The sequence below is a fragment of the Chitinilyticum aquatile DSM 21506 genome, from assembly GCF_000430805.1.
GTDB lineage: Bacteria > Pseudomonadota > Gammaproteobacteria > Burkholderiales > Chitinibacteraceae > Chitinilyticum > Chitinilyticum aquatile.
In genome coordinates this window covers 1-57671 of record NZ_AUMS01000013.1, presented here as the reverse complement: position 1 = coordinate 57671, position 57671 = coordinate 1, and the positions used below count along the sequence as shown (strand labels likewise).

The window sequence follows — 57671 nt, the reverse complement described above, 5'->3', positions numbered from 1 at the left end:
CCGATCAACCTCAATGCCTAACTGTTCGAGCATCCACCTTAGCGGCAATAAGAGATTTACCGCATCCAGCCGCCCGGCCCGGAATTGCTCGCCAACTTCATCAAGCCCGAACAATGCCCGGAGCTGATACTCGATAGGGCTGCCTGCAGGGGTGAATACCATCAGCAAGGTGCCATCACGCATCTTTGCGATCAAAAAGAAATCACCAGGAGCCAGTTGTGCAGTTACCGGGTTGTCGAAGTAATACAAGCGGTATTCAGGACCGCGATGTGGCTGCTTCCTTCTGCAGTCGTACCAAGTTACGGGATTCGCCGCGATCACTGGTTCCTCATCCAGCCCCCGGATATAGACCTGCCGTGCTGGAAAACGAAACTCACTGTCTTTGCCTGGCTGGCCAAGGTGCGCCTTGAAGCCTGCTTTCGGCAATCCGCCAATCTCATGCTGGTTTGATCCAGCATCAATGGCATCGACGCGGCTCAGGTACTTGGCAGCAACCCCTTCGAAGTAATCGCTTAGCTGGTCGTTGAACATGGTATGGGCTGGGCACCTGACTCGTTGATCTGGAAATTACTGACGCCCATTATCAGCCATTCTCCGATCCAGTCAATGAGCGCAATCTGCCCAGACTCGCTAGCGATTTTCCTGGTCGCACACTCCCAAACAACCAGAATTCGCCAGCCGCCCTGCTGTAACTCAGCCAATCGCGCCTGATCCCTCTTCCTGTTTGCTTCAATCTTGGCTCGCCAGAATTCCGTGCGAGTCTGTGGCAACCGGAAGTACCGGCAGTCATGCCCATGCCAGAAACAGCCGTTGATAAAAATAACCGCCTTGTACTTGGGCAGAACCAGATCGGGCTTGCCGGGCAGGTCTTTGACATGCAGGCGAAAACGAAAGCCCCGCGCGTGCAGGGCTTTGCGAATCAGCATTTCCGGTTTTGTGTCCTTGCTGCGGATGCCGGACATCATACGGCTGCGGGTTGCCTTGTCGACAATGTCCGCCATGACGGCTCTCAGATCAGCGGTTTCATGGCTTTCGCCACGGCATGGAATACCGGCATCACTACCGAATTGCCGAATTGCTTGTAGGCGCGGGTATCAGAGACCGGGATCACAAAGCTGTCGTCAAAGCCCATCAGGCGGGCACATTCACGCGGTGTCAGGCGGCGAGGGTTCTTGTTCGGGCCTTGATCAACCAGGATTTCCGAGCCGTCCTTGTAATACCGGGCCGAAAGGGTGCGCGCCACGCTGTCCGGCCCAACCAGTCCGAAACCGAAGCCGTTGCCTTTTGCACGGTGCTTCTCGGCATAGTTCTGCAAATAGGCCCACAGCTTGTCCGTCAATGTGTACTTCTCAAGTACGGACCTGTTCTTGTGGTCAAAGTAACGGTCACCATCCTGAATCAGCCAAGGCTCAGAGCCATCTGTCTTGTGCAAAATGTCTTTCATTGTGACCAGATTTTTCGGCGGCAGAACAACCTCTTCCCACTCAAAATCAACCCGGTTGTGAAAGCCCACAATCACGATCCGCTCGCGATGCTGCGGCACAAAATGCTGTGCATCAATCACCTTTACATGGATGTGATAACCAAGTTCGTCGGTCAGGGTGCGGCGAATCACGTCAAACGTGCGCCCCTTGTCATGCGACATGAGATTTTTCACGTTTTCAAGCAAAAATGCTTTGGGCTTCTTCGTGGCGATAATTCGTGCCACATCAAAAAACAGGGTGCCTTGCGTCTCGTCGGCAAACCCATGTGCACGGCCTAGCGCATTCTTTTTGGACACGCCCGCGATGGAGAAAGGCTGACAAGGAAAACCCGCCAGCAGTACATCATGGTCAGGAACCGCGCCTGCTTCCACTTTGGTTATATCGCCAGCCAGCGCATGCTGATCGGGGTAGTTTGCCTTGTAGGTCGTCTGGGCGTAGCTATCCCATTCACTGGTAAACACACAGTCGCCACCTATCTGTTCGAAAGCCTTCCGCAGGCCACCGATACCCGCAAACAGATCAATAAAACGAAACTCGCCAGTAGTCTTGGCTTGATCCTCGAAAGGCAGAACGAGCTGCCGAAGCTGCTCTGCAACATACGGCTTCGGCTCGTTTTCGCGAGTTTCCCAGCGCCGAATGGTGCCTTTATCAGTCCCCAAGCGACTGGCCAATTCCGCCTTCGGATAGAGACGCAGCGCCTCATTCAGGTATTCATAGGTCAGGTCGAGTCGTTGATTCATGTTGGCCTCTGGGAATTTTCGCTGCATTTTGCATTCAAAACGCCCAGATCATAATCACCTTGCGCATTCATGTCGAACATTTGTTCTCTTTGGACGATGCACGGCAACTCTTTTTGTACCACCGTTTTTGACACAAAATATACATACAAATGTATATCAATGAAGCCATTTGAATTGATTAGCTACAGCGATATACCCACCATACTTACCCCTGCCTCAGCCGCCAGCAGCCTTTAAACCGCTGCGGGTCGGCGATGTCCCAGTCGGCGGCGGGTGACTGCCGGTGCTGCAATAGCCATACGCCATCCAGCTCGCACACCAGCTGCCAGTTGTCGCTGCTTTCATTCAGCGGCTGGGTCTTGGGTAGGGTGAGGCTCCAGGCGGGCAGCACGTAAATCTGGCCGCCGCGCAGAATGCCACGGGTGTGTTCGAAATGGTGGCCGCGCGCGTCCGTGCCCTTGTAATACAGCCAGCTGAGGGTGCTGTCCGGCATGGCGATGCGGGTCTGGATGTCGGCCAGCATGCCGGCGGGTGCGGTGTTGATGGTGGTGGAGCACGCGGCGAGCAGCGCCAGTGCGGGCAGGATCAGGGCAAGCGTGCGTGTCGGCATGGGGGAGTGGTTGCGCTTGGGTGTGATTGATGGCGAAAGCTTGCGGCCTGTGCTGCCGCGTCAGGGCGTGGCGGCCGGTGCGGGCAGGCGGATGCATTGCTCGACAGGGTGGCAGGGCCTGCGGTGCCAGCTGCCGTTTTCCTTCCCCAAATACAGGGGCACATCGCCAATCTGTTCGATCAGGAGCCAGTCCTTGCTGTCGATGCTGACGGGGATTTCCCGGGGCAGCGCCATGCTCCATTTCGGCACCCGATAGATGCGGTAGGAGCCGAAATAGGTGCGGACGTGGTGGAAGATGTGCGCCTTGTCATCCGAGCCGGTGTACCACAGCAGGCTCATGGTCTTGTCGGGCTTGGCGAGTTGTTCCTGAATGTCCTCCAGCATTTCTGCCTCTGGCATGTTCCAGGTCGTGGCGCAGCCACCCAGTAAAAAGAGGCTGGCCAGCAGCAGCGCAGCAGCATGTCGTGACATCGTTTTTCCGTTTGGCGAGAGGGGCAGGATGCTGTCACTCTGTGACAGCAAAGCCGCACTTTAGGGGGCGCGGATATGGCTGGCAATGACAAGACTCACACGCGTCGCGGCACCGCCTCACCCTGATCAGGCGGGCGGCAGCAATACCCGGCAATGGATAAGGCCACAGCCCTTATTGAATAATATCCATACGGCCATACCCCGAAGCAGTTGCAACCGGAAAGCTGGCAGGGGCAGCACCGAACTTCGTCGTAGCGAGCCGGTCTGAACAGGCCCGCTACTGTCTGCCGTCTGCCATGCCGCGCTTTCTGCCTGCCCTCTCGCCCCGCCACTGGCCGTTGCTGGTGCTGCTGGCAGTGCTGTGTACCGCACAGGCAGCCGGCCATGACGGACGCCGCCTGCTGCAGATGCTGGTACTGCTGTTGCCGGGCTGGCTGTGGCTGGGCTGGCCGCTGGCCTCGCGCGGCGGGCGGACGCTGCAGGCCGTGCTGGCGGGCTTGCTCGGGCTGGCCTTTCTGCTGGATGGCATCGTGCGTGCCTTTTTGCTCGACCAGTATCAGGCGCAGCCGGGTAGCGCCATGGTGCTGGGCGCGGTGGCGAATACCTCGCCGGGCGAAACGGCGGAATTTGTCGCGATGTACTGGCGGGCGGTGCTGGGCTGGTCGCTGGCCGGCGTGCTGGGCGCCGGCACGCTGGCGGCCTGCCTGTGGCAGTGGTGGCGCAAGCCGCCGCGCCGACTGCCGCTGCGCTGGAAGCAGGCCGTGGCGCTGGGGCTGATTCTGGCGGTCGTACTGGCCGCCTATGCCAGCAAGCCGTGGCGACGCCATCACCCCCTGCTGTTCTGGCCGGGCTGGCTGCAGCAGGTGGCGCAGCTGCAGCAGCAATGGGCCACGCTGGACGGGGAACGCCAGGCCCTGCTGCTGCAGGCCGAACGCCTGCAGCCGGAGCTGACGGCCGCGGCCCCGGATACGCTGGTGCTGGTGATTACCGATAGCGTGAATCGCGACCATTTCGGGCTGTATGGCTACCCACGCGCCACCACACCGCAACTGCAGGCCGTGCAGCAGCGCGCCCGGCCGGCGCTGCAGGTGTTCCGTCATGCCTGGTCGGTGGATGCGTCCACCGTGCCGGCACTGCGCAATCTGTTCCAGTTCGGCACGCCGGATCAGCCGGATGCGCCGCATCTGCTGGCACTGGCGCGGGCGGCGGGCTACCGCGTGTGGTGGATCGGCAATCACGCCGATCTGGCCATCGAGCAGGAACACGCCCGGCTGGCGCAGCAGGTACGCATGGTCAACCAGTCACCGGGACGCTCCGGCGGCCAGCCCGACGGTGTGGTGTTGCCGGAGCTGGCCGCCGCACTGGCCGACCCGGCCCACCGCAAGCTGGTGGTGATTCACCTGCTGGGCGCCCACCCGCATTACCGCCTGCGCTACCCGGCGGGCGACAACCCTTTCAGTGGCGCGGCGGATGCGGTGATGGCCAGCATGCAGGCCGCCGGCCGCCCCGGCTGGCTGCGCGGCCTGCGCAATGACTATGACGCGGCCATCCACTACCACGACCGCGTGCTGGCCGGCACGCTGGAGCATGTGCTGCAGGCCCGCGGCAAGCGGGTGTGGCTGTATTTGTCCGACCACGGGCAGGAGGTGGGGCAGGAAAGCAACCACGCCGGTCACAGCCCCATGACCGCCAGCGGTTACCGCATCCCGCTGCTGCTGTGGCAATCCCACCCGGGCACGCAGCCAGCCGCGACTGGCGAACCGGTCCGTGCCGACTGGCTAGGCTACAGCATCACCGCCCTGCTGGGGCTGGCTTGGTCCGGCGCCCGGCCGGAACGCGATGTGCTCTCGCCCGGCTACCACTGGCAGGCGCCGACGCTGCCGGTAACGGTGGATTTCCACCGCTAGCACTGCGAATGGCAGGCGATCTGCCGGATGAAGCTGGGGGTGCAGGCAAACGCTGACCTCGCATTGCGCAAGCGGCGGAAAAACCAGCCAGGCACACAGGCCTAAAATGGCGCCATACCCACCACAGGATCACGCCATGACCGCCTTGTCTTCCTTGCTGCAGGCCGATACCCCGCTCACTCATGTTTTCTATGGCGACAGCATCACGCACGGCATTCTGCACACCTTTGGCGCGCGCTGCTTTGCCGAGCATTTCACCGAGCGCGTACGCTTCGAGCTGGGCCGCGCCGATGATGTGGTGCTCAATACCGCGTATTCGGGGCTGAACACGCGACAGATGCGCGAGCATTTCGCGCTGCGTGTGACGCGTTTTCGCCCCGATGTGCTGTGGCTGATGGCAGGGATGAACGACTGCAACACACGGCGCGAGGAAGGCCAGTTCATCGCGCTGGACGAATTCCGCAGCAATCTGGCGGCGATGGTTACCGAGGTGCGCGGCTGGGGCGGGCAGGTAGTGCTGCAGACGTCCACCCCCGTCTGGCCGGGGCTGGCGCCCGAGCGCGGCGAAAGCCTGCCCGCCTACAACGCGGCGATGCGGGCGCTGGCGGCTGAACTCGCCGTGCCTCTGGTCGACCACGCGGCGGAATGGCAAGCCCGTAGCGACCGCCAGCACTGGTATATGGCCGATGCCTTTCACCCGAACGCGCACGGACATGTGCTGATCGCACACACGCTGTTCCGTGCCCTGGGCGTATTCGACTCCGCCGCGCCCAGCTGCCAGCTCTTTGTGCCCTGATCAACACAGGGAACCCGCCGCCGCACGATTTCACTACGGTCACGATAAGAAATGTTGGGGTGGCGTTGGGATGAACGAAAAAGGGGCCAGCGCAACAACGCCAACCCCTTGATTTTCGTGGTGCCGCAAAGGTGAATCGAACACCCGACCTACTGATTACGTGTCTGGTCTCGGATCATAATTTACCTCTCCGCAGTTGGCGACTCTATCTGGCACGCTCGGTTTTGGGTACGCTCTGCACGTCGATCTCCAGGTCAGGCCAATGAATCTCCGTCTGCACGGGCGCGCCCGTACCACTCCGGCTGTTCGTGCCGAAATCCAGGCCGCACCGGCCGCCATCACCGATGCCGAACTGGCACGCCGCTATGGTGTCAGCAAGCCCACCATTGCCAAATGGCGCCGGCGCAGCTCGGAGCACGATGAATCACACACCGCGCATCATCTGCAAACCACACTGACACCCGCCCAAGAGTGCGTCGTCGTCGAACTCCGCAAGCTGCTGCATCTGGCTCTGGATGATTTGCTGGTTGTCGTGCGCGAATTCCTTAATCCCTCGGTCTCGCGAGCCGGCCTTGGCCGTTGCCTGGCCCGCCATGGCGTCAGTCGCCTGCGGGACCTCGAGCCACCGGCATGCCCGGACAAGGGGAAGCCGTTCAAAGCTTATGAACCCGGGTTTGTGCATGTGGATGTGAAGTACCTGCCGCAAATGCCGGATGAAACGGCGCGACGCTATCTGTTTGTTGCCATTGATCGTGCCACCCGCTGGGTGTTTGTGCAGATCCGGCCGCACAAGACGGCGGCAGCGGCACAGGCATTTCTGGCCGCCTTGAACAAGGGGGCACCGTTTCGGATTCGTACAGTGCTGAGCGACAACGGCAGCCAGTTCACGGATCGGCTGTTCAACAAGCAAAAGCAGGCCAGTGGCGAAGATGAGTTCGACCGGCTGTGTGCCGTACTGGACATTGGACATCGCCTGACGAAACCACGCCATCCGCAAACGAATGGGATGGTGGAGCGCTTCAATGGCCGGATCAGCGAGGTGCTGGCCACGCACCGCTTCGACTCAGCGGAGGATCTGGCGCAGACGCTGACGCGCTATGTCTGGCTCTACAACCAGCATTTGCCACAGCGGGCGCTACAGCACCAATCCCCCTTCAAGCGATGAAGCAGTGGCAGCAGCAAAGGCCCGAGTTATTCAAAAAGCGTGTAATCAATCGAGCGGGACAGGACATCATGAATCCAGCACAGCATTGTTAATGGTATGGACCTCACGCGCAGGCGCGGTAGACCTCGGTAAGCGATACCAGCCCCTGCTGCGCCAGCTCCAGACCATGCCCGAGCATGAAGCGCATGCCGGCGTCTGCCGCCTTCTGGTGCAGTTGCCGCTCGGACAGCGTGGGCACAAAGCATTCGCGCACTTCGTCGTCGGGCTCCAGCAATTCATAGACGGCGCGGCGGCCAAGGTAGCCGTAGCCATCGCAAACCTTGCAGCCCAGTCCCTTTTCAAAGGGTGTGAGATCGGTCAGCCCCAGCCGCCTGGCGATGAGTGGCGGGATTTTTTCCTGCGCCCGGCAATTCGGGCAGTTCTGCCGTACCAGCCGCTGTGCCAGCACCCCCAGCAGCGAGGTTTTCAGCAGCTGGGGGGTGATGCCCAGCTCGAGCAGACGGGAAATCGCGCCGCAGGCGGATGTGGTGTGCAGGGTGCTGAAGACTAGGTGGCCGGTCAGCGCCGCCTCGACAGCCATCTGCGCCGTCTCAGAGTCACGGATTTCGCCGACCATGATCACATCCGGGTCCTGCCGCAGCACATGGCGCAGCGTTTGCGGGAAGCCGAAGCCCTGACTCGCCAGCAACTGGATCTGTACCATGTTCGGCAGGTGGTATTCGATCGGGTCTTCGATGGTGACGATATTGAGGCCGGCGCGTGAAATCTGCTGCAGCATGGCGTAGAGCGTGGTGGTCTTGCCCGAACCGGTCGGGCCGGTCACCAGCACCATGCCGCTTTCGTGATGGATCAGCTCGTCGAGCTTCTGCAGGTCATCCGGGCTGTAGCCGATCTGGTCGAAAGTGCGCACCGCACTGTGCGGGTTCAGCAGGCGGATGACGACGTTCTCACCGTAGGGTGTGGGCATGATGGAGACACGCAGGTCCAGCTCGCGCTCATCGATGATCAGCGCAATGCGGCCATCTTGCGGCAGGCGCCGCTCGGCGATGTTGAGCGAGGCCAGAATTTTGATCCGGCTGACGACCGCCGGCAGCAGGTGACGCTCGAACAGGCGCTGCGTGCGCAGCTCGCCGTCAACGCGTAGTGCCAGCTCGACATTCTCGCGCCGTGGCCGAATGTGCAGATCGGATGCGCGTGCGCGCATGGCCTCGCGGATAAATGAGTCCACCAGTTTGACGACAGGTTTCTGCTTGGCCTGGAACTCGGCTTCCTGCCAGACGCGCTGGTCTTCCTGGTCATCTTGCCGCACGCTGGCTTCCCTGGCTTCAGCCTCCAGGTGGTCTTCGATCGGGTCGTAATGCAGGCGGATGCGCTCAAGGAGCGGCGCCCGGTCGGCCAGCACGACCAGCACCGGTTTCTGCAGGATGAAGCGCAGCTGATCATAGGCATCCTGGGCCGGCAGCTGGCTGCCGGCGAGCACGACCACACCAGGGAGTTCAAGAATTGGCAGCAGCTGGTGCGTGCGCGCGATCATCGCCGGCAGGCGGCGGATCAGCGGCTCGGACAGGGAAAACTGCTCCAGCCTGATGTGCGGCACGCCCAGCTGCTTGTGCAGAATCAGGCTGAGCGTGTGCTCTTCCAGTGCGCCTTGCTCGATGAGTGCGGTGCCAAGACGCAAACCCGGCTGGCTCTTCTGGCGGGCAACCGCCTTTTCCAGGTCCAGCGGGGTAATGAGCCCCTCATCCAGCAGCAGGGTGCCAATAGGTTTGAGCACCAGGTCATGCGCCTTTTCGAGATAGGCCCGCAAATCCGCTTCATCATTGAGCGGCCGCAACGATCCGTTTTCCGCGCCCATGCTGCTCTCCCGTCTGCCTCTTCCTTTCTGGGTAGGTCACGCGCTGCGCTGCAACAAGGGCGTTACGGCAAAAAGCGGGGCAGGCGGCTGGGCAAATGACAACGCCACCCGGAGGTGGCGTGGCATTGTGGAGGATCAGAGCTCGACCTGCATCCCCATCTCGACAACCCGGTTGGGTGGAATGCGGAAGAAGCTGGTCACGCGCGTGGCGTTGCGCATCATCAGGCTGAACAGGCGCCGGCGCCACCAGGCCATCGCCGGATATGCAGCCTCGACAATGGTTTCACGACTGAGGAAGAAGGAAACCTGCATGTCGTCCAGATTCAGCTCGGGCTGCAGGTTGCGCAACTGTTCGATGACCGAGGGAACCGAGGGCTCATCCTTGAAACCGGATGTGACGATCACCTGGAAGAAGGATTTGCCCAGCCGCCTGACCGCCACCTGCTCGCGCCGCGGCACATGCGGCACGTCGTCGGTCGTCAGCGTCATGAACACCACCTGCTCGTGCAGTACCTTGTTGTGCTTCAGATTATGCAGGAGGGCATGCGGTACCGAATCGCTGCTGGTCGTCATGAAAATGGCGGTGCCTTCCACGCGCTGCGTACCGCCACTTTCCAGCGCCTCGACAAAGCCGGCCAGCGGCATTTCGCCCTCGCGCAGCTTCTCGTAGAGCAGCGTGCGGCCGCGTTTCCAGGTCGTCATCAGCGTGAAGACCAAGAGGCCGATGACCAGCGGCACCCAGCCGCCGGCATGAATCTTGAGCGTATTGGCAGCAAGGAACAGCAGATCAATCAGCAGCAGGCAGGCCAGCACGGCAAAGACGGCCATGCGTTTCCAGCCGGTCAGCTTGTGGCCCAGGACGACAAAGCACAGCACCGACGTCATCACCATCGTGCAGGTCACCGACAGGCCATAAGCCGCGGCCAGATTGCTCGACGAGCGGAACATCAGCAGAAGCAGAATGACCGAGCCAAGCAAAAACCAGTTGATCTGCGGAATGTAGATCTGCCCGATCTCGCGCTCGGAGGTGTGGCGCACGTCGAGGCGCGGGCTGAAGCCCAGCTGTACAGCCTGGCTGGTCATCGAATACGCGCCGGAAATCACCGCCTGCGAGGCGATGATCGTCGCCACGGTAGCCAGCCCGACCAGCGGCAGCTGCGCCCAGTCCGGCGCCAGCAGGAAGAAGGGGTTGGAAATGGCGGCCGGATTATGCAGCAGCAGCGCCCCCTGGCCGAAGTAATTCAGCACCAGCGAAGGCAGCACCAGTCCGAACCAGGCAATGCGGATGGCGGGGCGGCCGAAGTGCCCCATGTCTGCATACAGTGCCTCGGCACCGGTAATGCACAGCACCACCGCCCCCATCAGCACGAAGCTGATCCAGGGGTGTGCCGCAAAGAAATGGAAGGCAAACCACGGGTTGATCGCAGCCAGCACATCGGGAGATTTGATGATGTTGATGATGCCCAGCACCGCCAGCGTGATGAACCAGACCGTCATCACCGGCCCGAACAGCTTGCCGACCGTTGCCGTACCATGCGACTGCATGGCAAACAGGCCGATCATCAGCAGAATGGCACAGGGGATGATGTAGGGATCGAAAGCATTCGAGACCACGCTGACGCCTTCCAGTGCCGAAAGCACGGAAATCGCCGGCGTAATGATGGTTTCACCATAGAACAGCGAGGCACCGAAAATGCCGCAGAGGATCACGGCCATGGTGAGGTGCGGCTTGCCGCTGGAGGCACGCAGGGCCAGCGCCATCAGCGCCAGAATCCCGCCTTCGCCACGATTGTCATTGCGCAGCACGATGGCCACATACTTCAAAGACACGACCAGCATCAGCGACCAGAACACCAGCGAGAGGATGCCCAGTACATTGAAGGCATCCAGCGTCAGCGGCACATGGCCATTGAAGCACTCCTTCAGCGTATAGAGCGGACTGGTACCGATGTCGCCGTAAACGACACCCAGCGCGGCCAGCGAAAGCGCGCGCAGGCTGGACTGCTGCGGGTTGTGGGTATCGGCCATGAAGCTGCCATCCGGTTTGCAAAGAGGCGCGGATTATACCGCCGCGCCAGCGGCATGCTGCCGATTCTAGACCGACTGTTGCGGCAATGCAGCACAAGTTGCCACCTTCCACCTGACGGACAGCGGATCGTCAGTTTTTATGCGGAAAATCAAGCAGTTTTGCCAGATCTCGTGACGCGCGCGGCCAGTCGAAAAACGGCCCCGGATCAGTCTTGCGTCCCGGCGCAATGTCGGAGTGTCCGGCCACAGCACGCAGCGGATGACGCTGCGCCAGCGCGGCCAGCAAGGCATCGAGCACCGCATACTGTGCGGAAGTGAATGCAATGAAATCGGAGCCTTCCAGTTCGATGCCCACCGAGAAGTCATTGCAGCCGGAGCGCCCTTGCCAGCTCGACACGCCGGCATGCCAGGCTCGCGCGATTGTCGGCACGAACTGCAGCAGTTCGCCATTCCGGCGCAGAAAAAAATGCGCACTGACACGCAGCTCGGCCAGTTGCGGGTAGGACGGATGGGCGCCACGATCCAGCGTATTGGTGAAAAGGCGCTCGACATCAGCACCGCCAAACGGCTTGCCCGGTGGCAGGTGAATATTGTGGATCACCACCAGTTCGACATCCTGCCCTTTCGGGCGCGGATTGCAGTTCGGGCTGGGCACCCGGCGGGCAGCGACACACCAGCCATCCGCGTCGATCACATACTCACCAAGAGTATCGCTCTGAAACCCTTTATCTAAAAAGGCCATCACGACATACCCAGCCTTTCCATGCGGTAGCGCAAGCTGCGGAAGGTCACACCCAGCACCTTGGCGGCCTGCGTGCGGTTGCCGCCGGTCTGCTCCAGCGCTTGCAGGATGGCATTTTTCTCGGTGCGGTCGAGGTAGTCCTGCAGCGGAAAGCAGCCCGCCATGTCGCCACGCTCGGGCGCGGTCATTTCATCGGGAGTGCTGAGCTGCAGGTCCTCGGGAGCAATCAGCTGCCCGTCGGACAGCGCCAGCGCACGTTCGAGCACGTTCTCCAGCTCGCGCACATTGCCGGGGAAGGAATACTGCCGCAAGGCCAGTACTGCAGCCTCGCTCAGCTCCGGGACCGGGCAGCCGTTACGCTCGGCCAGGCGGATGAGCAGTTGGCGGGCAATCGTCAGCACGTCCCCGCCCATTTCGCGCAGGCTGGGCATGCGCAGCTCGATCACGTTGAGGCGGTAGAACAGATCCTGGCGGAACTTGCCAGCTTCGACGCACTTGCCGAGATTCTGGTGCGTGGCCGAAATGATGCGCACATCGACATCCTCTTCCTGCGTCGCCCCCACTTTTCTGACCTTGCGCTCCTGGATGGCACGCAGCAGCTTGACCTGCATGGCCAGCGGCAGATCCGCCACCTCGTCCAGAAACAGCGTACCGCCATGCGCAGCCTGGAAAAAGCCGCCGCGGTCTTCGTTGGCGCCGGTAAACGCGCCCTTGCGGTAGCCGAAGAATTCGCTCTCCATCAGGTTTTCCGGGATCGCGCCGCAGTTCACCGCCACAAAAGGCTGGCTGCTGCGCGTGGAGCGGTAATGGATCATCCGCGCGGCGCGCTCCTTGCCCGAGCCGGATTCGCCGGTGATATAGACCGGCGCCTGATTGCGCGACAGCTTGTCGATCAGCTGCAGTGCATGCTGTAAGGGAGGGGAGTTGCCTACCAGCAGGCTGCCCTCGCCATCGCGCGCGGCCGGCGTGGTGCTGGCGGGCGCAGCATCCAGTTTCAGCGCGGACTTCACCAGCGTGCGCAGCTGTTCCAGCGCCACCGGCTTGGCCAGGTAATCGAATGCGCCCTGCTTGAGCGCGGCCACGGCACTTTCGGTGCTGCCATAGGCGGTAATCATCGCCACCGGCGTATCGTGTCCGGCGGCCTGCGTCGCTTTCAGCACGTCCAGGCCGTCACCATCGGGCATGCGCATGTCGGTCAGGCAGAGGTCATACTCGTTGGCGGCGATCAGTGCACGGGCCTCGTTGACGCCATTGGCCTTGTCGACCGCCAGCCCCATCTTGATGAGAGTCAGCTCCAGCAGGTCAGCCAGATCACGCTCGTCATCAACCACCAGCACCCTGCGGTCATTCCTCGTCTTTTTCTGCATCCACCACTCCAAACAGTATCCGGAAACACGCTCCGCCATCTGCTGGCGACAGGTATTCCAGACTGGCACCATTGGCTGCGCAGATTTCGCGCGCGATATACAGGCCGAGCCCGGTGCCCTTGGCGTCGGTCGTGAAAAATGGCTCAAACAACTGATGCAGCGCATCCGGCGGCACCGGCGGGCCATCATTGACCACGTCCAGCACAGGGTAGCCATCACTTTCACCCAACACGAAACGCAGGCTGCCCGGCTGCTTGCTGCAATACCGCCAGCCATTGCGTGTGAGATTCCACAGCACCTGCTGCAATTGCCCTGCGTCGAAACGGACGTGGTGCGGCACACCACCGCTCACCGGCAGGCTGACCGTGATGCCCTCCTGCTGCGTAAACGATTCGATAAAGGCCGGCAACCATTCTTCCAGCACGAGATCGACCCGACGCACGCGGTCACGGCGATTGAGTTCGAGCACATCGCTGACCATATGATCAAGTCGGCGGGCATTGTCATCGATGATGCGGGTCAGCCGCCCTATCATCGGATTATCCTCGCCTTCTTCCTGCAGGAGCTGGGCCGCATGGGCAATGGCGCCCAGCGGGTTGCGGATTTCATGCGCCAGGTTGGCGGTCAGACGGCCAAGTGCGGCCAGCTTGAGCTGCTGCGCTTCGCGGCGCAGCTTGTCCATGTCTTCCAGATAGATCAGCACATTGCCTTCGCGATCTGCCCCCAGTGCCAGAAAGCGCGGGCGCAGTGTCTTGCGCTGCAATTGCAGCAGCGCGGCTTGGCTCCACTCGCCGTCACGCCATTGTGCCAGCCGGGCGGCCAGGGCCGGCGACCAGTGTTCCAGCAGCTCGCCGCGCTGCGGAGGTATCGATCCCAGCCGCACGATCTGTTCGTTGTACTGGTGCACGATGTCGAGCGCATCGACCACCAGCACGCCATCGGAGACATCCTGCAGAATTCGCTCGTTCAACTTGGCCAGATTGGCCAGATCAAGCCCGCGCTTTTCCGCCAGTGCGCGGTTCTCTTCGGCAAAGCGCGCCAACCGGTGCGCGAGCCAGGCCACTGCAAACGAAGCCAGGCACAGCAAGGCAGGCGAGAAATAGTCGGCATAGATGCTGCCCTCAGTTGTCCATGCCTTCCAGATCGACTCGCCCAGCAAGGCAAGTGTGGCCAGCGCGGCATGGAACAGCGTCATGCGCCCGCGCGAAATGAGCCCGGCAGCGGCCAGATAGGGCAGCAGCAACATGCCAAGCCCGCTGCGTATGCCCCCCATCGTGTGCATGAGAAGCACGATGAAGACGATGTCGATCGACACCTGGGCAGTAAGCTGGAAGGAAAAACGCGGCCGGCGCCAGACTATCGTGAAGAAATACAGGCAGGACACCGTGGCATACGCCATCAGCATCACGATCAGCAGGGTCAGCTGTGCCGATTCGAGGGTCTGGGTGCCGACGCGTAGCTGCAGGCCAAGCGCCAGACCCAGCACGACCAGCAGGCGGAAACCGTTGAAGAGCCTCAGCGATCGCCAGCGGGCTTCGCTGGCGATCTTCTCGGCGTCTTGCGCCGAAAGCGCAGAACCGGCTTCAGCGGGCACCGGCGCTTCCGCCATGCTGCCGCGCCATGCCCTCCACGAAACGGGCGAGCTCGGAGAGTGCCGCCTCATACACGCCACGCTTGAATTCGATCACCGAGTCCAGCGGCAGCCAGTAATCGCTCCAGCGCCAGGCGTCGAATTCCGGATGACTGGTACGCCGCAGGCACACATCGGCATCACGGCCGGTGAGGCGCAGCAGGAACCAGATCTGCTTCTGGCCCCGGTAAGTGCCCCGCCATTCGCGGCGCACCCAGTTGGTAGGCACGTCATACTTCAGCCAGTCGCGCGTGCGCCCCAGAATCTGCACATGTTCGGGCAACAGGCCGACTTCCTCGGCCAGTTCACGGTACATGGCTTGCTCTGGCGTTTCGCCGTGCTTGATCCCGCCCTGCGGGAACTGCCACGAGTGCTCGCGCACCCGCTTCCCCCAGAACACCTGATTCTGGCGGTTGAGTATGACAATGCCGACGTTAGGCCGATAGCCGTCACGATCGAGCATGGTTACTTCCTGAATTCGTTGGTTACCCCGATTTTATGGCATGCGGCAGCACTTGCAAACCGTGTACGGGGTTTTACGGGCCTTGCGGCGCGAAAATAGGCGAAATAATCGCTTAAATGAACAAACGCCGGTCGTTATGCGGGTTCATGCGTGCCAGATCGCTGACAAATTCGCCAAATTCGAGGCCCAGCCGCGCCTCCAGCTTCTCGGCTTGGGTACTCAGCTCGCTCCATTTCGGGCTGTTCTGCCCGCGCTTGAAGCCGAATGCGATCACATTGCCCTTCTGCCGTGCTGGCAGCAGCAGGATGCGCGCATCAAACACGGCTGAAATCAGGTCGCAGTACTGGGCAAACCGCTTGTCCGAGCCCCAGAGGTTGACGGCCAGCACACCGTTGTCCGTCAGGCGGTCAGAACAGGCCTGGAAGAAATCGGTGGTCGCCAGCGGCGGCGCAATCCCTGTCGCGCTGTACGCGTCCATCACGATGAAGTCAGTGGATTCCGGCGTCATCGCATACACATGAGCAGCGCCATCGGCGGCCAGCACTTCCAGGCGCTCGTCATCCGGTGGCAGGGCAAACATCGAACGCGCGACATGAATGACCTGCTGGTGCAGCTCGACCACCGTCTGCTTTGTTTCCGGCAGGTATTCGTGCACCCATTTGGCAATCGAGCCGCCACCCAGACCGATGAGCAGCATGTTCTGCGGCACGCCGGTAAACAGCAGGCTGCCGAACACGCAGCGCGAGTAGGCCAGCACCAGCTCGGTCGGGTTGCTGATGCGCATCGCGCTTTGCGTGTCATCGCCGCCGAAATGCAGCTTGCGGATGCCCGCATCCTCGGAAATGTCGATGACGATGTCGTCAGCCGAGGTCTTGGAAAATCGCTTGGAGCGGAACAGCATCACATCTCTCCGCAATCATTCAGCCCGGCGACCGGGCGCGAGGCGAGGATGTTGATGCGGGCAGGATCACTGAAGCTTTCCTTGTCGAAGGCCTTGTCACCATCCTCACGCGCGACGCCATCGGCGCGGATGTTCACGAAATCGAACTGCTTGGGGTCGGCCAGGTGCGAAGGCACGACATTGCACATCGCGGTGAACATGGTTTCCAGCCGGCCAGGGAAGCGCTTGTCCCAGTCCCGCAGCATGTCGCCCACCACCTGGCGTTGCAGGTTGGGCTGGCTGCCGCACAGATTGCACGGAATGATGGGGAATTGCTTGATCTCGGCGTAGCGCTCGATGTCCTTTTCGCGGCAGTAGGCCAGCGGGCGGATCACCACGTGCTTGCCGTTGTCGCTCACCAGCTTGGGCGGCATGCCCTTCAGTTTGCCACCGTAAAACATATTGAGCAGCAGCGTTTCCAGAATGTCGTCGCGGTGATGACCCAGCGCGATCTTGGTCGCGCCCAGTTCTTCCGCCACGCGGTACAAAATGCCGCGACGCAGGCGCGAGCACAGGCTGCACGTCGTCTTGCCTTCCGGAATGATCGACTTGACGATGGAATAGGTGTCTTCCTCGACGATGCGGTATTCCACCCCGATGGACTGCAGATACTCGGGCAGGATGTGCTCGGGAAAGCCGGGCTGCTTCTGGTCGAGATTGACCGCCACGATGGAAAAATCGATGGGTGCGGATTTCTGCAGGTTCAGCAGGATGTCGAGCAGCGTGTAACTGTCCTTGCCGCCCGACAGGCAGACCATGATGCGGTCGCCATCCTCGATCATGTTGAAGTCGTTGATGGCATCACCAACGCCGTGGCGCAGGCGTTTGGCGAGCTTGTTCAGGTTGTACTGGGCTTTCTTTTCCGGGTCGTTCATGACCTCGGCGGTCGTTTTGGCGTCCATGGGCTCTCAATGGAAACGGGGCGCAGCTCCAAGGAGAAGGCGCCCCGTTAACGGCAGATCGTTGAATTGGCGGGGATTTTACCCTGAAAATTGCCAGCCGGCCACAGCCTGGCACGAATGGAGCAACCAGCCAGTCGTTGTATGTGACAACCCGCCCGCGCAGCCCATCCGGCAGAAGGACCGGCAAGACAAGGGAAGCGATGCAGGAAAGCGCCAGGACATCGAATGCATGGGTATATATTCACAACCATTTAAAATAAAGGTATTAAAGAACATACATTGGGCAGTATTAACCCTGAAGATTAGCAACCTGCCCCGGTTTGCCATTCAGGGTGCCTGCAGGGGCAGGGTCATGACGAAACGCGTGAACTGGTCCGGCTCGCTTTCCAGCCGCAGCTCGCCACCCAGCGGCCCGGTCAGCAGGTTGTAGACCAGATACAGCCCCAGCCCCGAGCCGCCCTGCCCCATCCGCGTGGTGAAGAAGGGATCGAACACGCGCTTTTGCAGCTGGGCCGGAATGCCGCAGCCATTGTCTTCATACACCAGCTCGGCGTAGCTGCCGTCAAGCGGACGGGCGCGCACGCGGATCACGCCGCCCTGCCGCCCGGCCAGCCCGTGCTGCAGTGAATTGCTCAGCATCTGCATCAGGGCCTGCTCCAGCGCGCCGGGATAGCTATCGAACTCCAGCTCGCCGGCAATATGGCAATCCAGCGTATGGCCGGCCCTCTGCAGGGCGCCGGTAAACGTCGCCAGTACATCGCCGACCACCTGGCGCAGGGCAAAATGCTGCCGCTGCTCGCTGGCCGTATCGACGGCCACCTGCCGGAAGCGCGCGATCAGCCCCGCCGCGCGCTCGATATTGCGCTGCATGATGGTCGTACCATCCCGGCACAACGCGACAAAACGCTCGGCCTCGGCCCGCTTCATCCGCCCCTCGTGCATGGCATCCTCGAATGCCCGCGCTTCGTCCATCAGCGTGGTCGCCACCGTCAGCGAACCACCCAGTGGCGTATTGAGCTCATGCGCGATGCCGGCCACCAGACTGCCCAGCGACGCCAGCTTTTCCGACTGCACCAGCTTGTGCATGGCATGACGCAATTCTTCGTTGGCAAACTCGAGTGCCCGCGTGCGCTCCTGCACGCGGGCTTCCAGCGCCTCGTTGACTTCCATCAGTCGCACATTGAGCTGATGGATTTCATGCTGGAACTGCTTGCGCTCGTTGCTGGCGAGTGCGCGCGCGCTCATGTCGGCCAGCTGGCTGGCGTAGACCAGCTCATCCGGCGTCCAGTTGCGCTGCTCGCCACTATGCTCAAGCCAGAACAGGCCGGCAACGCGCCCCGACACCCGCAGCGGGAAAGCCAGCAGCGAGGAAATCGCCAGCGGCTGCAGATAGGCACCGGTCAGCCCCCAGGTCAGCGGATGATGCGCACAGTCATGCGCAATGATCGAGTCGGCCTCGGCCAGCCACTCGGACAATTGTGGCCACTCTGCGGTGGTCCAGGCAGGGCCAGGCTGCAGACCGCCTGCGGCAGCGACGAAGAGGCAGGCCGACTGCAGCCGCTGCTGCGCGTCATCAAGCAGAAAAACCTGCGCGCGCTCGACGCCCATGATCAGGCAGGCCTGCCGGCAGATTTCAGCAAACGCCTCATCAAGTCGGCCGGCATCAATGGCCGGATGATTGGATAATTCGACCAGGAGGCGCCCGGGACTCGGCCGCAAGCCGGCCTTGTCCTCCAGCTCCCGCTGCTGCCCCGGGGCTGCGGCCGCCTGAATGCGTCCGGCCAGCGCGAAGCCTTCCTTCAGCGCCGCGAGCGCCGTCGGATAGCCGCCCATCCGCTCGGCATACTCCGCAATGGCCAGATGCTGGCGTTCGAGGATGTGGGTGAACTGGTAGGTCGAACTGATCTGCACGCCTTCCATCAGCGTGGCCAGCGCCCGGTCGAACTCGCCGCGCCGCGCGTGAACTTCGGCGATTACCAGCAGAATATTGGCTTCGCCCCAGCGATAATCGACCATGCGCGCCGTTGCCAGCCCGCCAAAGAGATGCACTTCGGCCTGGTCGAGCTGACCGGCGCGCAGCGCCAGCTCACCCAGCCGCAGGTGCGATTCGGCGGCGTAATCCCAGAAGTGCCCGTCATTGCACAGCGCCAGCGCAGCCTCGAACACCTGCTGCGCTTCGGTATCCTCGCCCATGCGCGACAGGTTCACGCCCAGGTTGATCTTGATCTTGGCATCCAGCCAGGGGTCATAGGCAAGCCCGATGCGCCCGAGTGCCGTGCGGTGCAGCACGACCGCCGAGGCATGGTCGCCCAGCGCGTCATACACCTGGCCCAATCCCACCTTGGCCAGCATCCAGATGCGGTCATTGCCGCCGGTGGTTTCGCAGATTTCAACCGCCCTGGCCCAGTACTGGATAGCCTGCCGATACTCGGCACCGGTGTAATAGCCGCGCGCAATCTGCTCAAGCAGGCAGGCCTCGTTGGCAAAGAGATGCTGCGCCTGCGCCACCTGCAGGGCTTCGAACAGGATATTGCGCGCATCTGCAGCATGCCCCTGGTGATCCATGATCAGGCCGTAGCGCTCGGCCGCCAGCACATGCGCCAGCGGCGAGCGCATCAGCCGGCTTTCCTCGATCAGGCGCACGCAACGCTGCCGGCCCAGCTCGGGGTCGGAATGCATGACAGCGTCAATCGCGGCCAGCGCCTCAGTTTCGGCGACGGCCAAGAGGAGCGTACTCATACGGGATTCATGCTGCGGTGGGCCTGCTTCAGCATGGCACAAAGCAATCTGCTCTGCCCCCGGCGCATTTGCCAGTCAGCGTCTTACTGCAGCTGCAGCATCAGCACCCGGTGGTCCGAGCCCAGCGCCGGACCAAACCTGACCTGTCCGCTCACATCGCGCAGCAGCACACGGTCCAGCGGCAGTAAGGCCGGCCAGCCAGCCGGCCCCCAGCTTGGCCGGAAGGGGAAGCCGGCTTCCTGCAGGCGCGAATCGCGGCGGAAGGACTGATACACCGGCGAAAAGGGCGTGATGTTCATGTCTCCCAGCACAAGGACGGGCGCGGCCTCGCTTGCGATGCGCCGCGCCAGTTCCACCAGCATGGCATCCCGCGCGGCGGCCAGTTCGGCCGACAGTGGCGGCGGCGGATGAATACCGTAGATCACCAGCCCACTGGCCAGCTCGGCGCGCAGATAGGGAAAGCCGTCCCCGGCGCGCGGCGCAATCACTTCGCACAGCCGCAAGGGCTGGCGCGACAGCAGGGCGATGCCGAACGGGCTGTCTTCCCCGCGGGCGCAGCCGTGCGGCATCTCGCGGCGCAACATTTCGACATCGGCCAGCCACGCCGGCGTGGCTTCGGTCAGCAGCAGCACGTCAGGCTTGCGCTCCCGCAACCAGGCCAGAGCGGATACCCTATCGGGGTTATGCACATACCCATTAAAGGCAAAGAGCCGTAGAGATATACCCGGCAAGTCAACTGCTTCGCGCTCCGGCCAACCGGATGCGGCATACAGCCAGCCCAGCTGCAGCAGCAACACGGCTCCCAGCACGGCGCGACGCCAGCGCACGCGTTCCAGGCATAGCCCAGCGAGCAGCAGCGGGATGTAGAACGGCAGGAAATGGCTGAACAACTCAAGCCGCCAGTCGAGCGCGCCAGCGAGACCAGGCACGGTAGCCAGTGCGGCCAGCCAGGCCAGAGCCCGCAGCCTGCGAGCCATCAATCCGGCAATGACTGCTCGGTTCAGCGCCGTTCTCACCGCCTCACAGCACCACGCTGCGCCCACCATCGACCGGCAGGATGACACCGGTCAGATACGGCGCTTCCAGCAGGAAATGGATGGCCTGCGCCAGATCGTCCGGCTCGCCCGTCCGCTGCAGGGGAATCGACGCCAGAATGGCAGACCGCGTCGCCGCGTCAAACACCTCGGAGCCGGAATCCGGCCAGATATTAGCCCCCGGCGCGACCGCGTTCACGCGGACTTCCGGCGCCAGCTCGCGCGCGAGCGACTTCGTCATCGCAACGAGCCCGGCCTTGGCGACGGTATACAGCGTGTGCAGCGGGAAAGGCCGCTCGACATGAATGTCGGTGATGCTGATGATGCTGCCGCCGGTCTGCCGCAATGCGGGCGCGGCGGCCTGCGCCAGAAAGAGTGGCGCCTTCAGGTTGCTGCCCAGCAGGTCATCCCAGGCCGTCTCGCTGAACTCGCCGACCGGCGTCGGGAAAAAGGACGAGGCATTGTTGATGAGCGCATCCAGCCGCCCAAAGGCCGCAAGGCTGGCACTGACCAGATCGGGCAGGCGGGGGGTGTCGAGCAGATCGAGCTGCACGATCTGCACCGAAGCGGGGCGAATGGCGTTGAGCTCCGAGGCCAGCTCTGCCGCTGCTGCCGCAGCGCTGCGGTAATGCAGCACAATGCGCCAGCCGCGCGCATGCAGGTAGCGCGCGATACCCGCGCCGACCCGTTTGGCGCCACCGGTGATCAGTACTACTGGCGCCGGATTATCATGTGTCGCGTGCGTGACTGAAGCGTGCATCGTGTTCTCATCCGGTAGAATTCTGTTTTCACGCATTTTCATGGCATTTCGCATGCAGCAGCAAGCCAATCTCCCCGTCCCGTCACCGGAAGCCCTCGCCCACTCGCAGGCGCTGGTCGGCCACCTCTGCCAGCTGATCGACGCAGCCGGCGGCTGGATCAGCTTTGCCGACTACATGCGCGCAGCGCTCTATGCGCCCGGGCTGGGTTATTACTCGGGCGGGGCGACCAAGTTCGGCGCCGCGGGCGACTTCATCACCGCGCCGGAAATCTCGCCGCTGTTTGGCCAGAGCCTCGCGCAGACCGTCGCGGCGGTGCTGACCGAGGTGCCGGACGGCATCGTGCTGGAACTCGGTGCCGGCACCGGCAAGCTCGCCGTGCAGGTGCTGGGCGAGCTTGCGCGCCTGGGCCGGCTTCCCGCACAGTACTGCATCCTCGATCTCTCCGCCGAACTGCGCGAACGCCAGCGCGCGGCCATCGCCACCGCACTGCCGCAGCTGCTGGATCGCGTCAGCTGGCTTGATGCGCTGCCAGAACGCTGGGAGGGCATGCTGATCGCCAATGAAGTACTCGACGCCGTGCCCTGCCAGCTCGTCCACCGCGATGCAGCGGGAACGCTCTTCGAGCGTGGCGTCAGCGTTGGCGCACAAGGCTTCGTGTTCAGCGACCGGCCTCTAGCCGACCCGGCCCTGCTGGCCAGCGCCAGCCAGCTGCCGGCCGATTACACCAGCGAATTCCAGCCCGAGGCCGCCGCCCTGATCGCCAGCTGCGCCGCCGGACTCGACAGGGGAGCGATGCTCTGGCTGGATTACGGCTTCCCTGCCCGCGAGTTCTATCATCCGCAGCGCAGCGAAGGCACACTGATGGGCCACTACCGCCATCACAGCGTGCACGATCCCTTCTGGCTGCCGGGGTTGACCGACCTCACCTGTCATGTCGATTTTTCCGCCATCTACCAGGCCGGCGCCACTGCCGGCCTCGCGCTGGAAGGCTATGTATCCCAGGGACAGTATCTGCTTGACTGCGGCATTCTGGAAGGGCTGGAGCAGCATACCCTCAACAGCAGCCCGCAGGAGCACGCACTGGCACTCAATGCCGTACAAAAGCTGCTGTCTCCTGCCGAAATGGGCGAACTTTTCAAGGTGATCGCCTTTTCGCGCGGCCTTGCCGGCCAGACGCTGCTGCCCGGCTTTCGCAGTGCCGATCGCTCCGGCGCGCTGTAATTTTTTGCAGGCGGGGTGCTTGACAGGCTGAAAAAGCCCCTCCATAATCCGGCCTCTCTTGGCTATGTGGGAAGGAACTGGGTCAGTAGCTCAGTCGGTTAGAGCACAGCACTCATAATGCTGGGGTCGCAGGTTCGAGTCCCGCCATAGCCACCAGATATCAGTTTCAGGCGAATCCTGAAACTACCCAAAGCCCCGCCAATCCACGGATTGCGGGGCTTTTTCGTTCCCGACGAACCCCGTATAGCCTGTACCAGCTACATGTCTTTGGCCTACGATCAGGCCTACGGATTTAGTCACAGTCCAGCGGCATCATGCTCTCTGGCCGAGTTTCTTTGCGACTCCGGCCTCCAGTCTGCCAGCTGGTCGGCCTCCGCCAAGCTTGCTTGATGGTTGTGCCACTCTCCGCTGAGCGCGGCCAGCAAAACCGCCCACGATTATCTTCGGCCAGCTGCATCTGTTAAGATCCGAGATTATTTGCTAAACCGATTCCGCTGCGGGCGGATGCCGCAATGGTTGCCTGCCGCCCCAGATGATGAGCAACTAGACAATGCGCTATATATCCTGTCTTGTCGTCTTGCTTTTGGGCCTGCCAGTGCAGGCGAAAGATGTTCGGATCGCCGCGAACGTCATTCCTGATTGCACGCTACCTCTCAATCAGCCGCCGCCCCCGGAAGATGCGGCATTACCGGATACCTTGCTCAGGCTGAAGTCTTCGAGAGTGAATTCCCCGGCTCGATTATCCTGTCAGCAACAGGTACGCTGGGCGACCATAAGCAAGACAAAAGAGCAGGCATGGGAAAGAATCCACATCGACTATTAACGGCGCTGCTGCTATCCACTGCGGCTTGCCAAGTACTCGCGGCCTCCACCACCAGTCTGCAAATGCATATCCAGGTGCTGGACAACTGCGCTTTTGTCACGTCGGACACCCTGGTGATGGATTTTGGCCAGTTACAGGAGGGTGATCGCAGCATTAGCGCTCAGGTACCGATCACCTGCAGCAAAGGTACTTTCTTCCAGGTCCGACTTAATGACGGCCTGAATCCGGAAGGAACGAAGCGCCAGATGGCTCAGCAAAATGGCGCCGGTCGTTTGCCGTACGCACTGGTAGCTGAGCCAAGTAGCGGCTTGAGCACAGGTTCGGATATCGACATCCGGCTGACGGCTACGGTCAAGCATTCCGATTACGCCACTCGCCCCGTCGGCCGGTACAGTGACACGGTAGTCATGACTGTCGACCCCTGACCTTGTCCCGCCCCACCCGGCACGACATCACCCTGATTACAGTACCCGCGCGGCCACGTGCTTGTGGGCGGCCGGTTTGCCATAGAGTGCTCTGATGCGCTGACAGCAGAGCACAGCTCACCTTGGTACTTTTACACAAGCAGGCTCTGACATTTTCTACAGAACCACCCTGCCGAGTTCCTTACACTGCGCCGTTGTCAATTTGGCTGACCCGCTGGCCAAGCAGAGGAAAGGAGGAATCTCATGAAGTACCGCCTGGTTACTTGCGCGTGCGCGATTGCGGCCTTGCTGGGAAGTGGCAGTGCTCTGGCCGCCAGCAAGAACGTCATCATCAATGCCAATGTGGTCGGCACCTGTGCATTTGTCGATGCCGGTGATGTCACCATTAACATGGGCGACCTGAAGGCCGGTAGCGGCGATCAGAGCAAGGCTGGCAACACGTCATTCTGGTGCAGCAATGGCATCACGTACAACCTGAGCACCAACGATGGCTTGAATCATGATGGCGCGCAGAAAAACATGCTTGCCGGCGCCAACAAGCTGCCCTATGAGCTGTCGCTGGACAAGACAAGCGGGACTGGCCAGGGTATTGCGGCCCCGGAACAACTGACGCTCACTGCCGCCGTCAAAGGCTCGGATCTGGATACTGCGGCAGTGGCCAGCGGTTATACCGATACGGTTGTACTCACACTCACCCCGTGATGGCCAAGCGCATGCATTTGCCTGCCAGTTGCCCCGCACAAACGAGCCCGCCCGAATTGGCGGGTTTGTTTTATTTGAGCTGGTCGGGCGGACAGGCCGGACCCTGCCCTTGGCTGGCCTGCCTGCATAATGTTAATTAGACTTGATGAAACGTCCCGAGATGAGAAACCCTATGCGCTGGATATTGGCTGTGGCTTCGGCCGTCATGTGCTTTCAAGCCTGGGCAGGGCAATTTGCCGTCAGCCCCATCCGGATTGAATTTTCGGCAAAAGACAAATCGCAGGCAATCACAGTCAGCAACAATGCCGATGTGCCGCTGCGCATCGCACTCGATTTGCGCCGCTGGACACAGGATGAGCTTGGTGTGGATCAGTATCGCAGCACAGCGGATGAACTGGTGTATTTTCCACGGCAATTTGAAGTGCCGCCAAGGCAGAAGCAGGTCATTCGCATCGGGCGCAAGAGCGCAGCCGACCAGAACGAACTGGCTTACCGCCTTTACATCAACGAACAGCCGGAGATCGCTGGCGCAGACAGCAAGGGACAGGTCGCAATGGTGGTCAGCTTTGGCGTGCCGGTTTTCCTGCGTCCGGCCAATCCGCAAGCAAAACTGCGCCTGGCCGACATGAAGGTTGAGAACGGCGCGCTGGAGTTCTCGCTGAGTAACCCGGGCAATACAACCCAGCGTCTGAATCGTTTGCTAATTGGCAAAACGGGTGGGGAAGTCCGACAGTTTGAATACTGGTATCTGCACCCGGGAGCCAGCCGCAAGTATCGGGTTGCACTGCCCGCCGAAGCATGCGACTCGGATAAACCTCAGACCATTGAATTGGAAACCGACCAGCAAACACTGCAGCAAACACTGCTGATTCCTGTGGCGGCATGCAAAAACTCCTGATTAGCCTGTTGCTAGCTGGCTGGCTAAGCCCCACATGGGCAGCAGAGCGCATTTTCCTCAATCTGGTGGTCAACGGCGTACCCCAGGGGGACGTTGAGGCCCTTTACGACGAACGCGGGTATTGGCTCTCTGCCCAATCACTCCAATCCGCAGGGCTTCATACCATAGAGGGTATATCGCAAATTCATGAGGGTTCGCTGTATTATCTCGCAGATCAGCTCCATGACATGCGCAGTCGCTTGCTGGCTTCGGAACAGATCCTGTATCTGGATGCCGATGCCGAAGAATTCGGGCGGCGACAAATTCCGCTGAGTCAGCAACGCGACCCCCGCTGGCCCGCACCGTCCCCCTTAAGTGCCTACTTGACATACGATGCGGCGCTTTTGCACCAAAGCCAGCTTGCAGGACTGGAGTACCAGTTCATGCCGACCATCAATGTATCGGGCTATGGCTGGAATCTGCGCTCCGAACACAGCTATTACTCCGGAGCCAGCGCCAAACCATGGGCGCGATTGCGGACCACACTGGACTACGTCGACCCCGAGGCCATGGTACGCGCAACGGCAGGCGATCTCACGCCGCGCCTGGGTGCACTGGGATTTTCGCAAAATCTCGCCGGCATCGGCATTTCGCGTGCCTTCGAGTTGCAACCGGACTTCGAATCCATGCCTGCGTTTCAGTCGCAAACTGCCGTAACGCAGCCATCGACCGCAGAAATCTATCTGAATGGGCAGCGAATCAAGACACTGGATCTGCAACCTGGCATTTACGAATTCAGCGACCTGCGTTATTTCTCCGGCCTGCAGAATGTCGACATCGTAATCCGGGATCGCTTCGGCGGCACCCAGACAACCTCGATCCCTTACTATTTTGACGATTCATTGCTGCGCGCCGGGCTTACCGACTACAGCCACAATATCGGCATGCGCCGCGTCAATGGCAGCTTCGACCGCTACGATGGCTGGGCCTATTCACTGTACCAGCGCTATGGCCTGACCGACTGGCTGACCGTTGGCGCTCAGGCCAGCGGTCATGCTGGCGAACACAGTTATGGCGCCCTGGCGACACTGCGTCTGGGGTGGTATGGCACACTGGCCGGAGTGCTATCCTGGGTGCGGCGCAGCGAGGGGGCAGATGGCAATGCGCAAGTGATCAATTATCGCTACAACCATGACAGCTTCAGCGTATATGCCAATCTTCAGCGGCAGAGCCGCGATTACTGGACCCGCACCGTCTTGCTGGATGATGCCGCGCATGTGAAGTGGTCCGCCAATGTGGGCGCCAGCGTCGGCTCGGCCACGCTGGGCAGCCTGAGTATGGAATATGGCCGCCAGCAAGGTGATAACGCAGAATCGACGGCCAACCGTTATATGCTCAACTACTCGTTTTCGCCATGGCGCAATGCTTCCATCAGTGCGCAACTCAGGCTCAACGACGGGATGACACAAACCTGGAGCGGTTTTCTCAACCTGTCGCTGTACTTTGATGGTGGCCACAGCCTGTATGCAGGCGGGCAGTATCAGAACGAACGGATGCAATACTCCACCACCCTGAGCAAAAGCTCACCGGCAGGGGAAGGCTGGGGCTATAGCCTCAGCGCCCAGCAACAGACGGACAGCACCGACTACATCGCCTGGCTGGAGCACAAGATGGCCTTTGGCCAAGCCAGTGTCAGTGGCATCAATACGGTAGGCGGGAAAAATCGCCAGCATAACTTCCGCCTGGGATGGCGTGGTTCGCTGGCCTATGCGGACCAGGAATTCCGGTTGACGCGCCCCATAGATGATGCGTTTGCCGTGGCACGCGTGGATGGCGTGGGGAATGTCGGCATCCTGCAGAACGGCAGCCAGATCGGAAAAACCGACGAAGAAGGAGTACTGTTCTTACCGGATGTACCCAGTTTCAGCTACCAGCAAATCGGCATTGCCCAGAATGATTTGCCAATTGAATACACGATTGATCGCCTGCAGAAGAATGTGCTCAGCGGTGATCGGGATGGACGGGTTGTCCACTTTGCCACTCGCAGGCTCCATGCGGTCAGCGGGCTGATTCTGCGCGCCGATGGCAGCCCGCTTGGCGGGCAGCGGCTGCAAGTAGCCGGCCAGACCGAAGTGATCGACACCGCGCTGGATGGCCGCTTTTATTCAGAAACCCTGCGACCTGGCATTTACGACCTGGCTGGCGAAGACTGTCATCTTTCCCTGATGATTACCGAATCAGATGCAGTAACCACCGATCTTGGTACACTGAGCTGCCAGGAGTAACCAAGCATGCGCAATCAATGCCTGACCGCAATGTTTCTATTATGCTTTGGCGTCGGCCACGCAGCGCCCAGCTGTACCGTCGGCTCGATACCCGATGGCGACATGGGCATATATGATCCACAAACCTCGGTTGCCGATCTGGTGATGCAGTTTTCCATGTTCGTCCGTTGCACCGAACCAACCGTGACCAAGGTGACTGCCGGTCCGTCGCAAGCCACCGGCAGCGTGGACAATCGTGCCATGAAAAATGACAGAAATACCGACACGCTGCGCTATCAGTTATTCCTGGATGCCGGCTGCAGCAAGGTTTTTGGCGAGCTCGAACCCAATGCTGCGTTTGCGCAGGTCAGCAGCAGCAGCGGACAAGGACGGATCAATTTCTGGTCAAAGGTCTATGGCAACCAAAGTAGCGTTTCGGCAGGCCATTACCGCGACTACATTACCCTGACCATCACGCCATAGCACCGGATGCCACCAGGTTAAACCCGCCTCCATTGCAACCCGCCAGCTACATGGGGGGCAACACATCCGGCCAAAACACCGGACACACAGGAATGAATGGCCGCAATGCCTGCAGATTGCTACCATTGCGGTATTCGACCCTCGGCGAGAGTTACCATGCGCAAGCTCCTGATCTGCCTTGCTTTGATCCTGCTGACCCCTGCTGCGCTGGCAGCAATGACTGGAACCCGCAAGTTTCCGGCTGGCGGCAGTGTGGTTTCCGTCGATGCTTTTGAGGTGGCTTGGCCATTCCCGCAACTAAAACTCGAAGGCAAAGTCTACGAAGGCTCGCCCGGGCTGCAAATCCGTGGCGCACGCGGTGAACTTCTGATGGTCAAACAACTGCCCATCAACGCCAAGGCCTACATGCTGCTGGAGCAACGCACCGGGCAGGTGGTACGGCTCTGGATTCTTACCGCGGAAGAACTGCAGGAACTTTCACCAAAATCTTCCGGCCTGATCATCAATACCCCGCTAGGTACGATTGAGTTCTAAACGATTTACATAAGGTGTGGGCACATACCCACAATAATGACGCAACAATGAGCAAGAAAGTTTATATCAAGACCTACGGCTGCCAGATGAACGAGTATGACTCGGACAAGATGGCCGACGTGCTGGGCGTCTCCGACGGCCTGGAAAAAACCGACAACCCGGAAGAAGCCGACGTCATCCTGTTCAACACCTGTAGCGTGCGCGAAAAGGCGCAGGAAAAGGTGTTCTCGGATCTCGGCCGCGTGCGCGAACTGAAGGTCGCCAACCCGAATCTGGTGATCGGCGTGGGTGGCTGTGTCGCCAGCCAGGAAGGCGAAACCATCATCAAGCGCGCGCCGTACGTCGATGTGGTGTTCGGCCCGCAGACGCTGCACCGCCTGCCGGAGCTGATCAAGGTCAAGCGTGAAACCGGCCAGTCGCAGGTCGACATCACCTTCCCGGAAATCGAGAAATTCGACCACCTGCCGCCAGCCAAGGTCGAAGGCGCTACCGCCTTTGTGTCGGTGATGGAAGGCTGTTCCAAGTTCTGCTCGTTCTGCATCGTGCCCTACACCCGCGGCCAGGAAGTCTCGCGGCCGCTGGACGACGTGCTGGTGGAAATCGCCGGCCTGGCGCAGCAAGGCGTGAAGGAAGTGACGCTGCTGGGCCAGAACGTCAACGCCTATCGCGGCAAGATCGCCAAGGATGGCGAGGATGACGACATCGCCGATTTCGCCATGCTGCTGGAATACGTGCACGAGATTCCGGGCATCGAGCGTATCCGCTACACCACCAGCCACCCCAAGGAAATGACCCAGCGCATCATCGACTGCTACAAAAAGCTGCCGAAGCTGGTGTCGCACCTGCACCTGCCGGTACAGGCCGGGTCGGATCGCGTATTGGTGAACATGAAGCGCGGCTACACCACGCTGGAATTCAAATCGCTGGTGCGCAAGCTGCGCGAGGCGCGTCCGGACATCTGCCTGTCTTCCGACTTCATTGTGGGCTTCCCCGGCGAGACCGACGACGATTTCGAAAAGACCATGAAGCTGATCGACGACGTGAAATTCGACGCCAGCTTCAGCTTCATCTACAGCGAGCGCCCCGGCACGCCGGCCGCCGATCTGAAGGACGATGTACCGGCGGAAGTGAAATCCGCCCGTCTGGCACGCCTGCAGAAGCGCATCGATGAATTCGCCAACGAAGTGAACCAGAGCATGGTCGGCACCGTGCAGCGCGTGCTGGTCGAAGGCCGCTCGAAGAAGAACCCGGCGGAGCTGGCCGGGCGTACCGACAACAACCGCATCGTCAACTTTGCCGGCAATGTGCGGCTGATCGGCCATTTTGCCGATCTGCACATCACCAGCGCGCTGACCCACAGCCTGCGCGGCGAAATCGTCACCCGCGAAATCTGATCCACCCCGGCGCAGCAGATGGTCTGCCGCGCCAAACCCGCCACCAGGAGTTCATCATGGCCAAAGGCTTTTCTTCCGCCACCCTCGCGCCGCTCAGCGACGCCGAACTCGATACGCTGGCCGATTTCCTCGAATCCGACGCCGCACCGGAGGAAAGCATGGACATTTCCATGCTGCATGGCTTTCTGACCGCCCTGCTCCTCTACCCGAAAAGCCCGGATGCCGACGTGTGGCTGCCACAGGTATGGGGTGATGCGGGCGAGCGCCCGACCTATGCCAGCGCCGCCCAGCAGCAGGAAATCGAAGACCTGATCCTGCGGCTTTACAACCAGCTGGCGGATGAGCTGGCCGGTGACGAAGCGTTCGAGCCGATGCTGTATCTGGATGAAGAGCGCGAGCTCGATATCTCGCGCCCGTGGTGCTATGGCTTCACGCTGGGCGTCGGCCTGGCAGGCGATGCCTGGCAGGATGCGCTGGATGATGAAGAACTCGCCCAGTTGCTCGGCCCGATATTCGATTGCGCCGACGACGAAGCCCGTGAAGAAATGAGCGAGGAAGAAGAAGACCTCGCCCGCTTCGAGCACGAAGTAGCGCAACTGCTGCCGGAAGCCATCCCGGCAATCCGCTTCTGGTGGATCGACCAGATCCCGCCGGTCGCAACGCGCGCGCCCGGCCGCCGCCGCTAATCCACCCGCCACAGGCCGGCTGCATGCCGGCCTTTTTACATGCACCGCACGCTTCGTCTTCTTGCCGCCCTGACTTCCCTGCTGCTGGCTGCCGCCCTGGCCGGCCTTTCCCTGCTATGGGATCAGCCGGGGCTGGTCGCCTGGCGGCCGGCCGGCATTCCACTGCTGCTGGCTGGCGCCGCCTTGCTGGCACTGGCTGCGTGGCGGCGGCGTCTGCCCGGCTGGGCCATCACCTGTCTGCTGGCCGCCTGCGCGCTCAGTCTCACGGGCTGGTGGCAAATCCGGCACAGCCTCGCCCGCCACCAGATCATGAACGCCGACCCGGCCGTAGCACAGGCAATCGGCGCCCACCTCATCGCCGGCTACACCGACGAAGCCGAACTGCGCGAGCTGATCGCACGCGGACTGATCGGCGGGGTCTTCATCACCCGCCGCAATGTCGAGGGCATGGATGCTGCAGATATCCGCACGCTGATCGCCGGCTGGCAGGCGCTGCGCCGCGAGCGCGGCCTGCCGCCGCTGGTGATTGCCACCGATCAGGAAGGCGGGCTGGTGTCGCGGCTGTCGCCACCGCTGGATTTCCAGCCGGCACTTGGCAAGGTATTGGCTGGTAGCCCTTATAAGGAAAAGGCTGCAGAGCAATACGGTCAACAACAAGGCAAAGGCCTCGCAGAGCTGGGCATTACGCTCAACTTCGCGCCGGTCGTCGATCTGGATCACGGCATCCGCAATCCGGATGACCGCTACTCGAAAATCAGCCAGCGCGCACTGGCCAGCACGCCGGCAGCAGTCAGCAGCGCTGCCGCCGCGTATTGCCACGGCCTGCAGCAAAATGGCGTGCAGTGCACCCTCAAGCATTTCCCCGGCCTTGGCCGCGTCTTCGAAGACACGCACTCGGACAGCGCCAGCATCACCACGCCGCTGCCCGAACTACAGGCCAGCGATCTGCAGCCCTTCCGCACACTGATGCAAGCCGATTCAGTGACCATGCTGGCACATGCGCGACTAGCGGCGCTGGATGCCGAACTTCCCGCATCCGCCTCGCCGGCCGTGATCGGCAAACTGATCCGGCAGGACTGGGCTTATCAGGGCCTGCTGATCACCGATGATCTGAGCATGGCCGGAGCGCGCGAGCAGCCCGGTGGCATCGAGGCTGGCAGCGTTCGGGCGCTGAATGCCGGCGTCGACTGGCTGCTGGTCGCCTGGGACCCGGCGCTGCTGTACCCGGTGCTTGATGCACTGCTCGCAGCCCAGGCAAATGGCACGCTGGATCAGGGAGCCCTTGCCCGCAGCCGCCAGCGACTGGCTGCCAGCACTGTTACGCCGACCACAGGCCGTTAGCTTCCCCATGTCTGACGCAGCTTTGACAATGCTAGACTGAGCGCCCCTGTTCCGGAGCATGTCATGCCGCTCATCGAGCTGGACATCCAGTCTACCCTGCCCAGCCAGCCGGAGAGCCGGCTGCAGCTGCCCTGGCTGCACGGCAGCATCCGTGCCGACGAACTGATCCACCTGACCGTGCTCGAGCAATGCCGCATCCTGACCGAGCGGGAAAAACTTGATGCGGCCCAGGCACAGCAGCGCATTGCTCGCCAGTACCTCAGCGACGCCGACATCGCCCGCATGCAGCCGCATGGCCGTGTTGCCCTGCAGGCCACGGCAGATCTCGCCGCCCCCGCTCCCGACCTGGAAACAGCCATCGCGCTGGAGGCCTTTCGCCGCCGCCGTTTTCTGCTGCTGGTGGGCGAGCGGCAAATCCGCGCGGAAGACGACATCATCACCCTTACCCCGCACCAGCCAATCCGCTTCGTGCGGCTGATTCCCCTGCAAGGTGGCTGAAATGATCACACCCATTGCCTATCCCTTTTTGCATGCACACTGGCCACAGGTTGCCGAACTCACCGCAAGCGTGCTCGATCTGGACCGCCGCTTTGCCGACTACCGTGCCGCCCACCCCGAGCTGCGCGCCGAATTTCGCCTGTGGGCCGATGTGCTCGATCAACTCATCGAGCTTGAATATGATGACGAAACCCATCGCGCCTTGCGCTGCGCCTGGTGGCGAGCCGTGGAAGACTGCCTGGGGCAGGATGGCACAAGGCAGTGGCTGTGGTCTGTCGTTTCCGGATTCTGCGCCTTGCGGGCAAACCATCCTGCCTTCGCCAATGCCGGCGATTCATCACACGGCTACGAAGAAACCCGCCTTGACCGCATGGGCGTGCTGCTGGAAATGCAGCAACGGCTGAGCCGGAATCTGCTCAGCACGCCCGAGCTCTATGACTACCCGGCCACACCCGACTTGTTCGAGCAACTTTTCGCCTGCACCCTGGCAGGCTTGCCAACCAACCGGATGGGCTACTACGACGAAACGCCGCCGAACTCTTCTGACAACCGCCTGGCGCTATTCCGGCAAGTCGTATCCGGCGTCCTGCACTTTGACGACAACGGCATCTGGCTACCGCAAGGCGGGGGTATCGGCCTGCCCGTACAGCCCGGACGCTCACTGCATGCGATCGAACACCAGCGCAGGCTGCTGATCGATGGTGTTCGTGCCAATGGAGCAGAGGTCGGCGCAATCAGCACATTCTGCCGGCAATGGCCCGATTCGGCGCCGTATGAACTGCTGAGCTGGCAGATGGATGACTGGCCGCCCGCCATGCTGCCGCTGCGCGAAACACTGTTCGAACTGCTGCTGCTCGATCCACAAACGCGGAGCCTGCACTGGCTTTCCGACGAGATCGAACCCGAGCTCTCCACCCGCATTTGCGGTTACCGGGCGTATCTGCATGTGCTGCGCCAACTCGGAACAGCCTTGCACGATGCCACGCTCGGCTCCGAAGAACTGCAGAATCTCCTCGCCCCCTTTGCGCGCAATAACCTGCTTGATCCGGGCTGGACGCGTGACCAGGCCGAAGAAGCATCCGCGATTGCAGAGCTGGCCTCCTATCCGCCCCGGGTGCTGCACCTTCTGCTGGAGAAGGCGGGCTGGAGTGGCGATGGCGCACAGCGCGCCTTGTTGCCCGCGCTGGGCAAAGCGCAGCTGCTGGACATTAGCCGCCGATGCCGTGAGCTGATGATCGATGCTCCAGCCGATGAGCCACGTGGTGACGTGGCTGTGCTGCGCTCAACGCTGCAAGCCCTGCCATCGGAAGACTGGGCGCTCCTTGGCAATGCAATGCTGTCCAAAGAGCTGGCAGGGTTGACCGCCGCGCTGCGTGGTGATGACTCCACTGCGATCGAAAAATCGGCCCTCAAGAAGCACGCCCATCTCGCAATCATGTCACTGGGCCTGCTCCCCTTGCCTGCCGAACAGCAGGAAGTCCTCTGCCAGCAACGCTACCTGCAACTGAATGAGCTGCATCAGCTCGCCAGCCAGTATGGCACCGAGCGCTGCGCCAACCAGCGCGAAGCGGTGCAGATTGGTCTGGCCAACCTGGCCGCCAATGCGGGCTTCAGCAGCCTGGGAGCACTGGAATGGGCAATGGAAAGCCGCCAGGGCGAGGCGCTGCAGCCCTTCTTTGCCCCGCAGGCCATCGGGGACTATCACGCGCACATCAGACTGGCCGGCGACGATTCGGGCATTGTCATCGTCAATGCCAAGGGCAAGCGCTTGGCCTCAACCCCTGCAGCCCTCAAGAAAGACCCGGACTGGCTGGCGCTGAAAGACGCGTGGGACACACTGAAAGAACAGCGCCGCCGCTTCCGTGCAGTGCTGGACGACCATCTGGTGCGCCAGACCCGTTTCAGCGGGGAACAACTCGACGCCGCCCGCGCACATCCGGTGCTCTATGACCTGATCAGCAAGCTGGTGTGGGTGTACGATGCGGGCCACTGCGGCCTGTATCAGCTCGGCCAGCTTTCGGGGCTGGACGACTTCCACGACATCGAAGGCAGCCTACGTCTGGCTCACCCGCTGGACTGGATGAGTAACGGTACACTGGCCGCATGGCAGCAGCACGCCGTTGCGCTGCAACTGCTGCAACCGATCCAGCAGATTTTCCGCGCACTGTACGTCCCCACGCCCGCCGAGCTGGAATCCGGTACTGTCTCGCAACGCTACGCGCACCGCTGGGTCAAGACCCGCATCGCCGCCGGCATTTTTCGCCAGCGCGGCTGGCGGCCAAGCGGCTACAGCGGCAACGCCGAACATCATCGCCCGCTCGGCGAAGGTTACAGCGCCCACATCGATTTCGACTTCCACGCGCACTTTTTCACCGAAGTCGATACGCTGCAGACCACCGGCGTCACCTTCCGCCGGGACAGTCAGGATGTGCCGCTAGCCAGCGTACCGCCCATCCTGTTCAGCGAAGCCATGCGCGACCTCGACCTGATGATCGCCCGTTCGCTTGTCAACGACACCGGGGAATTTACCTCCGGCGAAACGCTCGCCGCCCGTCATGCACTGCTGCAGGCGCTGGCGCCCGCACTGGGTGGCGAACGCCTGCGCCTCGACGAGCGCCACGCCCATGTCACCGGGCGGCTGGCGAATTACCGCGTCAACCTCGCCAGCGCGCACATCCACATCGAGCCGGGCGCCTACCTGTGCGTGATTCCGGACTGGTCGCAGGCACAGGGCAAGCTGCGCCTGCCGTTTGAAGACAGCGACATCCGCACGGCCGAGATCATCAGCAAGATTGTCATGCTGCTGGACGATGACCGGATCGGGGATGAGAGCATCCTGCGGCAGATCCGGCAATACGCGGCGGCGGCAATCGGCTAGGCCCGTTGGAGAATGGATGACGGTGGCGGCATCGCCACCGTCCGCTTTCTGCGATAATCGGGGCAATCTCCTCCTTCACAGGCAGGCCGCTTCGTGCAGACCGATACCATTTCCTTCCTTCCCGTCGACAACACCCGCCTCGCCAATCTCTGCGGCGTGCTCGACGAGAACCTCAAGCAGATCGAAACCGCGCTGGACGTGAACATCTCGCGCCGCGACGCGCACTTCAAGGTGCAGGGTAAAACGCGGCAGGTCCGCGTGGCGCTGGATGCGCTGGAATATTTCTACAACTGCGCCGCCGACCCGCTCGATATCGACGACATCCAGCTCGGCATCATCGAACTGACGCGCGCGCCGGAAGACTGCCCGCCCGACCCGGACGCCCCGCAGCTGAAAACCCGCCGCATGGATCTGCGCGGGCGCACACCGCGCCAGAATGGCTACATCAAGGCCATCATGGAGCACGACATTACGTTTGGCATCGGGCCAGCGGGAACAGGCAAGACGTATCTGGCCGTAGCCTGCGCTGTTGATGCGCTGGAGCGCGATACGGTGAAGCGTATCGTACTGGTGCGCCCGGCGGTCGAGGCCGGCGAAAAGCTGGGCTTCCTGCCCGGCGATCTGGCGCAGAAGGTCGACCCCTATCTGCGCCCGCTGTACGATGCGCTGTACGACCTGATGGGCTTTGACAAGGTGACGCGCTGCTTCGAGCGCGGCGTGATCGAAATCGCCCCGCTCGCCTTCATGCGCGGGCGCACGCTCAATCATTCCTTTGTCATTCTCGACGAATCGCAGAACTCGACGCCGGAACAGATGAAGATGTTCCTCACCCGCATCGGTTTCGGCTCCAAGGCCGTCGTCACCGGCGACCCGACCCAGATCGACCTGCCCAAGCACATGAAATCAGGCCTGATCGACGCCGAGGAAGTGCTGCAGGACATCCGCGGCATCATGCTGCACCGCTTCACCAGCGAAGACGTCGTGCGCCACCCGCTGGTGCAGAAAATCATCGACGCCTACGACAAGAAGCACAAGGAACGCGAAGAACTCAGCGCCCAGCGCAAGGCCGAGCGGGAGGCAGAGCGGAATCAGACACCCAGGGTATAAGGCAAACTACTCAAAATGCAGGGGCTGCGTGGCAAGATAGCGACAACAGTGAGGGCGTAATTGACATGCCCGTAATTTTGCTGCGCTAATCAATCTATCGCCCTAGCTACTTGGTCCTATAAAGAGCTTGGATTGCACTGATGTTTGGAGAAATTAATGGCAAGAAATTTATTTTATTTAAATGGCCAAACAGTCTCTGCTCGGCAAGCCGGGCATCTAGCTTGGAATTCATGCTTCGAACCATCTGCATCAGTCATTGAAGCGTTTCGAACTCTAGCCAAGAACGAAACTTCAAAGCAAATTTTCCTTAATGACCGAAAGGTTTTCCTCTTGAGGACTCTTATTGCTTCTTATCTGGCAGGCGCTGCGCTAGACCAGCTTAGAATGCGATACATATCAAACGAAGAAATATTGAATGACGTATTCGATGGCCTATTAGAAGCTATAACTAATTTTTGTCAACCCCTCCCAGAAATGGAAATGCATTTTCTAAGGAAGTTAATTTGGGGGCGAGTTACTGATTATTCAACAGACTTTTATAGAACGAGACGTGAATCTGAAGATCTAAAACGAGTCCATCTTCCAAAAGGCATATATCCAACACAGCGCTTCTTCGAGGATTGCGACAACTACATTGAAAAAAATGCCCTAGACATGGCCGATCCACTTCATTTGCTATTTTATGTAAATTCGATCGAAAGTGGTTATGTTGCTATCGTTAACTTTTTCAACGAGCACCTGACCCCTGTGTGAGCAGATCCAGCCTGCAAATGCAAAAAAACCAACTGAATTCATTTTCACCGAATTCTTCAGCCAACACATTTAACCCACTCAGTGGGCCCTACCAGCTCGGCGATAGTTATGCCCAACCGTGATAATTACTCCATCACATGCGCTCTCCACAAGATAGACATTGAGAAACTCCGCCATTCTGCTGACAGGCTGACGCCCGAAGCACCTCTGCATTTCACGGATACTGCGGTGACTAAAGAAACGTCTAATTCCACCGCGGCCATCGAACTCTTCCTCCCCGAACTGTAGCAGCCAATCACAGACCAATGGAGGAATTCCTCGTTGCTGGGATCTAATTACAGCATGGGCACTTTTCATTTTTCACCCCCACCAACTTTAGCAAAACAAGGAAAACAACCACTAAAAGCCTCTTTTTCTGCAAAATCAAGAGCATCAACCATCGATTCGAATAATCCTTGAAGCTCGTTATAGTCTTTAGTTCCTGGCACCTTATCATCACTTAAGTAACACGCGAAACCAACAAACTTTTCTGGCATTTCAAGAGAATATAGTCCACACCCATACATCTCCTCAACAGCTCCTCGAAGATAATAGAACGGATCACGAAAAACAGCCTCCATTGCCTGCATTGGGCTAACAGGCATCGGATCGTAGCCGCATCCAATCTCTGAGGACTTGATCGATTTCGGCAAATCAAAATAACCCAAAAAAGCATCAGCTGAACGAAGAAATATAATCATACGATTTATAAATGCATCCCTAACAATATTCTCCGCATCTACAACCGCATTGAGCGCCTCCGCTGTTTCTTTGTCGACCACAATATTGACTTGCTTTGTCCCCAATCTTTTCAATGAGCCCGATATATATCTGCGCGCATTTGAAGAAAGACGACACCCCTTTAATTCTCGTGCCAAATATGGGGTCTCTTGCTTGATCATGTTATTTAGAAAAGCATCGCGCTTGATACATAATTTATTCAACTGCTCATCAAAAGATTTGAGCAACGGCTCGTAGATTTTTACTGTTATCTTAGTCTGGTTCATGGCGGTCTCTTACTCAACAAGTGCTGACAGAATCAATGTTAGAACGCATAACCAATATGCGTAAAGGATTTTGAGTAAAGATTTTAAGAAGATTTTCTTGCCATTTAACAGATATAAATTCCAGCTTGCATTACCACGATTAGCGCAGCGTAATCGTACGCATGCCCTGCAGAGCCCCGGCAAGCAATGCACAGGTATACAACCGAAACCATTCAAATAAAAAGGCTGCGAGCACATACCCCGCAGCCTTTATCATTTTCAAGAAGCGAAGCAGTTCACCCCGCCATCATTTCCCCCAGCCGCACAGAAGCAGCCGGTGCCCACGCCGGATTCCATTGCCAGTCGCCCTGCGGGTAGAGCAGCACGACGGTGGAGCCAAGCAGAAAGCGGCCCATTTCCTCGCCCTGCTTGAGCACGATCTGCTGGTCGCGGTAGTCGCGCGTCCAGATCGTGCCCGGGCGCGGCGGGTTGACCACGCCGTGCCACACCGTCGCCATGCTGCCGACAATCGTTGCCCCCACCAGCACCAGCACGAAGGGCTTGCCGGCTTCATCCTCGAACACGCACACGACGCGCTCGTTGCGCGCGAACAGCCCAGGCACGCCGCGCGCGGTGGCGGGGTTGACGGAAAACAGCTCGCCCGGCACATAGGTCATCTGCAGCAAGCGGCCGGTGGCTGGCATGTGGATGCGGTGGTAATCACGCGGGCTGAGATAAATGGTGGCGAAGTGGCCGTTCTCGAACGATTTGGCCAGTTCCGCATCGCCGCCCAGCAAGGCGGTGGTCGAGTAGCTGTGGCCCTTGGCCTGGAAAATCTGGTCTTGCTCGATCGCGCCGAACTGGCTGATGGCACCATCCACCGGGCAGACCTGCGCGGCGGCAGCCAGCGGGCGGGCGCCGTCTTTCAGCGCGCGAGTGAAAAATTCATTGAAGGTGGCGAAGCGGGTGATGTCCTGCTCGGCGGCTTCGGCCATGTTGACGTTGTAGCGGGCGATGAAGCGGCGGATCACCCAGTGGGTTAGGCCACCGGCGCGGCAGCCGGCCAGCCAGCCCATCAGGCGCGTGAGCGCGAGCTTCGGGATTACATACTGCAGGGCAACAAAAAGCGGCTCGGACATGGGGCGTTCGGACACGGCGGTTTCCGCTGGGACAATAAAGGCCGCAATTGTAACGCAGGGCGTGGCTTGCGTGCCGGCTTGCAGACCGGCGCTCAGGGAGTACACTATGCCCCCGTAGGCGGAAACCGCCCGTATTTCCAAGAGGCTCCAATGCAAAGCTCCCCCAAGCGCCCGCTTGACCTGAAACGCCAGAGCATTTACCTGCTGCCCAATCTCTTCACGCTGGCGGCGCTGTTCGCCGGCTTCTACGCCATTGTGTCGGCGATGAACCACAAGTTCGACCTCGCTGCTGTCGCGATTTTCGCGGCGATGGTGCTCGACGGCATGGACGGCCGCGTCGCACGCATGACGCACACGCAGTCGGCCTTCGGCGCTGAATTCGACAGCCTTTCCGACATGGTGAGCTTCGGCGTGGCCCCCGCACTGGTGGCCTATGTGTGGCAGTTGCACCAGTTCGGCAAGATCGGCTGGATGGTGGCCTTCATCTACTGCGCCGCCGCCGCTCTGCGTCTGGCACGCTTCAATACCAATATCGGCATCGTCGACAAGCGCTGGTTCCAGGGCCTGCCGTCACCATCCGCTGCGGCGCTGGTCGCCGGCCTGGTGTGGATCAGCCACGAATACGCCGAGGACCTTGAGCCGCTGATGCCGGCGCTGCCCTATCTGGCACTGATCTTCACGCTGTTTGCCGGCCTGTCGATGGTCTGCAATGTGCGCTTCTGGAGCTTCAAGGAGCTGCACATGCGCAAGACGGTGCCCTTCATCGTGATGCTGCTGGTGGTGATTGCGTTGCTGATCCTGGTTTCCAAGCCGCCGCTGGTGCTGTTCCTGTTCTTCATCGGCTACGGCCTGTCCGGCTATGTCTACTGGCTGTGGTGCGTGCTGACCCGCAAACCACGCAGCGCGGTCAAACCAGCCGAAACCGAAGAAGAAAATCAGACATAATGTCCAATACGGCACATTAAATCCTAGTTGGACATGCAAAAAAGCCGGCGACGCCGGCTTTTTTGCATTTTATGTTTGACACAACGTCAAATAAGTAGAATTATTAACCCAACACCTGATGGAGAAACCCGATGCAATTGGACATTCAACGTCTGATTGATGATTTCGGCGGGCCAGGAGCCCTGTCCGAAGCGCTCACCACGGCCTGGCCCGATGATCCGGTCAGCCGCGCCGCAGTCTACAAGTGGCGCGAACGCGGCAGCATGCCGCTTGCCAAAGTCTCGCAGCTGGCACAACTGGCTGCGCAGCAGGGGCGCCGTTTTGCCATCGAGCAGTATTTCGTGAACCCGACGAATACCCAGACCCCGGCCAGCGCCGGCGAACCCAGTCAACCGCACAAGGATGCCGCCATGAGCGACCGTTTGATTATTTTTGACACCACCTTGCGGGACGGCGAGCAATCGCCGGGCGCATCGATGACCAAGGAAGAAAAGATCCGCATCGCCCGCCAGCTGGAAAAACTGGGTGTCGACGTAATCGAAGCCGGCTTCGCAGCGGCCAGCCCCGGTGATTTCGACGCGATCCACACGATTGCCGGCATCATCGAAAACAGCACAGTCTGTAGCCTGGCGCGCGCCAACGAGCGTGACGTGCGCGCCGCAGGTGAAGCGATCAAGCCAGCCAAGCGTGGCCGCATTCACACCTTTATTGCCACCAGCCCGATTCACATGCAGCACAAATTGCGCATGGAGCCGGATCAGGTAGTTGAAGCGGCAGTGAAGGCCGTCAAGCTTGCCCGCGAATACACCGACGACGTGGAATTCTCGGCAGAAGATGCACTGCGCTCGGACATCGACTTTCTCGCCCGCATTTTTGGCGCGGTGATCGAAGCCGGCGCAACAACCCTGAATGTGCCCGATACCGTCGGCTACGCCGTGCCGCAGAAAACCGAAGCGTTTTTCCGCGAGCTGATCGCCAAGACGCCGGGTGGCGACAAGGTAACGTGGTCGGCGCACTGCCATAACGACCTCGGCATGGCGGTCGCCAACTCGCTGGCCGCCGTACTCGGTGGTGCACGTCAGGTCGAATGCACGATCAATGGCTTGGGCGAACGCGCCGGCAACGCCGCAATGGAAGAAATCGTGATGGCAACGCGCACCCGCCGCGACATCTTCGGCGTGGAAAGCCGTGTGGATACCACGCAGATCGTGCCGACGTCGAAGCTCGTTTCCACCATTACCGGCTATCCGGTACAGCCGAACAAGGCGATTGTCGGTGCCAATGCCTTCGCGCATGAATCCGGCATCCACCAGGATGGCATTCTCAAGTGCCGCGAAACCTACGAGATCATGAGCGCCGAATCGGTGGGCTGGAATACCAACCGCCTGACGCTCGGCAAGCTCTCGGGTCGCAATGCCTTCCGCAGCAAGCTAGCCGACCTCGGCATCCAGCTCGACAGTGAAGAATCACTCAACGCTGCCTTTGCCCGCTTCAAGGAACTGGCCGACCGCAAGCGCGAGATTTTCGATGAAGATTTGCATGCGCTGGTCTCCGATGAGCTGATCAGCATCGAGCAGGAACACTACAAGCTGGTGTCGCTGAAAGTGGCTTCCGAGACGGGCGAAATCCCGCACGCGACGCTGGTCATCAGCGAAGCCGGCCAGGAGCGCCGCGCGGATGCCGATGGCGACGGCACGGTGGATGCCTCGTTCAAGGCCATCGAATCACTGGTCAGCAGCGGCGCCGAGCTGCAGCTGTACTCGGTGAATGCCATCACGCAGGGCACCGACAGCCAGGGCGAGGTGACCGTGCGTCTGGCGCGCGATGGCCGCATCGTGAATGGCCAGGGCGCGGATACCGACATCATCGTCGCCAGCGTGAAGGCCTACATCTCGGCGCTGAACAAGCTGCACAGCAACACCGAGCGCGTACATCCGCAGCCGGTGTAAGCAGAACGCCGGCACCGTCCGGCAAATCAAGGATTGCATCATCGGGAATTCCGCAGCCCTATCCGGCGGCGGAATGAAACCCGGGCTTACCGGCCTGCCGTTTCAAGCCAGAGATCAGCACCACAAGTACTGATTGCAGTGGAAACCCAAAGCAAAAGGCACAAGCCCGCAGACCGCGGGCTTGTGCCTTTTGCTTTGGGTATATCGCCATAGCCCTTTAAATTATTGGGCCACACGGCAATACATCACACCCCATCAAACCAGCAGACTGGGGCGGGTCAGCCGCGCATACAGGTTGCAGGCGGTGAACAGCAGCACCGCGAGCAGAATCTCGGCACAAGCCAGCAGCTGTGCCATCCCCTGTTCGCCATACGCACGCATCACGCCCTCGGTAAACCACAGCAGCACGGCCATGCTGAACCACTGGAAGGTATAGCGACGGCCGCTCAGCATCCCGCGCAGCGGCAGCAGAAGCGGCAGGGTCTTGAGCACCAGCCAGGAGCCGCTAGGGCGCAGCGGCGCCAGCCATAACTCCCAGGCCAGGCACAGCGTGATCAGGCCAATAAGCGTGACAATGGCCAGCCACTGCCAGAATGCGGGACGTCTGAGTTGCTTCATGCCTGCCCCTGCAGTTTCAACGCCGTATTTGCCAGCCGCTTGCCCTGTGCCAGGCAGAGCTGGCGCTCTTCTTCGGAAATCGGCCAGTTCGACTCGGTGCCGGCAACGTGGCTCACTCCGTAGGGTGTACCGCCGCTGCGCGTGGAAAGCAGCGCACTTTCGGTATAGGGCGTGCCCAGTATCAGCATGCCGTGGTGCAGCAGTGGCAGCATCATCGTCAGCAGTGTCGATTCATTGCCGCCGTGCATGGTGCCCGAGCTGGTAAAGACACAAGCCGGCTTGCCGACCAGTGTGCCCTTGAGCCATTCGGAAATCGTCGCATCCCAGAAATATTTCATCGGCGCCGCCATATTGCCGTAGCGGGTGGGGCTGCCCAGGGCAAGACCGGCGCACTCCTGCAGGTCGGTCAGCTCCACATAGGGAGCGCCTGTATCGGGGATGGCTGGCTCGGTCGCTTCGCAGACGGTCGACACGCGCGGTACGGTGCGTAGGCGGGCAGACGCGCCGGGGACAGATTCGATACCACGGGCGATGAGCTGTGCCATCTGGCGTGTCGCGCCGTGGGTGGAATAATAGAGGACTAACAGTTCGGTCATGAGATTCCTTCCCCGCTTGCAGCTAACATGCCCGGGGTTTTCGTATTTGCAAGTGCACCATTTCGGGCGAGCGTGCGCATGATACCGCGTTCACCCGTACCTGCACGGCAAGATCGCCGGGGCCGGCTGGCGATGCGCTATTATAGGCGGATTGCATGCACCAACCGAGTCACGCCATGGCGGATATCCCATCCAGCATCACCACTTCACTGCGCTTTGCCTTTCTGGAACGCCTGATCGGTTTTTCGCGCTTTGTTGGCCGCCGCCTGATCAACGACCGCTGCCTCCAGACCGCCGGCAGCCTGACCTATACGACGCTACTGGCCTTCGTACCGCTCTTCACGATTGCGCTGACGCTGTTTTCCGCTTTTCCGGTTTTCAGCGATTACAGCGGCAAGTTCAAATCTTTCCTGCTGACCAATCTGGTCCCCGATGCGTCAGGACGACTGATCGGCGTTTACATGCGGCAGTTTTCCGACAACGCCGAACGCCTGACGACCATGGGCATGATCGGCCTGGTAGCCTCGGCATTACTACTGATCTTCACCATCGAGAAGAGCTTCAACGAAATCTGGGGGGTGCGGCGCCCGCGCAAGCTGCTGTCGCGCACGCTGATTTACTGGGCAACGCTGACGCTTGCCCCGCTGCTGATCGGCATCAGCCTCTCGCTTGCCTCCGCACTCGGCAAGGAAACCGCCGGTTTCGACTGGCTCAATATCGCCAAACTGGCGCCAATGATTCTGGGCTGGGGTACGCTCACGCTGATTTACGTCACCGTACCCAATTGCTATGTGCCCCGCACGCAGGCACTGATTGGCGCCATTGTCGCCGGGGCCTTGCTGGAGCTGATGAAACAGCTGTTCAGCCTGTATATCCGGCAGTTCGGTACATTCAAGCTGGTGTACGGCGCCTTCGCCAGCATCCCCATTTTCCTGATGTGGCTGTATCTGTGCTGGGTGATCGTACTGGGCGGTGCAGTACTGACCGCATCGCTATCCTATTGGCACCGCGATGGCTGGCGCTGGGGGCAGGATCACGGCTCGCGTTTCGAGCAGGCCATGCACATCCTCACCACATTGGCGATGGCACACCGGCACGGCGAAGTGCTGCACCTCGACGAACTACGCCGCCGCGTCGAACTGGGCATCGATGCGACACACGGACTGCTGGAGCTGATGGCAACCCGCGGCTGGGTCGAGGAAGGCAAGAATGGCGAATGGATACTGGCTGTTGACCCTGCCCACATCCAGCTCAACGATGTGTATCAGCTCGTCGGCAGCAGCCTGAGCAGCCACAGCGAGCCGGTGTTGTCAGGCATCCTGCAGCAGTGTGCAGCGCCGCTGCAGCGGTCACTGCGATCCTATCTCGATCAGCGGCCCGAACTGCTCCAGCAAGATGCTGCAGCGTCCGTAACAAGCCGCACGGCCTGACTCAGGCCGCCGCACAGCCTGCGCGCAATGCCTGACGTACAACATCCTGCGACAGTTCGCCGATAAAGGACTGGCCAAGGCGCTCAAGCAGAATGAACTTGATCCTTCCGGCATCGACTTTCTTGTCCTGCGCCATCAGCTCAAGATAGCGATCCTCGCCCAATGCCGGTGCCACGACGGGCAATGCGGCCTTGCGCAGCAGCTTTTCAATTCGGGCAAGGCCGCCATCCGAAATGGCCCCCTGGATGTGTGCAGCGTGTGCAGCGAGCATCATGCCGGCGGCAACCGCCTCACCGTGCAGCCATACGCCATACCCCATGCCGGCCTCGATGGCGTGCCCAAAAGTATGCCCAAGATTCAGCAAGGCACGCTGGCCGGTTTCTTTCTCATCCGCCGCAACGATACGCGCCTTGTTCTGGCAGCTGCGCTCGATGGCAAACGCCAGTGCGTCGGCATCTCGCTCCATCAACCGATCAATATTGCCTTCAAGCCATTCAAAGAAATCCAGATCGTCGATCAAGCCGTACTTGATGACCTCGGCCATACCGGCAGAGAACTCACGATCAGGCAGCGTGGCAAGTGTTGAAATATCAGCCAGCACCAGCTTTGGCTGATAGAAGGCACCAATCATGTTCTTGCCAAGCGGATGGTTGATGGCCGTCTTCCCGCCAACAGATGAATCAACCTGTGCCAGCAGGGTAGTAGGTATCTGGATGAACGGAACGCCTCGCTGGTAGACCGCAGCGGCAAACCCGGTCATATCCCCGATAACTCCACCGCCGAGTGCAATCAGAGTCGTCTTGCGCTCGCAGCGGGCAGCCAGCAATGCATCAAAAATCAGATTCAGCGTCTCCCACGTCTTGTACTTCTCGCCATCCGGCAGAATGATAGGGAGAACAGAAACGCCAGCCTGTTCCAGCTGTACTTGCAGTTGCGCAAGATACAGTGGCGCAATCGTTGTATTGGTGACGATTGCAACCCGTGGCTGCGCCAGCAGGGGAAGTATTGCCGATACCGAAGCCAGGAAGCCTTCGCCGATATGGATATCATATGGCGCGTCGGCCAGATCAAGTTTTACGGTGCGCATTTTGCTCGAGCTCTTTCAGTAGTAGGGTCAGCATCCCTTGCACGGATTGTCTGCTGGTATCGACAACCAGATCGGCAACTTCCCGATAAAGCGGATCACGCTGCGCGTGTAAATCACGCAGACGCCCGAGCGGGTCAGCCGTCTGCAGCAATGGACGATTTTTGTCATGCGCCGTACGCTGGTACAGTTCTTCAGGGCTGGCATTCAGGTAGATTACAAAGCCATTGGCAGCAAGAGCGCGGCGATTCTGCGGATCCAGCACCGCACCGCCACCGGTACCCAGTACGATATTGCGCTGCGCGCACAACTCTGCAATCGCTTCGGCTTCGCGGGCCCGGAAGCCGGCTTCGCCCTCAATCTCGAAAATCACCGGAATTTTCACACCGGTTCTGGCTTCGATCTCGTGGTCCGAATCAAAAAAAGTCTTGCCCGTTGCCTTGGCCAAGGCACGGCCGACTGTCGTTTTGCCAGCCCCCATGAGGCCGACCAAAAAAAAATTGCCTGGCAGTTTCATGCCAGGCATTTTATCGGAAAGTCTATCGCTTTGCGATGCACCCCCATGGAATGGAATATTAATACCCCTATTACCTCAAAGTAAGGCCTGAGTCAACAACCCTAGGAGTCAGGAAAACCAATAACTCACGTTTCTTATTCGTCGTCGAGGTGTTCTTGAACAGATTGCCCAACCCCGGAACATCACCCAGCAAAGGCACTTTCGTTACATCTTTGCCCTCTTGGGTAACATAGATTCCACCGATAACAACCGTGCCACCATTCTCAACACGAACGATGGTTTCAACCTGCTTTGTATTTAACAAACCCTGAGTAACATTCTCAAAATCATCCTTGTTGATCTTTACTTCCATGATGACATTGCCATCAGGGGTGATCTGAGGCTTAACTTTCAGCGACAAAACGGCCTTCTTAAATGTGGTTGTCGTTGCTCCATTGGGAGCAGTCTCCGTAAAGGCTGCCTCCTGACCCTCCTCAATTCTAGCCTCCTGTCCGTCCGCCGTCATAACACGCGGGCTTGAAACAATCTTGCCCAAGCCATCAGCTTCCAAAGCGGACAACTCCAGAGCGAGAATACCATCTGAGCCAGCCACCAAGAAACCCAAAGATGAAGCGGCAAATTTATTAAGTGCTGCCGCACCTAGATTTACTTGAGACTTACCGCTATCGATCGCGGGGCCAGTGAATTTCTCACCAGAAGAACTAGTATATTCTTTCGTCGTCGTACCACCACCGGCAGCAAAGTCACCATTCCAGCCAATGCCATGCCATTTAACCCCCAGGTTTCTGGAGAACCCATCAGAAGCTTCGACAATCCTAGCCTCAATCATGACCTGCCGAACGGGGATATCAATCTTTTCAACCAAGTCGCGAATCTGATCAAGTTTTCCAGGAATGTCCTGAATAATCAGCGTATTGGTACGCTCATCGATCACAGCACTACCCCGGGTCGACAAAATCTTCTGCTTTTCGTCTTTCAGGATCTTTTCAAACGCTTCGGCACGGTGATAGCGCAGGCGGAAATATTCAGTTCTCGTCGGCTCAAGTTCGGAAATCTGCTTCTTCGTTTCCAGCTCCTGCTTCTCCTTGGCGGCCAGTTCATCGCGCGGAGCAATCCAGAGAACATTACCCGTCTTGCGCATGTCAAGCCCTTTGGCCTGAAGGATGATATCCAGCGCCTGATCCCAAGGTACATCCTTCAAACGCAAAGTCAACGAACCATTTACCGTATCGCTGGTAATCACATTCATGCCGGTAAACTCCGCGATTACCTGCAGTACGGTACGTATTTCGACATTTTGGAAATTCAGCGAAAGCTTTTCACCCTTGTAATTTTTCTGACTAGTCAATTGTGCCTTGTCAGCAGAACTGTCACGAACCTCAATCACGAAGCGATTTTCGGTCTGATAGGCCGAATACTCCCAGACTCCCTTTGGTTCAATCACCATCTTCACTTGGTCACCCTGAGCATAGGTATCAACCTTCTGCACTGGCGAACCAAAATCCGAAACATCAAGCCTGCGCTCCAGATTCTTAGCGATAGTGGCTTTAGAAAAATCAACCAGAAGATTTTTGCCTTGCTGGCGAATGTCAATCCCTACATTGGGGCTGGATAGGTCAACAACGATCTTCCCTTCTCCGTTCTGGCCTCGCCGGAAATCAACATTCTGAACAGACTCCTTGCGAGATGAGGGTTTGGCCTCAGCAAACTGCGTGTTTTTGCTGGATGTGCTGGTGGCATCCGCATTGGCAGCATCAACGGTCACCAAGACTGTATTGCCCTGAGTTTCCGTTGAGTAACCGGCTGTTTTTGCCAAATTCAATACCAGGCGGGTACGACCTCCTCCCTCGGCGATATTGACCGTTCTGACAGCAGCACCATTCACCTGAATTGCATTTTTTCCAGCCTGATTTGCTACATTGGCAAAATCGAGGGCAATTCTGGGAGGAGCCTTGACAACAAAACTAGTTGGAGCGGGAGGCTGAGCATTAAACGTGAGTTTAACGACCTGCTTCTCTGCCGACTCTGACGTAACATCTACCGAAGTCAATGCCGCCTGCTCTGCGAAGGTCATTGCACTCAATGCAGAGAGCACAAGCAGACCCATTTTCTTAATAACGTTGATCATTTTCTCTGCTCCGCTTCATCCAAAGGCAAGGTCGTGGCCTGTTCTTTCCAGTCCCCTCCGCTATCGCCAACCAACTCGACTAACTTTACTTCTGTTTCCGAAATTCCGGTAATACGCCCAAAATTCTGCCCCATGAAGTTGCCAACGCTTACGCGGTACAGATTACCGTCGGGCGCTTTTATCAAGGCCTGAACTGTTTTTCCTCTTTGCAGAGTACCAACCATCCTTAATTTCTCAAGGTCATAGCTTTCCAGCAATTCGCGCGGGCGTGTAGAGTCCGGCTGAGGGCCACCTGCCTTCTGCTTGGCCAGTTCCATTTTCTTAGCGTTGTAGGGGTCGAGCAATTCATATGCCGCATATGCAAAAGGCTCATAAGGCTTGACCTCAGGCAAAGGCTCTACCTTACCTCTCATGCCGTTTGCCTGCTCTTCCATCCATACCCGCAAATCTTCACCCTCGTCGCCAAAAAAACAAGCAGAAAGCATGCTTGCCAAAGCGACAATGAGGGCACGTTTAAAAGTTAACATGGTGCACTCCAATTAGCGCCTGCTCTTCTTTTTAGCATCCGCATCCGCCTGACGCATAGCCTGGACTTCTGCCTCATCAAGGGCACGATACGTGTTGACCACCGCCTTGAAATTCAGCGCACCGTCCTTTCCTGCGGTCAATTGCACGCCACCAATTGTCACAATACGAGGCAGCTGAGAAACATCACTCACAAAGGCGGCAAGATCATGATAAGTGCCATTGAGCTCGACATTGATAGGCAGCTGGCCAAACTCTGCTGTTTTTACCTCAACACTAGGCTTGAAGAGAACAAACTTCAAACCTCGTCCAACACCAGCTTGGTTAATATCTTTCAGCAGACTTTCCATATCTGCTTTATTCGGAAGTTGCTTGAGCAAGGCTCCAAAAGTTCGCTGGATTTCATCAAGCTGCTGCTTATACACCTCAAGATTAATAGCCTGCGCTTTTTTCTTGACAAACTCTTCCTTGAGCTGAACCTCCGTTAAGCGGCTAGCATCAATTTCGTCCATCTGATCGGACCACATATAGTAGTAGCCACCCAGAACAATCAAGACGAATACAACAACCAGTACAACCATTTGAACCGCAATCGGCCAGTTTCCTGAATCTTTCGGGTCTAGGTTGCGCAACTCATCAAGGTTCATTTTCTGCCGCCTCCAGAATTAACCGCTGCGACAGGCTGACTTGCAATCTCTTCTTTTGGCCTGCTCAAAGCAACATCAAGAGTGAACTCGGACAGCGTGCCACTTGCCGATGTCGATTTGACTTCTACCAATACAGGTTGTTCAAAGAGAGGAGAGTCAGCCAAGTTCTGCATAAAGTTTGATACGCGCGCATTTGATTGAGTAAATCCAGCAATCACCAGCTTGGCATCAGTCTGTTTGACATCCTTGAGATAAACTCCCTCGGGTGTCTGACGAGTCAACTGATCCATCAAGCGCACGGCTTCCGTTCTGTTGTTCTGCAGGCGCTCGACAATATTTTTCTTCTCAAGCATTGCCTGTTTTTCTGATTTAAGCTTCTCAATTTCAGCGATTTGCTCATCAAGCTTCAGATTTTCTGCTCGCAGAATCTCGTTCCGGGAATTTTGTGCCTCAAGCCTTGCCGCCAAGAACAGATAACCAAGCACGACCAGTGCCGCAGCGGCAATCACCGAGAGCATGATCATGGAGAGAAAGCGGCGCTGACGAGCCTGCCGCTTCTGCTCTCGATGAGGCAATAGGTTAATTCGAATCATGCTGGGTCAAACCTCCGCATTGCGAGTCCACATGCAATCAGTAAGGACGGAGCATCAAGCTGAACCTGCTTGCCACGAACCTTCCCTGTAGACATGCTGAAAAAAGGATTAGCCCGCATGGTGCTGGCGACCTGTGTACGGCTTGATACAGCCTCATCCAAGCCATGGATGACACTGCACCCCCCGGCTAACAAAATGTGATCAACGGCGTTGAAGTTGCTTGATGTATAGAAAAACTGCAGGGAGCGCGAAACCTCAAGTGCAAGCGTATCCATGAAGGGCTGAAGGACGTCCGGCTCGTAATTTTCGGGAAGCCCCCCTTGGCGCTTGGCCTGCTCAGCCTCCTCGAACGACATATTGAACTTGCGCTGTATTTCCTGGGTCAACTGATTCCCTGCATAAGCCTGATCACGGCTGTAGATTGATTGCCCGTTTTTGAAAACATTCATGTGGATCGCTGTAGCGCCGATGTCGACCAAAGCAACGACCTGCCCCTCGCCTCCGCTTGGCAGCTGAGAGCTCATCAGTTCGAAAGCCGATTGAGCCGCAAAGGATTCGACATCCAGAACGGAAGGCTTCAGATTGGCGAGTTCGATAACTGCGACCCGTTCGTCAACCTTGTCTTTCTTGGCTGCTGCGATCAGAACCTCATCTTCGTCTGGTGCTGCGGCAGAGGGGCCAAGCACTTGAAAATCGAGATTAACCTCATCAAGCGAGAATGGAATGTACTGATTTGCCTCGGTTTCAACCTGCATCTCAAGCTCGCGCTCGGCCATCTTGCCCGGGACCAAGATTTTTTTGGTGATTACTGCGGCGGGGGGCAACGCCACAGCCACGTTGCGAACTTTGCTCCCAAGGTGCTTCCATGCCTTGCGCACTGCATCCGCAACAGCGTCTTGGTTGTTGATATTGCCATCAACAACCGCATCTTTCGGTAGAGGCTCGATATGGTAACGATCCAGGCTGTAATTCTTTCCAACCAGGCTCAGCTCAACCATCTTCACTGCCGACGAGCTGATGTCCACCCCGATAAGCGGCGGCGCTTTCGGCTTCAGGAATTCGAGGTTCAACTTTGCAGCCCCTTTCTCAATCTGTATCAAAAAAATCGTAACAGCGGTATCAAGCTCATGTAAAGCAAGGTAGTCAAGGGCAGTAAATTTTGCAACAAGAGCATAATCCCGTAAATTCATGCTTTGGCCATGCAGCGCAGACAGGATCGTCATACTTAAATGCTCAAACGTCCACTTTTTCTCCTGACCTCTGTCATCCTGACACTGCTCATTCTGGGCGGCGGATTGCTCTTCATTGCGATCGCCGTAACTTACCCAAAGCTGCCATCCCTGGAGGCACTGACCGACTATCGCCCCAAGATACCGCTGCGGGTTTATACCGCAGATCACCAGCTGATTGGCGAATTTGGTGAAGAAAAGCGGGCATTTACCCCGATATCGGCCGTACCGGATGCGATGAAGCAAGCCCTGCTCGCAGCAGAAGACGAGCGTTTTTATGAGCATGGCGGTGTCGATTATGTCGGTGTCGTGCGGGCAATGCTGGGTAACATCGTATCAGGCCAGGCCCGTTCTGGCGCAAGCACGATTACGATGCAAGTCGCCCGCAATTTCTACCTCTCCAACGAAAAAACTCTTTCGCGCAAATTTAACGAAGCACTCCTCGCGTTCAAGATCGAGCACAACCTGAGCAAGGATCAGATTCTTGAACTTTATCTGAACCAGATTTATCTCGGGCAGCGTGCATATGGCTTCGCTGCTGCGTCGCAGATTTACTATGGCAAAGAACTATCGTCACTATCTGTCGCCGAATTTGCCATGCTGGCAGGTCTTCCCAAGGCACCATCTAGCTATAACCCGGTCGTCAATCCTGTTCGCGCCAAGCAGCGCCAGATGTACGTATTAAGGCGCATGCACGAACTGAAATTCATCGATGATGTCCAGTATCAGCAAGCTCAGACCGAAGAACTTGTGATCAAGCGCAGCCAGCAGGAATACCCGGTTCACGCTGAATATGTTGCCGAGATGGTGCGCCAGATGATGGTCGAACGCTACAAGGAAGGCGCCTATACACAGGGCTTCAATGTCATTACTACGCTTTCAAGCGAACAGCAGCAGGCCGCTTATGCCGCATTGCGCAAAGGGCTTGCCGATTATGACGCACGACACGGCTATCGTGGCGCAGAGTCCTACATTGATGGCGCGCTGCTGTCCCCGGACAAGCAGGAAGCACTGGATGAGGCACTGGCCGAAATCAAAGATGCAGATGACTACCGCGCGGCTGTCGTTCTCAGCAGCACAGCGCAGGAAGTGACCGCCTATCTCCGGGGAGGTGAAACCGTCAAACTGACTGGTGACGCACTTAAACTAGCCAGGCCGATGCTGTCCGAGAAAGCTCCGCCCAACAATAAAATCAAACCGTCGGCCATCATCCGGCTGCGCAAGACCGATGCAGGCTGGATCATCACCCAATTACCCCAGGTTGAAGGAGCCATCATCGCGATGGACCCCAAAGATGGTGCTGTCCGCGCATTAGCCGGGGGGTTCGATTTTGCCAAGAACAATTTCAACCATGTTACCCAAGCCTGGCGACAACCCGGCTCAAGCTTCAAACCGTTCATCTACTCGGCAGGCCTAGAGCGCGGCGTAACGCCCGCCACGATCATTAACGATGCGCCCTTGGTTATTGATCCGGGTGAAATTGGCGGGCAGCGCTGGGAGCCCAAGAATTACGATGGCAAGTTCAGCGGACCCATTTCGGTCCGCAATGCACTGACGCGGTCAAAGAATCTGGTTTCCATCCGGATTCTGCAAGCCATTACCCCCGAATTCGGCCAGCAGCACATTACACGCTTCGGATTCAGCCCCAAGCAGCATCCCGCCTATCTGACCATGGCACTCGGTGCTGGCAGCGTGACGCCCATGCAGATGGCGGAAGGCTACTCGGTATTTGCCAATACTGGTTACCGTGTGCACTCCTACTTCATTGACCGAATTGAAGACAGCAAGGGTAAGGTCATTGCCAAAATGGAGCCCGAAGTAGCCGGCAAGAATGCCAAGCGTACACTGGACGCTCGCAATGCCTTCATCATGACCAGCATGATGGGTGACGTGGTGCGCTACGGCACGGCAGCCAAGGCAAACGTGCTGGGCCGCCACGATCTGGCGGGCAAAACAGGCACGACGAATGACAGCTTCGATGCCTGGTTTGCCGGCTACCAGCCCAATCTCGTGACCATTGTCTGGGTTGGCTTCGACCAGCCGCGCAGCCTGGGCGGCGGCGAAACTGGCGGGGCGGCAGCGCTACCCATCTGGATCAATTTCATGAGCAAAGCCCTCCGCAATGAGCCAGAGTATCAGTATCCCGTACCGGAAGGCGTGGTAGCACAGCAAGTCAGCACAGAAAAAGGCGAACGTACGGAGTATTTCTTCGCCGAATTCCCGTCAACCAATTCTGAGCTGGGTCTTGATGGTTACGCAGGAACCGACGACACGCCAAGCCAGCAAATTGATGACATCAAGGATCAGCTGTTCTAGGAAATCGCATGCCTCGCTTCGGTTTTGACCAGAAACAGCACGACATCCGTGCCGAAATTGCGCAGCGCGCAGCGAAACTGGTCGTGGAAGAGCACATCCACGATCTCGCACTCGCAAAACGCAAGGCAGCCAGGCAGCTGGGAGCGAGAGAGCATGGCTCGCTCCCTTCCAATGAAGAGGTAGCGGCAGCCTTGGCTGAGTACCGCCAGATTTACGACCCGGAACATGCGCTACTGCTGCGCACTCTCAGGCAAAAAGCGGCGTACCTGCTCGATTTCTTTGCTCCGTTCCGGCCATATCTTACGGGATCGGTACTCAATGGCAGGGCCGGTCCACATTCCAACATCAATCTGCTCCTCTACCATGACGATCCGAAAAGTGTGGAACTCTTTCTGCTGAATCAGAATATCGATTACGATGTCGTCAGCATTAATGGGCCCAAGCGCTTTGAAAGCTATCCAGTTCTGGCATTCTGGTTCGATAACACACCCATCCGCATACAGCTGCAACCGGGCAATGCCGAGCGTAACCCGCAGGCCAAAGCAGATCGCGAACGACTTGCCCTCCCCGGCCTGAAACTGCTGCTGGCGCAAGAATCGGCCGCTCAAGCCGCCATGGCCGCTCCCAGCCCCTTGCCCTGAGTCCGTCATGCCAAGCAGCTCACTTCGCCCCATCAATCCGAAAAATAACGCGGCGTACCTGCTCAGCGATCCTCCGTTAATCCGCCATCATCTGCAGCAACTGGTCAACCGCCATGAACTCGTCGCCATTTATCCTGCTTACGATAGCCCGGTCTTTGCCCTCAGCTCATTGCTTGAGCTGACCGAAGACGAACTCTGGCTCGACATTCCGGCAGACAAGCTGCTGACCGAAAGACTGCGCCATGCCGGGCTTGGCATCGTGGTCGCGCATTCGGGAAACATCCATAGCCAGTTCGAATTTGCCGCGATTGCCAACGGCCTGCAGGATGGCAAACCAGCGCTCCGGATCCCCTTTCCGGCGCAGATCATGCACCTGCAGCGCCGCGACGCATACCGCCAGCGCATTCCGGTTCGTGACCCTGTGCAATGCCAAGTACCAGTAGCCGGACACGACGATGTGATTCTAGCCGTAACCGATATCAGCGTTAATGGCATCGGGCTGCTGGGCTTCAGTCCTGAATTGCCCCTGCGACGTGGCATGGTGCTTGCCAATTGCAAGATCAACCTGCCGGAATGCGGCCTGCTGGTAGCAGAACTCGCCGTGCAAAGTGTCGAAGAACACCATCTGCGCCAGCAGATTGCCACACTGCGAACCGGGTGCAGCTTTGTCGCACTTCCACCCGGCGCGCAAAGCCTCATCATGCGCTACATCAACCGGATCGAGCGCCAACGATTGCAGCAGCTAGCAACATGAGTCGGTTATTGAATAGCGCCCAGCTTCGCTTGGTTGAACAGCAAGCCCGCGCTGCCCCCCCCTCTCTCATGGAACGCGCAGGGCAACAGGCTGCGAATTGGATCATCGAGAACCATCCCCATATCTCACGCATACTCATCCTTGCCGGACCAGGCAATAATGGCGGCGACGGATTAATACTTGCCAGAGTATTGCTTGAGAAGCAAATATATACAAAGGCTCTACCAGCATACCCATCACTCTCATTCAGTAATGAAGCCGCTAAAGCACTGCGACAGCTGCCTGACACGGCGACCCTGGCAACGCTCGACCCGGAAGATCTGGATCACTATGAATTGATTATCGATGCACTGTTTGGCATCGGGCTGGCACGGCCACTCGACACCACTTGCGCCAGTCTGAGCACGATGCTCGCAACAAGCGGCAAGCCCGTCATTGCGCTAGATGTACCCAGCGGCATCAATGCCGACACTGGCAGCGCCGACCCGCACGCCATCTGCGCCGCAGCTACCCTGACCTTCATTGCCGACAAGCCAGGCTTGCATACCGGCGCGGCAGTCGATTACTGTGGCGAAATTCATTGCCTGGATCTGGGCCTACCCGAAACAGCACTGCCAGCCAGTACGACCCACCTTATCGATGCGGCCCGGATTAGCACCGCAGCCAGCTCCTTGCGCAGGATGCGTGACAGCCATAAAGGCCGGCACGGCACCGTGCAGGTCGTCGGAGGCAATGATGGCATGCAGGGGGCTGGGCTGCTCGCAGCCCGCGCGGCGCTGCATGCAGGCGCCGGCAAAGTTCGGCTGCTGCAACTGGCCAATCAGCCTCCGGGTATCGATCCACTCTACCCGGAAATCATGTGTCATGCCTGGACTGACGGGCAGCCCTTCATGTCAGATGTCAGCCATCGTGTCATCGGCCCCGGCATGGGCTGCGATTCGCGCAGCAGGGCCTTACTCGCGGACTTGCTCTCATCGCCGGAACCTGCCGTTATCGATGCCGACGCGCTCAACCTGATCGCGCAGAATGCGGAACTTGGACATCTGCTGTGTCAGCGCGATGAGTCGGCTAGCATCATAACTCCTCACCCCCTGGAAGGGGCCCGGCTCCTGGGAATGAGCTGTCACGACGTCCAACTCGATCGGCTGCATGCCGCAAAGATGCTCAGCCAGAAATTCAACGTGGTCTGTGTCCTGAAAGGCGCTGGCACCATCATTGCCACACCCGATGGTGCCTGCCACATCAACTCAAGCGGCAACGCCGCACTCGCCAGTGCCGGCCAGGGCGACATCCTTGCCGGCTGCATCGCCGCACTCTGGGCACAAGGTGCAGCCGCCTGCGAAGCAGCCTGCCTCGCTGTCTATGTACACGGCAAAGGAGCCGATTCATGGCGAGCCGAAAATCCGCTTGGACTGGGGCTAGACAGTGGCGAAACGTTACGCAGACTTCGAGCTAGTCTGAATCAGCTGACTTAAGCCTTTGCCGCACACACGAGTTGTGGGTATATCGCCACGGCCTTTACCCAGCAAGGGTCTCCGAAATATCCCTCAATGACTCGCATCGCGCTGCCAAGCGCCAAAGCAAAAAGCCCCGACCATTGCTGATCGGGGCTTTCCATGGGGAGTCTGGCGATGTCCTACTTTCACACGGGCATTCCGCACTATCATCGGCGCTGAGGCGTTTCACCGTCCTGTTCGGGATGGGAAGGGGTGGGACCACCTCGCTAAGGTCACCAGACTATAACTGTTTGCATGTCGCACTCCTGCTTGATGTACGCCACGCTGAATTCAATAGAAGAAGTTAAACTTTCTTATCCCGTCGTATCGACTTTCTTTCTCGGGTCAATTGCCTCGTTTCACACCTAAGCCAATCACGCGTCTCAGGTTATAGGATCAAGCCTCACGGGCTATTAGTA

General features: G+C 59.2%; 51 protein-coding genes, 1 tRNA gene, 1 rRNA gene and 1 pseudogene (1 of these 54 running past the window's edge). 25 read left to right on the top strand and 29 right to left on the bottom strand.

Going from position 1 to position 57671, the window contains the following annotated elements; translation table 11 throughout:
• The 5 genes from H559_RS0109715 to H559_RS0109695 all read right to left on the bottom strand — a co-directional run.
• Window positions 1–531: the beginning of a type II restriction endonuclease gene (locus H559_RS0109715; RefSeq protein WP_028452548.1), read on the bottom strand. It extends 714 nt beyond the left edge of the window; 531 of the gene's 1245 nt are visible here — the first part of the coding sequence; it begins with the start codon at window positions 529–531; its stop codon lies beyond the left edge, outside the window.
• On the bottom strand, window positions 513–1001 hold the full coding sequence (locus tag H559_RS0109710; RefSeq protein ID WP_028452547.1) for a very short patch repair endonuclease: 489 nt from the start codon (window positions 999–1001) through the stop codon (window positions 513–515). The genes H559_RS0109715 and H559_RS0109710 overlap by 19 nt, the downstream gene beginning before the upstream one ends.
• Before the next feature lie 8 nt (window positions 1002–1009).
• A complete protein-coding gene (dcm, locus tag H559_RS19760) occupies window positions 1010–2224 on the bottom strand; it encodes a DNA (cytosine-5-)-methyltransferase (protein ID WP_051279232.1) in 1215 nt (404 codons plus the stop codon).
• 205 nt (window positions 2225–2429) lie between these two features.
• Complete coding sequence (locus H559_RS0109700; protein WP_028452546.1) at window positions 2430–2834, bottom strand: hypothetical protein; 405 nt, start codon at window positions 2832–2834, stop codon at window positions 2430–2432.
• Window positions 2835–2894: 60 nt separating this feature from the next.
• On the bottom strand, window positions 2895–3305 hold the full coding sequence (locus tag H559_RS0109695; RefSeq protein ID WP_028452545.1) for a hypothetical protein: 411 nt from the start codon (window positions 3303–3305) through the stop codon (window positions 2895–2897).
• Between the two features lie 296 nt (window positions 3306–3601).
• Here H559_RS0109695 and H559_RS0109690 point away from each other — a divergent pair, with 296 nt between their 5' ends.
• The 3 genes and pseudogenes from H559_RS0109690 (at window position 3602) to H559_RS19755 (ending at window position 7265) form a co-directional block, all read left to right on the top strand.
• Window positions 3602–5212, top strand: coding sequence for a phosphoethanolamine transferase (locus H559_RS0109690; RefSeq protein ID WP_028452544.1), 1611 nt, complete (start codon window positions 3602–3604; stop codon window positions 5210–5212).
• 136 nt (window positions 5213–5348) lie between these two features.
• Window positions 5349–6008, top strand: a complete 660-nt coding sequence (locus tag H559_RS0109685; protein ID WP_028452543.1) for an SGNH/GDSL hydrolase family protein — start codon at window positions 5349–5351, stop codon at window positions 6006–6008.
• A gap of 262 nt (window positions 6009–6270) precedes the next feature.
• Window positions 6271–7265: pseudogene (locus tag H559_RS19755) on the top strand (IS481 family transposase).
• Window positions 7266–7276: 11 nt separating this feature from the next.
• On the opposite strand, the gene H559_RS0109675 reads toward H559_RS19755, so the two are convergent.
• From H559_RS0109675 to H559_RS0109625, 11 genes are all read right to left on the bottom strand, one after another.
• Window positions 7277–9028 (bottom strand): GspE/PulE family protein, encoded by a 1752-nt coding sequence (locus H559_RS0109675; protein WP_051279230.1) that lies wholly within the window; start codon window positions 9026–9028, stop codon window positions 7277–7279.
• A 135-nt stretch (window positions 9029–9163) separates the two neighbouring features.
• Entirely contained in the window at window positions 9164–11056 is a 1893-nt protein-coding gene (locus tag H559_RS0109670; protein ID WP_051279228.1) for a potassium transporter Kup, read from the bottom strand.
• A gap of 130 nt (window positions 11057–11186) precedes the next feature.
• Entirely contained in the window at window positions 11187–11798 is a 612-nt protein-coding gene (gene ampD, locus H559_RS0109665) for a 1,6-anhydro-N-acetylmuramyl-L-alanine amidase AmpD (protein ID WP_051279226.1), read from the bottom strand.
• Window positions 11798–13165 (bottom strand): sigma-54-dependent transcriptional regulator, encoded by a 1368-nt coding sequence (locus H559_RS0109660; protein ID WP_028452539.1) that lies wholly within the window; start codon window positions 13163–13165, stop codon window positions 11798–11800. The genes ampD and H559_RS0109660 overlap by 1 nt, the downstream gene beginning before the upstream one ends.
• Entirely contained in the window at window positions 13143–14759 is a 1617-nt protein-coding gene (locus H559_RS19750) for a sensor histidine kinase (RefSeq protein WP_162143317.1), read from the bottom strand. The genes H559_RS0109660 and H559_RS19750 overlap by 23 nt, the downstream gene beginning before the upstream one ends.
• Window positions 14749–15258, bottom strand: a complete 510-nt coding sequence (locus H559_RS0109650) for an RNA pyrophosphohydrolase (protein WP_028452538.1) — start codon at window positions 15256–15258, stop codon at window positions 14749–14751. Before H559_RS0109650 ends, H559_RS19750 begins: the two co-directional genes overlap by 11 nt.
• A 112-nt stretch (window positions 15259–15370) precedes the next feature.
• Window positions 15371–16159 (bottom strand): fused MFS/spermidine synthase, encoded by a 789-nt coding sequence (locus H559_RS0109645; protein ID WP_034640618.1) that lies wholly within the window; start codon window positions 16157–16159, stop codon window positions 15371–15373.
• A complete protein-coding gene (gene ttcA / locus H559_RS19745; protein ID WP_373277346.1) occupies window positions 16159–17100 on the bottom strand; it encodes a tRNA 2-thiocytidine(32) synthetase TtcA in 942 nt (313 codons plus the stop codon). The genes H559_RS0109645 and ttcA overlap by 1 nt, the downstream gene beginning before the upstream one ends.
• A 327-nt stretch (window positions 17101–17427) precedes the next feature.
• The gene (locus H559_RS21675) at window positions 17428–19839 is read right to left on the bottom strand and encodes an ATP-binding protein (protein ID WP_028452536.1); all 2412 of its coding nucleotides are present in this window, start codon (window positions 19837–19839) and stop codon (window positions 17428–17430) included.
• Window positions 19840–19922: 83 nt separating this feature from the next.
• Window positions 19923–20816 (bottom strand): endonuclease/exonuclease/phosphatase family protein, encoded by an 894-nt coding sequence (locus H559_RS19735; protein WP_034640616.1) that lies wholly within the window; start codon window positions 20814–20816, stop codon window positions 19923–19925.
• Window positions 20817–20859: 43 nt separating this feature from the next.
• Window positions 20860–21633: a pteridine reductase gene (locus tag H559_RS0109625; RefSeq protein ID WP_051279248.1), complete on the bottom strand. Its 774-nt coding sequence runs from the start codon at window positions 21631–21633 to the stop codon at window positions 20860–20862.
• A gap of 40 nt (window positions 21634–21673) precedes the next feature.
• On the opposite strand from H559_RS0109625, the gene H559_RS0109620 reads away from it, so the two are divergent.
• The 15 genes from H559_RS0109620 (at window position 21674) to H559_RS22650 (ending at window position 37620) form a co-directional block, all read left to right on the top strand.
• Window positions 21674–22855 carry a class I SAM-dependent methyltransferase gene (locus H559_RS0109620; protein ID WP_028452534.1) on the top strand — a complete coding sequence of 394 codons (1182 nt, stop codon included), beginning with the start codon at window positions 21674–21676 and terminating at the stop codon, window positions 22853–22855.
• Window positions 22856–22939: 84 nt separating this feature from the next.
• Window positions 22940–23011, top strand: a tRNA-Met gene (locus H559_RS0109615).
• 639 nt (window positions 23012–23650) lie between these two features.
• Window positions 23651–24103, top strand: a complete 453-nt coding sequence (locus H559_RS0109610; protein ID WP_028452533.1) for a spore coat protein U domain-containing protein — start codon at window positions 23651–23653, stop codon at window positions 24101–24103.
• A 243-nt stretch (window positions 24104–24346) separates the two neighbouring features.
• Entirely contained in the window at window positions 24347–24805 is a 459-nt protein-coding gene (locus H559_RS0109605) for a spore coat protein U domain-containing protein (protein ID WP_028452532.1), read from the top strand.
• Between the two features lie 205 nt (window positions 24806–25010).
• Complete coding sequence (locus tag H559_RS21670) at window positions 25011–25703, top strand: fimbrial biogenesis chaperone (RefSeq protein WP_162143316.1); 693 nt, start codon at window positions 25011–25013, stop codon at window positions 25701–25703.
• 227 nt (window positions 25704–25930) lie between these two features.
• Window positions 25931–27967: a fimbria/pilus outer membrane usher protein gene (locus H559_RS0109595; RefSeq protein WP_028452531.1), complete on the top strand. Its 2037-nt coding sequence runs from the start codon at window positions 25931–25933 to the stop codon at window positions 27965–27967.
• Between the two features lie 6 nt (window positions 27968–27973).
• The gene (locus H559_RS0109590) at window positions 27974–28429 is read left to right on the top strand and encodes a spore coat protein U domain-containing protein (protein ID WP_028452530.1); all 456 of its coding nucleotides are present in this window, start codon (window positions 27974–27976) and stop codon (window positions 28427–28429) included.
• A gap of 156 nt (window positions 28430–28585) precedes the next feature.
• Window positions 28586–28963 (top strand): hypothetical protein, encoded by a 378-nt coding sequence (locus tag H559_RS0109585; protein WP_028452529.1) that lies wholly within the window; start codon window positions 28586–28588, stop codon window positions 28961–28963.
• 47 nt (window positions 28964–29010) lie between these two features.
• Window positions 29011–30357 (top strand): tRNA (N6-isopentenyl adenosine(37)-C2)-methylthiotransferase MiaB, encoded by a 1347-nt coding sequence (miaB, locus tag H559_RS0109580; RefSeq protein WP_028452528.1) that lies wholly within the window; start codon window positions 29011–29013, stop codon window positions 30355–30357.
• Between the two features lie 56 nt (window positions 30358–30413).
• The gene (locus H559_RS19725) at window positions 30414–31043 is read left to right on the top strand and encodes a UPF0149 family protein (RefSeq protein WP_051279220.1); all 630 of its coding nucleotides are present in this window, start codon (window positions 30414–30416) and stop codon (window positions 31041–31043) included.
• A gap of 39 nt (window positions 31044–31082) precedes the next feature.
• Entirely contained in the window at window positions 31083–32384 is a 1302-nt protein-coding gene (locus H559_RS19720) for a glycoside hydrolase family 3 N-terminal domain-containing protein (RefSeq protein WP_051279218.1), read from the top strand.
• A gap of 63 nt (window positions 32385–32447) precedes the next feature.
• Complete coding sequence (locus H559_RS19715) at window positions 32448–32882, top strand: hypothetical protein (protein ID WP_034640612.1); 435 nt, start codon at window positions 32448–32450, stop codon at window positions 32880–32882.
• A 1-nt stretch (window position 32883) separates the two neighbouring features.
• Window positions 32884–35760 carry a DUF4132 domain-containing protein gene (locus H559_RS0109560; RefSeq protein ID WP_028452527.1) on the top strand — a complete coding sequence of 959 codons (2877 nt, stop codon included), beginning with the start codon at window positions 32884–32886 and terminating at the stop codon, window positions 35758–35760.
• Between the two features lie 93 nt (window positions 35761–35853).
• Window positions 35854–36867 (top strand): PhoH family protein, encoded by a 1014-nt coding sequence (locus H559_RS0109555; protein ID WP_028452526.1) that lies wholly within the window; start codon window positions 35854–35856, stop codon window positions 36865–36867.
• A 156-nt stretch (window positions 36868–37023) separates the two neighbouring features.
• Window positions 37024–37620, top strand: a complete 597-nt coding sequence (locus H559_RS22650; protein WP_155845360.1) for a hypothetical protein — start codon at window positions 37024–37026, stop codon at window positions 37618–37620.
• Window positions 37621–37973: 353 nt separating this feature from the next.
• On the opposite strand, the gene H559_RS0109545 is transcribed toward H559_RS22650, so the two are convergent.
• Window positions 37974–38666, bottom strand: a complete 693-nt coding sequence (locus tag H559_RS0109545) for a hypothetical protein (protein ID WP_028452524.1) — start codon at window positions 38664–38666, stop codon at window positions 37974–37976.
• Between the two features lie 275 nt (window positions 38667–38941).
• The gene (gene asd / locus H559_RS0109540; RefSeq protein ID WP_028452523.1) at window positions 38942–39784 is read right to left on the bottom strand and encodes an archaetidylserine decarboxylase; all 843 of its coding nucleotides are present in this window, start codon (window positions 39782–39784) and stop codon (window positions 38942–38944) included.
• A gap of 150 nt (window positions 39785–39934) precedes the next feature.
• Between asd and pssA the strand changes: the two genes are divergently transcribed.
• Together pssA and H559_RS0109530 are read left to right on the top strand one after the other, a co-directional pair.
• Window positions 39935–40729, top strand: coding sequence for a CDP-diacylglycerol--serine O-phosphatidyltransferase (gene pssA, locus H559_RS0109535; protein ID WP_028452522.1), 795 nt, complete (start codon window positions 39935–39937; stop codon window positions 40727–40729).
• 131 nt (window positions 40730–40860) lie between these two features.
• Window positions 40861–42678 carry a 2-isopropylmalate synthase gene (locus H559_RS0109530; protein ID WP_028452521.1) on the top strand — a complete coding sequence of 606 codons (1818 nt, stop codon included), beginning with the start codon at window positions 40861–40863 and terminating at the stop codon, window positions 42676–42678.
• A gap of 255 nt (window positions 42679–42933) precedes the next feature.
• Here H559_RS0109530 and H559_RS0109525 read toward each other — a convergent pair whose 3' ends face one another.
• Together H559_RS0109525 and wrbA are read right to left on the bottom strand one after the other, a co-directional pair.
• Window positions 42934–43296, bottom strand: a complete 363-nt coding sequence (locus H559_RS0109525) for a DUF2069 domain-containing protein (protein WP_028452520.1) — start codon at window positions 43294–43296, stop codon at window positions 42934–42936.
• Window positions 43293–43892, bottom strand: a complete 600-nt coding sequence (wrbA, locus tag H559_RS0109520) for an NAD(P)H:quinone oxidoreductase (RefSeq protein WP_028452519.1) — start codon at window positions 43890–43892, stop codon at window positions 43293–43295. Before wrbA ends, H559_RS0109525 begins: the two co-directional genes overlap by 4 nt.
• A gap of 176 nt (window positions 43893–44068) precedes the next feature.
• On the opposite strand from wrbA, the gene H559_RS19710 reads away from it, so the two are divergent.
• Entirely contained in the window at window positions 44069–45322 is a 1254-nt protein-coding gene (locus H559_RS19710; RefSeq protein WP_051279216.1) for a YihY family inner membrane protein, read from the top strand.
• Between the two features lies 1 nt (window position 45323).
• On the opposite strand, the gene aroB is transcribed toward H559_RS19710, so the two are convergent.
• The 7 genes from aroB to H559_RS0109480 form a co-directional block, all read right to left on the bottom strand.
• Complete coding sequence (aroB, locus tag H559_RS0109510; protein ID WP_028452518.1) at window positions 45324–46409, bottom strand: 3-dehydroquinate synthase; 1086 nt, start codon at window positions 46407–46409, stop codon at window positions 45324–45326.
• Window positions 46390–46932, bottom strand: a complete 543-nt coding sequence (locus tag H559_RS0109505) for a shikimate kinase (RefSeq protein ID WP_034640606.1) — start codon at window positions 46930–46932, stop codon at window positions 46390–46392. The genes aroB and H559_RS0109505 overlap by 20 nt, the downstream gene beginning before the upstream one ends.
• Before the next feature lie 61 nt (window positions 46933–46993).
• A complete protein-coding gene (locus H559_RS19705) occupies window positions 46994–49051 on the bottom strand; it encodes a type IV pilus secretin PilQ (protein ID WP_034640603.1) in 2058 nt (685 codons plus the stop codon).
• Entirely contained in the window at window positions 49048–49578 is a 531-nt protein-coding gene (locus H559_RS0109495) for a pilus assembly protein PilP (RefSeq protein ID WP_051279214.1), read from the bottom strand. The genes H559_RS19705 and H559_RS0109495 overlap by 4 nt, the downstream gene beginning before the upstream one ends.
• A gap of 12 nt (window positions 49579–49590) precedes the next feature.
• Complete coding sequence (locus H559_RS0109490; protein ID WP_028452515.1) at window positions 49591–50223, bottom strand: type IV pilus inner membrane component PilO; 633 nt, start codon at window positions 50221–50223, stop codon at window positions 49591–49593.
• Window positions 50220–50816, bottom strand: coding sequence for a PilN domain-containing protein (locus H559_RS0109485; protein WP_028452514.1), 597 nt, complete (start codon window positions 50814–50816; stop codon window positions 50220–50222). Before H559_RS0109485 ends, H559_RS0109490 begins: the two co-directional genes overlap by 4 nt.
• Window positions 50813–52039 carry a pilus assembly protein PilM gene (locus H559_RS0109480; RefSeq protein ID WP_245579359.1) on the bottom strand — a complete coding sequence of 409 codons (1227 nt, stop codon included), beginning with the start codon at window positions 52037–52039 and terminating at the stop codon, window positions 50813–50815. Before H559_RS0109480 ends, H559_RS0109485 begins: the two co-directional genes overlap by 4 nt.
• A 6-nt stretch (window positions 52040–52045) precedes the next feature.
• On the opposite strand from H559_RS0109480, the gene H559_RS0109475 reads away from it, so the two are divergent.
• Entirely contained in the window at window positions 52046–54361 is a 2316-nt protein-coding gene (locus tag H559_RS0109475; RefSeq protein WP_028452512.1) for a penicillin-binding protein 1A, read from the top strand.
• Here H559_RS0109475 and H559_RS22645 read toward each other — a convergent pair.
• Complete coding sequence (locus tag H559_RS22645) at window positions 54358–54516, bottom strand: hypothetical protein (protein ID WP_155845359.1); 159 nt, start codon at window positions 54514–54516, stop codon at window positions 54358–54360. The genes H559_RS0109475 and H559_RS22645 overlap by 4 nt on opposite strands.
• A gap of 36 nt (window positions 54517–54552) precedes the next feature.
• On the opposite strand from H559_RS22645, the gene H559_RS19700 reads away from it, so the two are divergent.
• Genes H559_RS19700 through H559_RS0109460 form a run of 3 tightly spaced genes read left to right on the top strand, consistent with a single transcriptional unit; the run spans window position 54553 to window position 57231 of the window.
• Window positions 54553–55002: a hypothetical protein gene (locus H559_RS19700; RefSeq protein ID WP_155845358.1), complete on the top strand. Its 450-nt coding sequence runs from the start codon at window positions 54553–54555 to the stop codon at window positions 55000–55002.
• Between the two features lie 7 nt (window positions 55003–55009).
• Entirely contained in the window at window positions 55010–55756 is a 747-nt protein-coding gene (locus H559_RS21665; protein WP_051279210.1) for a flagellar brake protein, read from the top strand.
• Window positions 55753–57231 (top strand): bifunctional ADP-dependent NAD(P)H-hydrate dehydratase/NAD(P)H-hydrate epimerase, encoded by a 1479-nt coding sequence (locus tag H559_RS0109460; protein WP_028452511.1) that lies wholly within the window; start codon window positions 55753–55755, stop codon window positions 57229–57231. The genes H559_RS21665 and H559_RS0109460 overlap by 4 nt, the downstream gene beginning before the upstream one ends.
• A gap of 148 nt (window positions 57232–57379) precedes the next feature.
• Here the strand turns inward: H559_RS0109460 and rrf are convergent.
• Window positions 57380–57493, bottom strand: a 5S ribosomal RNA gene (gene rrf, locus H559_RS0109450).
• Between the last annotated feature and the right edge of the window lie 178 nt (window positions 57494–57671).

Bases quoted from the DNA above. Each gene is read 5' to 3' on its own strand.
- H559_RS0109505 (WP_034640606.1), bottom strand. From the start codon at position 46,932: ATGCCTGGCATGAAACTGCCAGGCAATTTTTTTTTGGTCGGCCTCATG.
- H559_RS0109460 (WP_028452511.1), top strand. From the start codon at position 55,753: ATGAGTCGGTTATTGAATAGCGCCCAGCTTCGCTTGGTTGAACAGCAA.
- H559_RS22650 (WP_155845360.1), top strand. From the start codon at position 37,024: ATGGCAAGAAATTTATTTTATTTAAATGGCCAAACAGTCTCTGCTCGG.
- H559_RS0109625 (WP_051279248.1), bottom strand. From the start codon at position 21,633: ATGCACGCTTCAGTCACGCACGCGACACATGATAATCCGGCGCCAGTA.
- H559_RS0109560 (WP_028452527.1), top strand. From the start codon at position 32,884: ATGATCACACCCATTGCCTATCCCTTTTTGCATGCACACTGGCCACAG.
- H559_RS0109710 (WP_028452547.1), bottom strand. From the start codon at position 1,001: ATGGCGGACATTGTCGACAAGGCAACCCGCAGCCGTATGATGTCCGGC.
- H559_RS0109620 (WP_028452534.1), top strand. From the start codon at position 21,674: ATGGCATTTCGCATGCAGCAGCAAGCCAATCTCCCCGTCCCGTCACCG.
- H559_RS0109585 (WP_028452529.1), top strand. From the start codon at position 28,586: ATGCGCAAGCTCCTGATCTGCCTTGCTTTGATCCTGCTGACCCCTGCT.
- H559_RS0109675 (WP_051279230.1), bottom strand. From the start codon at position 9,028: ATGGGCGCGGAAAACGGATCGTTGCGGCCGCTCAATGATGAAGCGGAT.
- H559_RS19705 (WP_034640603.1), bottom strand. From the start codon at position 49,051: ATGATCAACGTTATTAAGAAAATGGGTCTGCTTGTGCTCTCTGCATTG.
- H559_RS0109495 (WP_051279214.1), bottom strand. From the start codon at position 49,578: ATGTTAACTTTTAAACGTGCCCTCATTGTCGCTTTGGCAAGCATGCTT.
- H559_RS19735 (WP_034640616.1), bottom strand. From the start codon at position 20,816: ATGGCTCGCAGGCTGCGGGCTCTGGCCTGGCTGGCCGCACTGGCTACC.
- H559_RS0109610 (WP_028452533.1), top strand. From the start codon at position 23,651: ATGGGAAAGAATCCACATCGACTATTAACGGCGCTGCTGCTATCCACT.
- H559_RS0109690 (WP_028452544.1), top strand. From the start codon at position 3,602: ATGCCGCGCTTTCTGCCTGCCCTCTCGCCCCGCCACTGGCCGTTGCTG.
- H559_RS0109685 (WP_028452543.1), top strand. From the start codon at position 5,349: ATGACCGCCTTGTCTTCCTTGCTGCAGGCCGATACCCCGCTCACTCAT.
- H559_RS0109485 (WP_028452514.1), bottom strand. From the start codon at position 50,816: ATGATTCGAATTAACCTATTGCCTCATCGAGAGCAGAAGCGGCAGGCT.
- H559_RS0109645 (WP_034640618.1), bottom strand. From the start codon at position 16,159: ATGCTGTTCCGCTCCAAGCGATTTTCCAAGACCTCGGCTGACGACATC.
- H559_RS21675 (WP_028452536.1), bottom strand. From the start codon at position 19,839: ATGAGTACGCTCCTCTTGGCCGTCGCCGAAACTGAGGCGCTGGCCGCG.
- pssA (WP_028452522.1), top strand. From the start codon at position 39,935: ATGCAAAGCTCCCCCAAGCGCCCGCTTGACCTGAAACGCCAGAGCATT.
- H559_RS0109530 (WP_028452521.1), top strand. From the start codon at position 40,861: ATGCAATTGGACATTCAACGTCTGATTGATGATTTCGGCGGGCCAGGA.
- miaB (WP_028452528.1), top strand. From the start codon at position 29,011: ATGAGCAAGAAAGTTTATATCAAGACCTACGGCTGCCAGATGAACGAG.
- H559_RS0109490 (WP_028452515.1), bottom strand. From the start codon at position 50,223: ATGAACCTTGATGAGTTGCGCAACCTAGACCCGAAAGATTCAGGAAAC.
- H559_RS0109545 (WP_028452524.1), bottom strand. From the start codon at position 38,666: ATGAACCAGACTAAGATAACAGTAAAAATCTACGAGCCGTTGCTCAAA.
- H559_RS19710 (WP_051279216.1), top strand. From the start codon at position 44,069: ATGGCGGATATCCCATCCAGCATCACCACTTCACTGCGCTTTGCCTTT.
- H559_RS21665 (WP_051279210.1), top strand. From the start codon at position 55,010: ATGCCAAGCAGCTCACTTCGCCCCATCAATCCGAAAAATAACGCGGCG.
- ampD (WP_051279226.1), bottom strand. From the start codon at position 11,798: ATGGCCTTTTTAGATAAAGGGTTTCAGAGCGATACTCTTGGTGAGTAT.
- H559_RS0109605 (WP_028452532.1), top strand. From the start codon at position 24,347: ATGAAGTACCGCCTGGTTACTTGCGCGTGCGCGATTGCGGCCTTGCTG.
- H559_RS19725 (WP_051279220.1), top strand. From the start codon at position 30,414: ATGGCCAAAGGCTTTTCTTCCGCCACCCTCGCGCCGCTCAGCGACGCC.
- dcm (WP_051279232.1), bottom strand. From the start codon at position 2,224: ATGAATCAACGACTCGACCTGACCTATGAATACCTGAATGAGGCGCTG.
- H559_RS19720 (WP_051279218.1), top strand. From the start codon at position 31,083: ATGCACCGCACGCTTCGTCTTCTTGCCGCCCTGACTTCCCTGCTGCTG.
- H559_RS0109525 (WP_028452520.1), bottom strand. From the start codon at position 43,296: ATGAAGCAACTCAGACGTCCCGCATTCTGGCAGTGGCTGGCCATTGTC.
- H559_RS0109475 (WP_028452512.1), top strand. From the start codon at position 52,046: ATGCTCAAACGTCCACTTTTTCTCCTGACCTCTGTCATCCTGACACTG.
- H559_RS0109650 (WP_028452538.1), bottom strand. From the start codon at position 15,258: ATGCTCGATCGTGACGGCTATCGGCCTAACGTCGGCATTGTCATACTC.
- asd (WP_028452523.1), bottom strand. From the start codon at position 39,784: ATGTCCGAGCCGCTTTTTGTTGCCCTGCAGTATGTAATCCCGAAGCTC.
- H559_RS0109480 (WP_245579359.1), bottom strand. From the start codon at position 52,039: ATGACGATCCTGTCTGCGCTGCATGGCCAAAGCATGAATTTACGGGAT.
- H559_RS0109695 (WP_028452545.1), bottom strand. From the start codon at position 3,305: ATGTCACGACATGCTGCTGCGCTGCTGCTGGCCAGCCTCTTTTTACTG.
- H559_RS0109590 (WP_028452530.1), top strand. From the start codon at position 27,974: ATGCGCAATCAATGCCTGACCGCAATGTTTCTATTATGCTTTGGCGTC.
- aroB (WP_028452518.1), bottom strand. From the start codon at position 46,409: ATGCGCACCGTAAAACTTGATCTGGCCGACGCGCCATATGATATCCAT.
- H559_RS0109595 (WP_028452531.1), top strand. From the start codon at position 25,931: ATGCGCAGTCGCTTGCTGGCTTCGGAACAGATCCTGTATCTGGATGCC.
- H559_RS21670 (WP_162143316.1), top strand. From the start codon at position 25,011: ATGTGCTTTCAAGCCTGGGCAGGGCAATTTGCCGTCAGCCCCATCCGG.
- H559_RS0109670 (WP_051279228.1), bottom strand. From the start codon at position 11,056: ATGGCCGATACCCACAACCCGCAGCAGTCCAGCCTGCGCGCGCTTTCG.
- H559_RS0109660 (WP_028452539.1), bottom strand. From the start codon at position 13,165: ATGCAGAAAAAGACGAGGAATGACCGCAGGGTGCTGGTGGTTGATGAC.
- H559_RS19715 (WP_034640612.1), top strand. From the start codon at position 32,448: ATGCCGCTCATCGAGCTGGACATCCAGTCTACCCTGCCCAGCCAGCCG.
- H559_RS22645 (WP_155845359.1), bottom strand. From the start codon at position 54,516: ATGCTCTCTCGCTCCCAGCTGCCTGGCTGCCTTGCGTTTTGCGAGTGC.
- H559_RS0109700 (WP_028452546.1), bottom strand. From the start codon at position 2,834: ATGCCGACACGCACGCTTGCCCTGATCCTGCCCGCACTGGCGCTGCTC.
- ttcA (WP_373277346.1), bottom strand. From the start codon at position 17,100: ATGGACGCCAAAACGACCGCCGAGGTCATGAACGACCCGGAAAAGAAA.
- wrbA (WP_028452519.1), bottom strand. From the start codon at position 43,892: ATGACCGAACTGTTAGTCCTCTATTATTCCACCCACGGCGCGACACGC.